This is a genomic window from Opitutus sp. sgz309028, assembly GCF_059821195.1.
On the sequence record NZ_JCAMRR010000004.1, the window covers coordinates 110,951 to 164,978 of the forward strand.

The following is a 54,028-nucleotide window of genomic DNA, read 5'->3' on the forward strand; positions in this document are numbered from 1 at the left end:
TATCCCCAAGTCATGGCCTCCCTCGCCGCCGAGGAAAAAGCGCGGCTAGCGCTTGATGCTCGCACGCTCGACCAGGTCACGCCCGGCGAACAACAGCCCGAAGTCGAACATGCCTTCGACGGCGAGGAATCCCGCGCCGGCGTCAACCAGGGCCGCCGCTGGCGCGACGCCGCGAGGTGGTTCAGTTATCGGCTCCGCGCCGAATCCAAAGAGCCGCTCGCGCTCGTGGTCTCCTATTACGCCGACGAACGCGGGCGAAACTTCGATATCCTCGCCAACGACCACCCCCTCGCGCACATCAGCCTGGACGGTCGTCAACGCGACCGTTTCGTCGACGTGACCTATCCGATTCCAGCGGAGGTCACGGCATCCGCGAAAGGCGGAATGCTCACGATCAAATTCGTCGCCGCCGAAAACTCGCGCACCGGCTCGATCTACGGCGTGCGCCTGATCAAAGCGACCGACGCCCAATAGCGCACGTTCAAACCCTCGCCTCGAAAGCGCCGTCGGCGCGCTTCGCGACGAGGCGCTTCAACTCGAGCATCATCAACGTCGCCGACAGCTCCGCCGCGTTCAGGCCCGTGTGCGCGGCGAGCGCATCCGGCGACAAGATCGCGCCGCCGCGGAAGCACGCGAACACCTTCGCCTCTTCCGGCGAGAGCCCGGCGAGGCTTGTGTTTGGGTCCGCCGCCGCGCGCGCCGGGATCGCAGCCGGCCGCAGGCCATCGAGATAATTCAACTCCGCCAGCACGTCGTCCACGTTCGTCAGGAGCGTCGCGCCGTCGCGGATCAGTTGGTGACACCCGGCGCTCGTCGGCTGATCGATCCGGCCCGGCACCGCGAAAATCAAACGTCCATACTCACCGGCGAACCGCGCCGTGATCATCGCGCCGCCGCTCACGTCCGTTTCGACGACGATAGTCGCTTCGCACATGCCGGCGACGACGCGGTTGCGCATCGGGAAACTCTGCCGGTCCGCCCGCCGCCCAAACGGAAACTCCGACAGGATCACGCCCTCCGCCTCGATGCGCCGATAGAGCTCCAGGTTTTCCGGAGGATAGATGATATCGATGCCGCAACCGACCACGGCGGCGGTTTTTCCTCCCACCGACAACGCGCCTTCGTGCGCCGCCGTGTCGATGCCCCGCGCCAGCCCGCTTGCGACGCAGAACCCCAACCGCGCCAGCTCCGCGCCGAGTTTCTTCGCGGTCGCCATGCCATACAGCGTCGTCCGCCGCGAGCCCACGATCGCGATGCACGGATGCTCGAACGCGTAACGTCCTTTTCGATACAAGCCGATCGGCGGGTCGTTGATTTCTTTTAGCAACTTCGGATAGCCGGCATCACGCGGCGTGATGAAGTCCGCGCCGCCCTTCGCCATCCGCTCCTCCTCGCGCTCCAGATTGAAATGCTCGCGCCACGCGCCGATCGTCGCGCTGATCACGGGACCGACGCCTTTCACGCTTTCGAGCTGTTTCGCCGGCGTCGCGAACACCGCCCGCGGATCGCCACCGAGTTCCGCCAGCAGCCGGTTCAGCGTCACCGGCCCGATGTTCGGCAGCGCATTCAAAATCAAAAACGCCTGCCGCTCGGTAAGGTCGCCGCTCATGTCTCGAACTTGCGATTGCGCGTCCGCCCCGCGATCAAAAACCGCCAGCTACTCCGCAAGCCGCAACGCGTCGGGCAACGTTTCGATCAGTTCCGTCGTGCGCGCCGCCACCTGTCCGCGCCGACGCGCCAGCAAATCCGCCGCGCGGCCATGCCAGACCAAGCCTCGCGCTGCCGCGGCGAGCGGCTGCTCCGGTTGCTGCGCCAGCAAGCCTCCGATCACGCCTGCCAGCACATCGCCGCTGCCTCCGCGCGCGAGCACGGGCCCGCCGAAAAACGAATGATAAATCTCCACGCCAGTCTTGGTGCGGTGCGCGACCTTGGTCACCGGGCCTTTCAGCACGGTCACGATTCCCGTCTCTGCCGCGAACGTCGCCAGATCCTGCGGCCCCGCGATCCGGGCGAATTCGCCGGCGTGCGGCGTCACGAGCAGCGGACCTTTTCGCGCCCGCACGATATCGGCCTGGAGCGCATCCGCGTCGAGCAGCACGGCAACGGTCGCGGTGCTCACGATCTCCTGCGCAAGCGCGAGCGTTTCCGGCTCGCGCGCCAGGCCCGGCCCGACGACGAGCGCCGAAGCCCGCTCGATTCGCTCGTGCAACAAATGCAGTCCTTCCAGCGCCAGCCCGCCGTCCGGCGTTTCCGGCCAGCCGACCCAGATCGCCTCCGGCACCTGCGCCGCAAACGCAGACACCAGCGATTCCGGCGCGAACACGGTCAGCAAACCCACGCCGCTGCGCAGCGCCGCCTGCGCGGTCATCAGGACCGCGCCGGGATAACTCCGCGAACCGCCGACGAGAAAAAGGTGGCCGTAAGTGCGCTTGTCGCAGCGCGGCCCGCGCAACCCGCGCAACGGCGCGAGCACGTCCGGAGTCAGCACGCGCTCCGCGCCGGCTCGCTCGCTCGAGGCAAAAAAACCGAGATTCAGATAACGGATACGACCCGCGCGCTCGTTGTCCACGATGGGACGTTTCACCGAACCCGTCGCGTAGGTGAAATCCGCCTGAAACCGGTCCGCGCTGGGCAGATCGACCGCGGCCCGCAGCCGGATCGCGGTGCCGTTCACGCGGTCGAGCAGCGCGGAAACGTCGGCGTCGACCGGCGGGCGAAATTGAAATCCGAAGATCCCGTCGAGACAGAGTTCGTAGTTCTCCAGCGCCGCCTCCGCTGGCCGCACGCGCACCCGTGCGCTCATGCCCCCCGCAAGGCTGCGCCAGGCCCGCTGTGTGAGCGGTCGGAGTGCCCGCTCGCCGAACGCAAATACCACGTCGGCCTCGAGGCCCGCGCGCGCGGCGAGAAGCTGCTCGGCGGCGATCAGCGCATCGCCGCCGTTGTGGCCCTTGCCGACGAGCACGAGCACGCGACCGCGCGGCGCGATCCCGCCGATCTCCTCGAAATCCCGCAGCACCGCCGCGGCGATCGCGGCGCCCGCCTGCTGCATCGCCCGCCACTCCTTCGTTTCGTCGCCGCCAAACAACGCCGCCTCCAGTTCGCGCGCTTCGTCGCAGGAAAGCAGGGGATGCGTGCCGGCGAGCATCGGATCAGTCTCCGCGTTTCGGCTCGGCGGGCACCGGCGTGGGGGCCGGTCGCTCTGGCGGCGTCATCACGGGCGGTCGCAGATTGAGCAACGCGTCGGAACGCCGTTCCCGCGGCGCCACGACGGGGGTCGTGAACAGCAGCGGCGAATTTTCCGGTGCGCCCGTGGTGACCAGCGGCCGCGTCAGCCGGTCGATCGAACGAAAGTAATAATGCTCACCGTCGCGCAACACCTCGAAGAGGATCGAATACGCCCGCCGCTCCGCATCCCACAGCGCGACTTCCGTGCGATCGTTCTGCCAGATCGCCGCGTCGCCCCAGTCGCTGAACACCGCCTCGATTTCCGTCATCTTCGGACGCTCGAGTTTTTTCAGGGTCGCCTCCGGCGGCGGCGCGATCACCGGCGCGCGCGGCGTTTCGCGTTTGGGCAACGCGAGCACGAACAGCGCCCCGAGCACGAATCCGAGCGTGATCCACGACGGCGTCTTCGATAGCCGCGCGGGCGAGATGGGCCGCTCTTTTTCGAAATCGTCCATGGTGAAAGTCAGGCCCGCACCAAGGCCGCGACCGCCATCGCGTAGTTATCGGTGTGAGAAAGCGAAAGCATCACATGCGTGCCGCCCACGTGTTTCAGCAAGGCCTGGCCTTGTTCGTCCAGCCGCACCAGCGGCTCGTGACGCGAGCCGTGGTAAACCGAGATCGACTTCCATCCGAGCTCCGAGCCGATGCCGGTCGTGAAGCATTTCGAAACCGCCTCCTTCGCGGCGAAGCGGGCGGCGATGTGCTTGTCGGGATGCGCGAGCGCCGAGCAATACGCCCGCTCCTCCTCCGTCAAGATGCGCTCGAGGAAACGATCGCCATGGCGCAGCAGCACACTGCGAATCCGGGAGACTTCGATGATGTCCGCGCCGAGACCGATCAGGATGCCGCCGGGAGGAAGTTGAATGTTCATCCGCGTCTGCGCCGGAGCGGTCAGGGGTTCATGCGGGCCTTCATCTCGCGCACCGCTTCCTCGATTCCGGTGAAGAGCGCGCGGCTGACGATGCTGTGACCGATGTTCAACTCGTGCAGGTGCGGCAGCGTGCGCACTTCGGCAATGTTCACATAGTTGATGCCATGGCCGGCGTTGACGATCAGACCGAGGTCGTGCGCGCGGACGGCGCCCAGCCGCAGCCGCTGAAACTCGTGAGCGCGCTTCGCCGCCTGAAAATACCCGCTGGCATACGCGCCGGTGTGGAGTTCGATCCACGGCGCCTTCAATTCCGCCGCGAGTTCGATCTGCGCCTCGTCGGGATCGATGAAGAGGCTCGTCTTGATGCCGGCGGCGTTCATGGCGTCGACGCACGCGCGCACGCGCTCGCGATTGGCGACGACGTCGAGCCCGCCCTCGGTGGTGATCTCCTGCCGGTTCTCGGGAACGAGGCAGACGGAATCCGGCTTCAATTTGAGCGCGACTTCGGTCATCGCCGGCGTGCAGGCCATCTCGAAATTGAGCCGGGTTGCGATCGATTCGCGCAACCGCCAGACGTCGCGGTCCTGGATGTGCCGGCGGTCCTCGCGCAGGTGCACGGTGATCCCGTCGGCGCCGGCGCGTTCGGCGAGTTGCGCCAGCGCGACCGGATCGGGTTCGACGGTCCCGCCGCTGGTAGCGTCGGCCGAGCGGTAGCGGGCCTGACGCAGCGTCGCGCAATGATCGATGTTTACGCCGAGGAGAATCATGCGGGAGCAGCGGACTATAAATTGGAGTGGCGATAAACCAAGAAATGAATCGCCGCCCCGCGCAGTTGCTGGCTTTTTTGGCGTCCCGATGCCGGAAAGCTCACCGACGCCGAAAAAGGAAAACCTCCTGCTCAACCTGCTGCTGAACGTCGCGCTGCCCGCGATCATTCTGTCGAAGTTCAGCACGCCCGAACGGCTCGGCCCGGTCCTGGGTCTGGTCGTCGCGCTCGCGTTTCCCCTCGGCTACGGGATCTGGGATTTCCTGCGGCGGCGGCGGGCGAATTTCATTTCGATCATCGGCTTCGTCAGCGTGCTGCTCACCGGCGGTCTCGGTTTGCTGCACATCGGCGGTTTTTGGTTCGCGGTGAAAGAAGCCGCCGTCCCCACCGTCATCGGCCTCGCGGTTCTGCTATCGTTGAAGACGCGTCGGCCGCTCGTGCGCACGATGCTCTACAACGAACAGGTGATCGACGTGGCCCGCGTGGACACCGCGCTCGCGTTGCGGGGCACACGCGCTGAATTCGACCGGCTGCTCGTGACCTCCAGCTACCTGCTCGCGCTTTCGTTTTTCGTCAGCGCCGTGCTGAACTTCGGGCTCGCGCGCTACCTGCTGACCGGCCCGGCCGGCACGCCGGAGTTCAATGCGCAGCTCGGTCGCATGCATCTGTTGAGCTGGCCGGTGATCGTGGTGCCCAGCATGGCGATGACGATGTTCGCGCTCTGGCGGCTCCTGTCAAAACTGCGAACGTTGACCGGACTCGCGCTCGAGGACGTGTTTCACGCCGAGCACAAGAAATAGGCGCCAGCCAACTCGAGGATGCCGGGCGGGGGTCGCCGCCCCCGCCGCAGCTTCAGCCTTTTGCCGTATTCGATACCGGCGGGGTCAGGAGACCCCGCCCTACAAAAACCAACGTTACCCGCGGCGCTCCATCGGCACGAAGTCGCGCTTCGGCGCGCCGACGTAAATCTGGCGCGGACGGTAGATCTTCAGCTTCGGGTTCTGCGCCACCTCGCGCCACTGGGCGATCCAACCGGGCATGCGACCGATCGCGAACATCACCGTGAACATGTTCAACGGAATCCCGAGCGCGCGCATGATCAGGCCCGAGTAGAAGTCGACGTTTGGATACAATTTGCGCGACACGAAGTAGTCGTCGTTCAACGCCACCTCTTCGAGCTTCATCGCGATGTTCAGGAGCGGGTCGTCCTTGATGCCGAGCGAGCCCAGCGCCTTGTAGAAGCTGGCCTTGATGATCTTCGCGCGCGGGTCGTAGTTCTTATAAACGCGGTGGCCGAAGCCCATCAGGCGCTCGCCCTTGCCGGCTTTCGCCGCGGCGATGAACTTCGTGCCGTCGTCGCCTTCGTCGTGGATGCTTTGCAGCATCTCGATCACCGCCATGTTGGCGCCGCCGTGGAGCGGGCCCCAGAGGGCGTTGACGCCCGCGGAGATCGACGCGAACAGGTTCGCGCCCGCGGAAGCGACCATGCGCACGGTCGACGTGGAGCAGTTCTGCTCGTGATCCGCGTGCAGGAGGAGAAACAGATTCAGCGCGGATGCGACCTCCGCGGTCGGGACGTATTCGTTATACGGCTCCGAGAACATCAGGTGCAGGAAGTTCTCGCAGTAGCCGAAGTTCGGGCGCGGGTAGTTGAACGGCAGGCCGTTGTTCACCCGATACGTGTGCGCTGCGATGGTGCGCACCTTCGAAATCGCGATCGCCGCCGCCTCGTCGAAATGCTCGAGATCGCTCTGATGATTGTTGCTCGCGAGGTGCGGATAATAGGCCCCGAGGGCGTTGAACGTCGCGGACAACACCGCCATCGGATGCGAGTCGCGCGGAAAGTTCTGGATGAAACGCAGCATGCCCTCGCGCAGGCGTGAGTGCGCCGAAAGCCGGCGGGAAAAATCGCGGCGCTGATCGGGCGTCGGCAGCTCGCCGTAAATGACGAGATAAGCCGTCTCGACGAAACTGGATTTCTCCGCGAGCTGATCAATCGGGTAACCGCGATAACGCAGGATGCCAGCCTCGCCGTCGATGAAGGTGATCGCACTCTGGCAGGAACCGGTGTTGCCGAAACCGTCGTCGTAAGTGATCGCACCCGATTCCGTCCGCAGCTTCGAAATATCTATCGCGCGTTCACCTTCCGAGCCGGTCAACACCGGCAGCTTATAGTCCTTGTTGTCAAAGCGGAGGGTGGCGGAAACGGGGTTCGACATAGACGGCCGAAACGAAGCCAATTCCAGGCCGCTTGCAAAGCAATCTTCTGCCCACGCTTCCGTTTTCATACGGCGGGCGCATGACGTAGCGGAGATTATGCCCGCTATCGCGAAATCTGATCAGCCGCGCGCGGCCACCGCGGCGAAGTTACGATAGATCGCAAGCCCCTTGGCCTGACTTTTCTCGGGGTGAAACTGCGTGGCGAAACAGCGGCCGCGACCGATCGCCGCAGTGAACACGCCGCCGTAATCGCACTCCGCCAAAACCAGCGTCGGATCTTCCGGCACGCAGTGATAGCTGTGCACGAAATAAAACGACTCGTTGTCCACGCCGAGCGAGTTCGCCAGCGGAGAATCCGACTGCACGAAGCGCACGGTATTCCAACCCATGTGCGGAATCTTGAACTCCGGCGGGCGCTGAAAGCGGATCACCTTGCCCTGAAAAATGCCGAGACCGACCACGCCGCCGCCCTCCTCCGAACGATCGAAGAGTGCCTGCATGCCGAGACACACGCCGAGAAACGGTCGATCCGCCGCGATCCAGTCGCGCACGGTCGCATCGAGTTTCGTCGCCCGCAGCGCCGCCACGCAGTCGCGCAGCGCGCCGACGCCCGGCAGCACGAGTCCGGTGGCGCTGGCCGCCGCGACTTCCTCGGGCGTGCGCACAACGCGCGGCTCCGCGCCCACCGCTTCGAGCGCCTTGGTGACGCTGCGGAGATTGCAGATTCCGTTATCGATGACGGCGATTCGCGGACTCATCAGTTAACTGGTTTTGAGTTTAGGGTTTTGGGTTGGATTGCAAACGAACCCAAAACTCAAAACCCGGAACCCAAAACCGATCAGAGCTTGCCTTTTGTCGAGGGCAGCAGATCCGCGGCGCGCGGATCGATCCGCGTCGCGGCGTCGAGCGCGCGACCCAGGCCCTTGAAGATCGCCTCGGCCACGTGATGCGGCTCCTCACCGTAGAGGAGTTTCACATGCAGGTTCGCGCCGAGCGCGTTGCTGAACGCGCGGCAAAACTCCTTCACGAGCACGATATTGAAATCGCGCACGAACATCGTCGGTGCCTCCGCCTCGTAAACGAGATGCGGCCGGCCGCCGAGATCGACGACGACCCGCGCCAGCGACTCGTCCATCGGCAGCAGGAAAAAGCCGTAGCGCGAGAGGCCGAGCTTGTCGCCCAGCGCCTCCTTGAACGCCTGCCCGAGCACGAGCCCGACATCCTCGACCGTGTGGTGATAATCGACGTCGACATCGCCCTTCGCCTTCACGGTCAGATCGAACAAGCCGTGCTTCGCGAACAGCGTGAGCATGTGATCGAAGAACGGGATGCCCGTTTCGATCTTCGCCGCGCCGCGACCGTCGATCGCCAGCGTCAGCGTGATGTCCGTCTCCGCCGTCTGGCGGTGGACGGTTGCTACGCGGTTGGAGTTGCCTTGAGCCATGCGTCGAGGGTGTTTTGCAGGACGAGCATCTCGTCGTCCGTGCCGACGCTGATGCGGAGGAAGGAGGCGGTCAAGGCGTGGCTCGCGAAGTAGCGGACCAACACCTTGCGCGCGAAAAGGAAATCGTAAGCGGATTTCGCGACGGCCGGACCGGATTCGCCGCGCGCGTTTTTCGGCTCCGTGAAGATGAAATTCGCCTGCGAGCGATAGGTGAACCAGCCGCGGCGGTCGAAGTTCGCGAGCGCCGCGTCGCGCGTCGCGACGACCTTCGCCGTCACGCCCGCGTAGTAATCGGGATCCTCGATCGCCGCGAGGGCGGCCGCCTGCGAGAGCCGGCTGACGTTGTAGCTGTCGCGAACGCGATCCAGAAGCTCGATCACCTGTGGGTGCGCGAGCGCGTAACCGACGCGGATGCCGGCGAGCGCGTGTGCCTTCGACAGCGTGCGCACGATCACGAGGCGCGGATAATGCGCGAGCAGCGCGACGGCGCTCTCCGTCGCAAACGGCGCATAGGCTTCGTCGACCATCAGCAGCCCGTCGAAACGCTGCAGGATCTCCTCAAGTTCCGCGTTCGGGAACGCGACGCCTGTCGGCGCGTTGGGCGAGGTCAGGAAAAACGCGCGCGCCTTCGATCCGGCGATGCGCTCAATCGGCAGCTTCATCGAACGGTCGAACTCTACGACCGTGCTGCGGCCGTCCTGGATCGCGACGAGCACCGGATAGAGCGAGTAGCTGGGAAAGGTGAACCCGGCGACGGCATCCGCGATCGGCGTTCTTTGCCCTCCTTGTGCGACGCGGTCTCCCGCTCCCGCGCTACAAAACGTCCGCACGAGCAGATTCAAAATATCGTCGGAGCCGTTGCCGATGATCACGTTTTCCTCGCGCAGTCCGTGCAGCTTCGCGACGGCGGCACGCAGCGGAGCGCTTTTCGGATTCGGATAAAGTCGCAGGGACGCGCCGTCGGCGCCGAGCTCGCGGCGGATCGCTTCGGCGACGCGCGGACTCGGCGGATAAGGACATTCGTTGGTGTTGAGCTTCACCCAGCCCGCTTCGGTCGGCTGAAGACCGGGCGTGTAGGCGTGAAGTTTCGCAACGTGTGGGAGAGCGAGGGACGGGAGATCGGGCATACGTGGCGGCTTTCGAGGCCGCGAAACGAAAGCTTCGCAGAACTTGGGCCGCGGCGTAAAGCCGCACCTATTCGACGCGAATCCGTGCCGAGCGGCCGTGGGCGTCGAGCTGCTCCATCGCCGCAAACGCCGCCACGACGGGCTCGGCTTTCTTGATGCTCTTGCGGTCGTAACGAACGATGCTGGTGCGGCGGAGAAAATCCGCCACGCGCATGCCGCTGAAGAAACGTCCCGCGCGCCCCGTCGGCAGCACGTGACTCGGACCGGCCGTGAAGTCGCCCAGCGCCGTCGGCGTGTCGTTGCCGATCAGGATCGCGCCCGCGGTGGTGATGTTCTTCGTCAGCGTCCGCGCGGCGCTGTCGGAGACGAGCAGCTCGAGATGTTCGGGTGCCACGTAGTTCGCGACCTCCGCCGCTTGTGCGAGGGTCTTGACCTCGATGGCGAGAAATCCGTCCTGCAGCACGCGGCGCGTCTTCTCGAGGCGCGAAAGCGTGAGAAGTTGTTCGCCCACCTGCTGCACGATCGCTTCGAGGATCTTGGCGGACGTCGCGACGAGATAGATCTTTTCGCGTCCGGAGCCGTGTTCGGCTTGGGCGAGCAGATCCGCCGCCGCATAGTCGGCGCGGGCGGTGTCGTCAGCGATCACCATGACCTCGCTCGGGCCGGGCAAACCCGCGACGCCGACGACGCCGAACACCTGTCGCATCGCTTCGCACGTGTAGGCGTTGCCCGGACCAAAGATTTTATCGACCGGCCGAATCGTCGCCGTGCCGTAGGCCATCGCGCCGACAGCCTGCACGCCACCGACGCGGTAAACTTCATCGATGCCGAGAAAGTGCAGCGCCGCGAGCAGGCCGTCGGCGATCTTGCCTTCCGAGTTGCACGGCGTGAACACCGCGATCTCGGGACAGCCGGCGATCTTTGCGAGCGTCACCGTCATCAACACGGTCGAAACCAGCGGCACCTGGCCGCCTGGAACGTAGAGGCCGACACGTTGCAACGGGTCGAACTTTTCGCCGACCTGTGCGCCGTGCGGATTCTTGGCGGTCCAGCCCTTCGGGAGGCCGCGACGATTGTAGGCGACGATGTTTTCGTGCGCGGCGGCGATGGCTTTCCGCTCCGCGGCGGGCAGGCGTTTCGCGGCGGCTTCGAGTTCCGTGGGCTTCACGCGCAGATCGCGGGCGCGAAGCTTGGCGCCGTCGAACTTCGCCGCGTAATACACGACGGCTTCGTCGCCGCGCTCACGCACGTCGGCGAGGATCGCCGTCACCGCATCGGTGATCTCGCGCGGCACGGAAGCGGTGCGGCAGAAGGCAGCGAGATCGGCTTGGAAGGACTTGGCGGCGTGATGAAGCGTGCGCACGGATCTACAAGAAAAGCGAAAAGTCGGGCTGGAGGAAAGGTGGAGCGATTACTTCAGCGTGGGCAGCGGCACGGCGAAGAGGCTTGCCGGGAAGGATTCGTTGACGGTGATCGTTTCGAAATCGATCCGCCGCTCGACCTTCTCGCCGCTGGCGAGGACCTGCGTGATGAAGATGGTCTTCGGAAAACGAATTCCCCCGGCGACGATCTCGCCCTCTTCGCGCACGTTGTTCTGTTCGTCGCCCGTGAAAACGAGCTCGCCGGTGTCGGCGTTGAAGTAGCGGTAGTAGATGAGCGTCGGCGTGTGGGAAAACGCGATTTTGCGGCAAACGACACCGTTCATCGTCACGCTGCCCTGATCCTCGACGGAGCCGCCGATCTTCTCGATACCGCGGAAGAAATACAGGTTTTGCCAGACATCCGCGCGGAGCTGCCGGATCTGTTCGACGCCGAGCTGCTGCTGTTGCCAGTTGGTCGGATCGTTCGCGGCGGTCGTGCGTTTCCACGCTTCGTAACCGTCGAGCGCGCTCACCTCGATCACGTCGGGCATCGTGATCACGATGCGCTGCTGCGAAGGTTTCTGCAGGATGATCTCGATTTTGCTGCGGGTCTCCTCGCCGGGCTTTCCGGGTGTCGGGCTGATGAGCGTGCCGACGTAATGGATGGAACGCACCGCATCGAGCGTCGCATCGGGTGCGAGCCGCGCCCGGGCTTTCGCGATGATGGCCGGTTCGGCGGCGAGCGCGGCGGTCACGAAGAACAGCAGACCGCCAAGGGCTGCGAGCCGGCGAAAGGAGGGCAAAATCATGGCAGCGACCTTGAACAAATTTGGGCCGTGAGGGAAGCCCGGCGAAGCGCGCCCGGCGCGATCGTTTCGGGACGATCGCGCGGGATCATTCCCACTCGATCGTCGCGGGCGGCTTCGAGCTGATGTCGAGGACGACGCGGCTGACGCCACGCACCTCGTTGGTGATCCGACTCGAGATGCGCTGCAAGATGTCGTGCGGGACCTTCGCCCAGTCGGCCGTCATGGCGTCGACGCTTTCCACGATGCGCAGCGCGATCACGTAGTCGTAGGTGCGTTCGTCGCCGAACACGCCCACGGTGCGCACCGGCAGGAAAACGCAGAACGACTGCCACACCTTGTAGTAGAGACCCGACGTCATCATCTCGTCGTGCAGCACCGCGTCAGCGTTGCGCAAGATCTCGAGATTCTGGGCGGTGATCTCGCCCATCACGCGCACGCCGAGACCCGGGCCGGGGAACGGCTGGCGCCAGACGACTTCCTTCGGCAGACCCAGCGCCGAACCGACTTTGCGCACCTCGTCCTTGAACAACTCGCGCAGCGGCTCGATGAGCTTGAGCTTCATGCGCTCGGGCAGGCCGCCGACATTGTGGTGCGTTTTGATCAACGAGGCGGGATTGTTGCCGATCGAAACGCTCTCGATCACGTCGGGATACAGCGTGCCCTGCGCGAGGAACTCGGCGCTGCCCTTGATCGATTTCAACGATTTCTCGAAAACCTCGACGAACGTGCGGCCGATGATCTTGCGCTTCTGTTCGGGCTCCGTGATGCCCTTCAGGCGTTTGAGAAACAGCTTCGACGCATCGACGACGCGCAGGTCGATGTGGAAGTGTTTCGCGTAAAGCTTTTCGACATACTCGCGCTCGCCTTTGCGGATGAGGCCGTTGTCGACGAAAATGCAGGTGAGCTGCTTGCCGATGGCCTTGTGCAGCAGCGCAGCCGCCACGGACGAGTCGACGCCGCCGGAAAGTCCGAGGATCACGCGCGACTTGCCGACCTTCGCGCGGATGTCGGCGACCGCGTGCGCGATGAAGTCCTTCGTCGTCCACTCCTGTTTCGCACCGCAGACGTTGACGAGGAAGTTGCGGATCATGTCCACGCCGCGCTCGGTATGGAAAACCTCCGGGTGAAACTGGATTCCGTAAAAGCGGCGCTTCGCGTCCTCGATGCCCGAGTAAGGCGAGTTGTCCGAAATCGCGGTCGCGACGAAGCCGGGCGGCAGTTTGGCGAGCTTGTCGCCGTGGGAGTTCCAGATGCGCAGCTTGCGCGGCAGACCGGCGAAGAGCTTGCCGGGACGCTTGATCGTGAGGTGACCGTGACCGTATTCGCGGGCCTTGCTGTGCTCGACCTTGCCACCGAGGAAGTGCCCCATCAGCTGCACGCCGTAACAGATGCCGAGGATCGGCACGCCCATTTCGAAAATCGACGGATCCGGATGCGGCGCGTTCTTCGAGTAAACGCTCTGCGGGCCGCCGGAAAGGATGATGCCGACCACGCCTTCCTCGCGCAACTTGGCCGCGGGCGTCGCGAAGTGGAAAATCTTCGAGTAAACCTGACACTCGCGAATGCGGCGCGCGATGACCTGCGTGAGCTGAGAACCGAAGTCCAGGACGGCGATGGTTTGTGGCATGTGCGAGGTGGGAAACGGAAAACACAACGCAAGCGACCGAGTGGGAGCAAGCGCGTTTCTCTCCCGGGCCCGGTGGGCGGCGACCCGCCGGCGAACCTGATCGGCAAAACGCTGACTGTGAGGCCATGCACCGTCTTCTGGCGCTTTGGATCCGGCTGAGGTCCAGCCTCTGGTTTCTTCCTTCGGTCATCGTCTTGTTCGCGGTGGTGCTCGGACTTTTCCTTTCCGCGGTGGGCAACTTCATCCCCATGCTCGCCCAAGACGAGTTGCCCGTCTTATTCGGATTTGGCGCGGAAGGCTCGCGGGCGATGCTCTCCGCAATTGCGACGTCGATGATCACGGTCGCCGGCGTCGCGTTCTCGATCACGATCGTCGCGCTGTCGCTGGCGTCCCAGCAATACTCGCCGCGTGTGTTGCGCCACTTCATGCGCGATCAGGGCAATCAGACCGTGCTCGGCGTCTTTGTCGGCGTCTTCGCCTACTGTCTCGTCGTTCTCCCCTCGATCCGCGGCGGCGACCATGCCTCGCATGTGCCGGCGCTGGCTGTGCTCGTGGGCGTGGTGCTGGCGCTCTGCGGCGTCACCTGCCTGATCTACTTCATTCACCATGTCGCGACTGCCATTCAGGCGTCCGCCATCCTCACCGCCGTGGCGACGGAAACGCATGCGGCGATCGCCTTGCTGTTTCCCGAGACCCTCGGCCGCGAAGCCGGCGCGCCCCCGTGCGATCTCAACGATCTTCACTGGCATCCGATCGCCTCGCCCGCGACCGGCTACTTGCAGATGGTCGACGAAACGACGCTCCTGCGCTGGGCCAACGAGACGGACTGCGTGCTGCGCATGGAGGGGCGCGTGGGCGATTTCATTTTGCGCGGCGCGCCGCTCGTCTCCGCCAGCCGTTCGCTCGAAAATAACGCCGACGCCACCGCGGCGATTGCGACGACCTTCGCGATCGATCGCACCCGCTCGATCGAACAGGACGCGAGCTTTGGGCTGCGCCAGATCGTCGATGTCGCCCTGCGCGCGCTTTCGCCGTCGTTGAACGACACCACCACGGCAGTGCTGTGCATCAATCATCTCGCCGATCTGCTGCGGCACCCCGCCGCCCGGCAGCCGGAATGGCCCTATCGCGTGCAAGACGGCAAACTACGAGTCATCGCCCAGCGCGCGGAATTCGACCACATGGTCGGGTTGGCCTTCGATCAGATCCGCGAGAGCGGAACGAACAATGTGGTCGTGCTCGACCGCCTGCTGTGGGCGATCGCGCAGATCGAGGAACGCACCACCCTGCCCGCTCGCCGGGAAACGCTGAGTCGGGCCGCGCTCGCCGTCGGCGCCACCGCTGAGCGCACCCTGGCTGATCCCGCTGCGCGCGCGACCACCGCGCGAGCTGCCGCGGATCTGGCGCGCCGATGTCAGCGGCCGGGCGTGGCGTGAGCCCGTTCTAGCGGTTCGGCGTTTGCCCCTCGAAACCGCCGCGCAACGCCTGCACGAAGGCGTTGCGGAAAAGCGTCACGATCGTCGACCAGATATCGACCTGGTTGTCTTCGAAGTTTCCCGAGAACGGTGCCTTCGTCGCGACCTGATTCTTCTCGTCGTTCTCAAACACGGACGCGACGACAGTCACGACCTTCTTGGCGAGGAGTTCAGCGGCATTTTTGTCCTTGTCCGACGCGGTGCGAAAATCGAGGTCATGCACCAGCGGCTTGATGTAGCCGTTGTAACCACCGCCTTCGGCCTCGACCTCCATATACATTTCGAACGTGCCGCGCGAAACGTCGGCGTTCGCGTAGGCGAGCAGGAAGCTGTTGAACGGCGGCAGTTGCAGATCGCGGATTTCCATCCGGCCTTTCAACCGCGGCTGCTCCGCCAAAGGGTCCAGCTGCACGGCAAGCGAGAGCCGGCCGTCGCCCGTCGTGACGCCCGTGAGTTCGAGTTTGGCGGGCAACGGATCGCCATTCGCCTTCGGCCGATTCTGGATATCCGTCGCCAGGATGCGGAGATCGCGAATCCCCACGTCGACCTTCGGGTCGTGCGTTTCGTCCACGAAGCGGAAGGCGGCGTTCCTGACTTCGACTCGCGTGAGCTCCATCGGAAACGCCTCGCGCAACCCATCCTGCCAGCGCGCAACGTCGTCGGTCTTCTCCGCGACTTCCTGCTTCGCCTCCTCCGCGGCGTCCGCGGGACCATTGAACCGCCGGTGTTTCACCGCGTCGAATTCCGCTCCATCGATCAACACGCGGCCGCCCAGCTTCCCCGAAAACAGCGCGGCCGGCGCGACGGTGAGTGACGCCTGGCGCACAAACGCAAGTGGCGGATCCTGATCCCGACCGCGGGCCCGCAGCACGAAATTCCGCACGTTCACCGTGCCGCGCCACACGGAGAGATCGACGCTCTCGACTCTCCCGACGAAGCCTTCGAGCGCGCCGAGCTTCCGATTCACGATGGAGGTGGCGATCGGAGAACCGACAAAACGGATCGCGAGCAGCAGCAACAGCACAATCGCGAGGCCCACCAGCCACGGCCGACTGCGGCGATGCGATCGCGCTGCGCCCGCACGCGAACCGGCCGTCGTGCGACGCCGGCTTGGAAAGGACAGCGTGTGCAGATTCATGAGGAGCGCCGACGCTTGCGGAATGCCAACCGTGGAAGTGCCGCCAGCGCAGTCGACTGAATCGCTCCGGCGCCCATCGCGTCCGGCAAGGTGCACGTCTGATCGGAGCAAAAAGCGCAAACTGCACGGCGGCGAAAACGCCGCCGGCGGAACTTCCTCCACGCGCGCTGAGGGGAAAGCGAGTCACGACAGCGCCGTCGCTCTGCGCTAGGTTGCCGGATGAAACCGTCTCATTCGACCTCGAAGAACAAGATCAACGTGCCCCGCGACGCCGACCTCGATACCACGGAGCGCAGCCGTCGCGATGTCATGCCTTCTCCGGATACAGTGAACATCCGCGATGAAGATTACCCGTCGGAGAACAAGCCTCTCGCGGGCGATTCGTCTGCCGCGCGCGCGCTGCATCAACGCCCATCGCCCGCTCACGACCAACTGCGTGCCGGCTCTGCCGGCGATGCCGCTCATCCCTCCAGGACCGGCATCATGAATCCCGCGCTCCCGCCGCGGGCAAAAACGAAATAGGCGCGCGTAGCCGCGCGCCTAATTCCAAGCGGTCTCTGCTGCTCGCGGCTCGTTGCCGAATCGCGAGTCGAGCAAAGCCGACGCCCTTACTTCTTCTTCTTGGCAGCCGTCTTCTTCTTCGGAGCGCTCTTCTTGGCAGACTTCGATGCTTTCTTAGCCATTTGGTTTTTCCTTTTTTTTGTGGGGTTTGTGTCGGCAACACACACGAGGCGTGTCGCCAGCTCCAAATTGGCGTGGTGAACGGCGTTTTGTAAACTGTAGACCGCTGGCCAACTGGATAATTTTTTCCACACGCTCATTTCGCATCGCGCATCGCGATGCGCGAAAGACGCGCGTTGAAACGCGATCAAGCATGAAGTCGCGACGGAATTTTCTCCACGCGCGCTTCCGCCTTCGCCCCAAAGACGCCGTGCCGCCGCACGAGTAAATTCACTCGTTCGCTCGCTCACTGCATCTCCAACCCACAACCGAATTCACCTATGGAATCGCTCGAAAATCTACACGATCTCTTCATCCACGAACTCCGCGATCTCTACGACGCGGAGAAACAACTCGCGCAGGCACTCCCGTTGATGGCGCAGGCCGCGAACGCGTCCGAACTTCGCGACGGCTTCAAGACTCACCTCGAGGAAACGAAGGAGCACGCGCGCCGGCTCGAGCAAATCTTCAAGGGCCTCGGCACCTCGCCCGAAGGAAAATCGTGCAAGGCGATGGCCGGGTTGATCGCCGAGGCGAAGGAAACGCTCGATGAAGATGCCGACCCGGCGGTGCTCGACGCGGCGCTGATCGTCGCCGCGCAAAAGGTCGAGCACTACGAAATCGCCGGCTATGGCAGCGTGTCGACATTCGCGCGCGTGCTGAACTACGACGATGCCGCGAAGCTGCTGAAGCAGACGATCGCCGAGGAAGAAATGACCGACAAGAAGCTCACGCATCTCGCCAGCCGCTTGAATCAGAAAGCGGAGACGGCCGATCAGGCCTCGAGCTGAGCGCGGCGTGCAGCCATCGTTGGCACGGACTGCCATCCGACCCCGCGGGCGTTGACCCCGCGGGGTTTTTGCATGCCTTTGCCGCATGCCCGGTCCGCGCGCCCGTCTCGTTTCCGCCGGCGCAATTGTCGCGGCGGTGATCGTGTTGCCCGCAGTGGGCGCGACGCTGGCCGGAAGAAGCTTGGGCGCGCTGCTGCAGTTTCCGCCGCGGTTAGGGCTGCCGCCGGGCTACGTCCGGTTCTCCTGGATCGCCGTGGCGCTGGTGCTGGCACCGCTGCTCGCTGTCTCCATTTCCTGGATTCGCACGCGTTCGCCGCGCATCGCGCGGGCGCGGGCGTCCGCAGTGTCGCCCAAGGCGTGGCCGGTGTGGGGCTCGGCGGCAGTCGCATGGATTCTGCTGTGGTGGCTGCTGGCGTGGACGCGATTCGACTGGTTCGCTCCGCTGCAACGGTTCACGTTTTTTCCGCTCTGGCTCGGCTACATCGCAGTCGTGAACGCCCTCACGCTGAGGCGCACCGGCTCGTGTCTGCTGCTCGCGCGGCCACGCTACGTCGCGCTGCTGTTCGGAATGAGCGCGGTTTTTTGGTGGCTGTTCGAATGGCTGAACCGGTTCGCGCTGAACTGGCATTATCTCGGCGTGCAGGACTTGGGCTCAGCCGGCTATGTCGCGCAGGCCTCGCTGTGTTTCTCGACCGTGCTCCCTGCGGTCGCGACCACGCGCGAATGGGTCGGCTCATTTCCAGAATTCGCTACGCGAGCCGCCGCCGGACCGCGCTGGTCGTGGCTCGCGCGCCCGGCGACCGGAGGGTGGCTGGCAGCGGGCGGCTGCGGCGCGCTGCTGGGTGTGGGTTTCGCGCCGCAGTGGCTCTACCCGGCTCTGTGGCTGGCGCCGCTGGCGTTGATGTTCGGCGCGGGCCTGTGGTGGCATCAGGAGGGGTTGTGGTCGGAGATCGCGCGAGGCGATTGGCAAGTGGCGGCGAGCTGGATGACTGCCGCGCTCATCTGCGGTTTTTTCTGGGAGATGTGGAACGTCGGGAGCGCGGCGAAATGGATCTACACGGTGCCGTTCGTGCAGCGCTGGCACGTGTTCGAGATGCCGGTGCTCGGCTACGCCGGCTATCTTCCCTTTGGGTGGGAATGCGCGTGCGTCGTGTGGCTGCTGGAAGGCGGCCGGCAGTCTATGCGTTTCGCTCCAGTTCGCGTCGGCTGACAAGGTAAGACGCGAACCAGCACACCTGCGCCCACGCCACTCCGGCGGCCCACCCCGCCACGACATCGCTCGGATAATGCACGCCAAGGAACACGCGGCTGACGCCCACCAGCGCGCTGATCACGAGTGCGGCGCCGACGATGAGCGTTTTCTCGCGCCGGCGCTCGACCAGGCGCGTGAGCAGCACGGCGAGCGTCAGGTAAATCGTCGCTGACGACATGGCGTGTCCACTCGGAAAGCTCCACGACTCGATCTCGATCAGACGCAGCGATTCGTCGGGCCGGGCGCGGCTGAACGCGCTTTTCAGGGTGTGATTGATCGCCAGACCGCCGAACGAGGCCGCGAGAAGAATCAGCGCCGCCACGCGGCGGCGCGTGAACAGGAGAAAGGCAGTCACGAGTAAAACGAAGAAGCTGAGCACGGCCACGCTGCCGAGTCCGGTAACATCGCGGGCGACCTCCGCCAGCCAATGCGGCCCGATGGGATGCGGCGGTTCGCCCGTGCGCAACGCGAGCATGACCTGCTTCTCCCATTGCAGATGCTCCTGCTCCCGCACTTCGTCCGCGACAAAGCCAAACACCCAGCACGCGAAGAGAAACACCGCGGCGTTGCAGAGCAGCAGCGGCTTGACCCGGCGAATGCGTCCGAGCCAGGCACGTGCGCGCGACGGATTCCGACCGGGATCTGCAGATCGCGCTTCCGAGTTCACGGCCGCACCGTGGCGGGAATTCCGCGAGACGCAACGGCGTCGCCTCCGGAGGGAGATCGCCGCGCCCCCTCGACCGTCCACCGGTTCAGAACTTCAGTCGCGTATTCTCGTGACCACAGCGCGGGCACTTCGCGAGCTCGGTGCCGACCTTCGCGGTATAAAGTTCGTCGCAGCGAATGCAGTGAAAGGTCGTCTTGCGCCGCTCCTGCTCGAAGGTCCGGTGATCGCGGCGGTCATACCAGAGCCACAGGCCGAGGAACACGAGGGCGACCAGCGTGCAGTAGAAGATGACGGCGGTGGTGAGATCGAGCATGACGCGAACCCGTTCAGCGTGGCAGAACTGTTGGCTCCGTGCGAAGCGCAGAATCCAGCGGGGCAGCGTCTGGCCTGAGCCGATCGCCGCCACGGAGAAAAAGAAAACGCGCCGACGGCGAGTCGGCGCGTTGAGGAAAGCGAGAGGAGAACAAAGCCGGCGGACTCGCCGGCTCCGTCTTATTTCTGCTCGGCGGCCGGAGCGGCCTCGGTCGTTGCGGCAGCGGCGGCTTCGGCGGCAGGCGTGGCTTTCGCCTTCTTGCCCTTGCCCTTGGACTTGGAGGCCTTCTTGCCCTTGGACTTCTTGTAGCCCTGGTCGTCGGCCTTCACGAACTCGATCAGCGCCATCTCGGCGGCGTCGCCAAGACGCTGCTGGCCGAGCTTGTAGATCCGGGTATAGCCACCGTTGCGATCCGCGAACTCCTTGTAGGTTTCGTTGAACAGCTTGGTGACGGCGGTCTCGTCGCGGACGTCCGACAGCGCGAGACGGCGCAGGTGGAGCGCGTCCTTCTTCTCGGTCTTGGCCGCGGCCTTCTTGGCCTTGGTGATGACCTTCTCGATGAACGGACGCAGGGCCTTCGCCTTCGTCAGCGTGGTTTGGATACGGCCGTGCGTGATGAGCGCGGCGGCGAGGTTGGAGAGCATCGCGCGGCGATGCTCGACGGTGACGCCGAGGGAGGCGCGGTGTTTGTTGTGACGCATTGTGGTTTTGGTTTAGGCGTCTCCCGATCGGCGATCCGGTCGCAGCGTGAAGCGGCAGCGGACGGCGCGAGAGACGAAAGTGGTAGCGAGTAGTGGGTAGTGAGTAGCGAGTAGAACGGAGTGCGGGCCGCGAGATGCTCGCTACCCGCTACCCACTACTCGCTACTTCCGGGTCACCCTTCCTTCTTCGTGTCGAGGAGGCGCTCGTCGAACTTCATGCCGAGCGAGAGGCCCAGCGCTTCGAGCTTTTCCTTGATCTCGTTGAGGGATTTTTTGCCGAAGTTCCGATACTTAAGCATCTCCTGCTCGGTCTTCATCGCGAGCTCGCCGACGGTGGTGATGTTCGCGTTGTTCAAGCAGTTCGCGGCGCGGACGGAGAGCTCGATCTCGTTGACCGACATGTTGAGGAGCTTGCGGAGCTTGTTCTGCTCCTCGCTGACCTCGGACTGCTGGTTCTCGAATTCGTAGGTCTCTTCGCTGACGCGGTCGAAAACGTCGAGGTGGTGCTTGAGAATCGAGGCGGCCTGCTTGAGGGCATCGTCCGGCGTGATGCGGCCGTCGGTCCAGACTTCGAGGACGAGCTTGTCGTAATCGGTGATCTGGCCGACGCGGGTCGCTTCGACGGCGTATTTGACCAGGCGGACGGGCGAGAAGAGCGAATCGATCGGGATGACGCCGATGGCCTGGTCTTCCTTCTTGTTCGCCTCACCGGGATAATAGCCGCGGCCGGTCTTGATCTCGACCTCGGCGTCGAACGTCTTGCGCGTGTCGAGCGTGCAGATGACCTGGTCGGGGTTGACGATCGAGATGTTCGGATCCGCCTGGATATCGGCGGCGGTGACGACGCCGTTCTTGTTGGCGCGGATCGCGAGGGTGATCGGCTCGCGCTTCTGGGAAACGATGAGGACCTTCTTGAGGTTCAGCACGATGTCGGTGACGTCTTCGACGACGCCGTCGATCGACTGGAACTCATGATTCACGCCGTCGATCTTGATCGAAGAAATGGCGGCACCCTCGATGGAGCTGAGCAGAACGCGACGGAGAGAGTTACCGATGGTATGACCGTAGCCGGCCTCGAAAGGCTCAGCGATGAACTTGGCGTAGGTCGGCGTTGCGCCTTCCTCGACCTTCGTGAGTTTGGACGGGAGTTCGAACTTTCCGAGACGTTTGGGCATGGCAGGTAAATACTACGTGTAAGAGTAAGATGTAACGTTTAAAGCCGCAGCGAGAGGCGGAGGCGGCTCGCTACGGCTTCAACATATAACAGCGCCGGGATGCGCTTAGAAGCGCGAGTAGAACTCGACGATGAGCTGCTCGTTGATGCCCTGCTCCATCTCGTCACGGTTCGGCAGGCGGTTGACCGTGGCCTTGAACGTTTCGGCGTTCATGCTGAGCCAGCCGGGGACGTTGCGGATGCGATTCTCCTCGAGGTTGCGGGTCGCGAGCTGGCGGGAGGCCGCGGCATTGCGGACTTCGATCTCGTCGCCGGCCTGCACGTTGTAGGAGGCGATGTCGACCTTGTGACCGTTCACGCGGATGTGGCCGTGGTTGACGAACTGACGGGCCGCGGCGCGGGTCTTCGCGAGGCCGAGGAGATAAACGACGCTGTCGAGACGGGTCTCGAGCAGCTGCAGGAAGCGCTCGCCGGTGACGCCGCGTTCGCTCTTGGCGATCTCGAAGAGACGGCGGAACTGCCGCTCGAGCAGGCCGTAAATGTAGCGGAGCTTCTGCTTCTCGTTCAGACCGAGAGCGTATTCGGAGACCTTGCGGCGAAGCTTGGGACCGTGTTGGCCGGGCGGGTAGCTGCGGCGTTCGAAGGCCTTGCCCGAGCCCAGGAAGTGCTGGCCGAAGCGGCGGCTGAGGCGGGTGGTAGGTCCGGTATAACGAGCCATGTTCTGTTAATTTGAAATTTGAGATTTGAGATTTGAAATCGCGTGCGGCGCACGCTCAGACGCGGCGGCGTTTGCGCGGGCGGCAGCCGTTGTGCGGCACCGGGGTCACGTCGATGATCGAAGTGATCTCAAGGCCGATCGCCTGAAGCGCGCGAACGGCGGAATCGCGACCGAGGCCCGGACCGGAGACGCGAATGACGACATCCTTCAAACCGTGCGACATGGCGTTGCGGGCGGCGTCCTGCGCGACGACCTGGGCGGCGTAAGCGGTCGATTTGCGCGAGCCGCGGAAGTTGCATTTGCCGGCGCTCGACCAAGCGATGACCTGGCCCTTCTGGTCGGTGATCGAGACGATCGTGTTATTGAACGAAGCCAGCACGTTGGCGACGCCGGACGTGACGTTCTTCGAGCCCTTCGCCTTGCGAACCTTGATGACGCCGAGCTCTTCCTTCAGGAGATCCTCAGCCGTGGGCTGCTTGGCCACACCGCCGATGAGCTCGACGGGCTTTTCGGCGGCAGCGGGAGCGGCGGCAGGGGCCGCCGCGCCTTCGGCGGCGGGCTTGGCCGTCTTGGCCTTCTTCTCGGCGGGCGCAGCGGCGGCACCTTCAACAGGGGCGGTCGCGGCTTTGACGGGCTTTTCTTTCTTCGGAGCGGATTTTTCTTCGGCCATGACGGGGGGAGATTATTCTTTGGCTTTCGTGACGCCGACGGTGCGACGCGGGCCCTTGCGGGTGCGGGCGTTGGTGCTGGTGCGCTGGCCGCGGACCGGCAGGCTGCGGCGGTGGCGCACGCCACGGTAGCAGTTGATCGCCTGGAGGCGCTTCAGATTGCCCGTGATTTCGCGGCGAAGGTCGCCCTCGAGCACCCACTTGTGCTCGCCGATCAGGTGAAGGATCTTGTTGAGTTGTTCCTCCGTGAGATCCTGCGCGCGCATGTCGGGGTTGAGCCCGGCTTCCTTCACGAGGAGGTCGGCACGGGTGGGCCCGATGCCGTTGATATAACGGAGGGAATACGCGACTTTCTTTTTCGCGGGGATTTCTACACCGAGGAGACGAGGCATGTTTTAGTGGTTAGTTGAGAGTTAACGAGAGAATGAAATTCAGGAGACGACGCGCGGCCGCGTGAGGATTTCGGGGCCGTGCTCCGTGGTGAGCACCGTGTGCTCGAAGTGCGCGGACGGGGAGCCGTCCGCCGTCACGCACGTCCATCCATCGCTGAGGATCTTGGTCTTCGATCCGCCAAGATTGACCATCGGCTCGATCGCGAGGGTCATGCCGGGCTTGATCCTCGCGCCGGTGCCTTTGCGACCGAAGTTCGGGATTTCCGGCGGTTCGTGCATCGCGACGCCGACCCCGTGGCCGACCATCTCGCGCACGACGCTGAAGCCGTGCGATTCGACGTAGTGCTGGATCGCCGCGGAGATGTCGCCGATGCGATTGCCGACCTGCGCCTGCTGGATGCCGAGGTCGAGGGCCTCGCGGCTGACCGTGAGCAGTTTTTGGATACCGGGCTGGACGTTGCCGACCGGCAGGGTGAAGGCGTTGTCGCCGACATAGCCATCGTGCCAGACGACGATGTCGAGGGAGACGAGATCGCCGTCGCGCAGGATCCGTCGAAAGGACGGGATGCCGTGAACGACTTCGTCGTTCACCGAGATGCAGGTGTGGGCGGGATAACGGCGCGAACCGTGTTGATAGCCGTAACAGGCGCTGCGAGCTCCGAGGCGCGCGATCCAATCGCGACCGGCCTCTTCCAAGTCTTGGGTGGTGATGCCCGGCCGGACCAGGGGCTTGAGTTGTTCAAGCACCGTGGCCGCGATCGCACAGGCCTCGCGCATTTTCGCAATCCCCTCCTTAGATTTGATAGGGATCGTCATGCCGCGAGTTCCCCGGCTTCGAGGAGAAGACCGAGGGTCTGGTAGTGTCGGACTACCGGCTCGCTGGAGCCGGGACCGGCGATGACGCCATCGAGACTTTCGTCGCGGGCATCGAGCCATTCGTCGAACACTTTTGCTTGGAGCAGCGTAGCCGGGAATTCCTTCAGGAGGAACCCCGCATCAGGTTTGCGCGTGAAGAACCACTTTCGCAACGAGGCGAGCGTGGCTGCTTCCTCCGCCGCGGCCGAAGCCGGGCGGCGCGAAATCTCCGACCGCAGTATGGCGGGAGAGACGTGCTCTAGATTCAAAGAACGAAGCCGGCTCATCAGGTTTTCGGTTTGAAAATCGGATGAACCGAGGAAGAGGAGCTTGGCCTTGGCGCGAGCGCCGGAGAAAGCCAAGAGGTCGTTGATGGCGGCCATCGCGACCCGAGTAAAGAACTAAAGTGCGAACTTCTGGATCGCCCAGGCGACGATGCCCACGAGGAAGATCGCCGTCACGGGGATGCCGAGTTTCACGAGCGCTTCCGAGCTTACGGCATCGCCTGTCGCACCTGCCGGCGCGGAGCTGCGGGCGCGAATACGCCCCTTCTTGAGGAAGCCGTCGTAGTGCCGCTGCAGGAGGAACGTCTCCACCTGACGCATCGTGTCGAGGACCACACCGACGGTGATCAGCATGCCGGTGCCGCCGAAGAAAATCGCGATACGTTGCGGGACATTCAGCTCGAAGAGCAGCACGTCCGGCATGACCGCGATGATGGTCAGGAACACCGCGCCCGCGAGGGTCAGGCGGGTCATGATGAAATCCAGGAACTGTGCCGTGGGCTGGCCGGGTCGAACGCCGGGCACGTAGCCGCCGTATTTCTTCAGATCGTCGGCGATCTGGATCGGCTTGAACATCACGGAAACCCAGAAGTAGCTGAAGAACATGATCAGCACCGTGTAGATCAGATAGTAGCTCCAGTGACCGCGAAGGAGGTTTTCGGAGAACTCGATCAGGAACTTGATGTTAAACGCCGCGCCCAACTGGGAAAAGATCTGCTGCGGGAAAAGCAGGATGGCGCTGGCAAAAATCACGGGCATGACGCCCGAATAGTTCACCTTGAGCGGCAGGAAGGAGCTCTGGCCGCCCATGACCTTGTTGCCCACCACGCGCTTCGCATACTGCACCGGGATCTTCCGCTGACCCTGGACGACCATGACGATGCCCATGACGACCAGAATGAAGAGCGCGATCATGATCACCGCCTGCGGGAGGCCGAGATTCGGACCGGTGCCCACGGGCCGGAAGAACAGCTGATAGGTCTGAGCCGCCGCACCGGGGATGTCGGCAAGAATGCCGACCGTGATCAGAAGCGAGACGCCGTTGCCGATGCCGCGCTGCGTGATCTGCTCGCCCAGCCACATCAAAAGCAGCGTGCCGGCCGTCATGAAGATGACGGACGTGATCAGAAAACTGACTTTGCTGACGATAACGATGCTGCCGTAGGTGTTGAGGTCGTAGCCGGGGAACAGCCGCCCGGGATTCTCCAATGCAAGAATAAGCAGCGTGCCCTGTACAAGACAGATGAGCACCGTCGCATAACGCGTATATTGGGTCAGCTTCTGCCGCCCGACGTCGCCTTCCTGCTGCAACCGGCTGAGCGCCGGCACGACCGCCGTCATCAACTGAAAGATAATCGACGCGCTGATATAAGGCATGATGCCCAGGGCGCAGATCGCGCCCTTCACGAGCGCACCGCCGGTGAACATGTTATACAGGCCCACCAAGGCGCCGCCGCCGCTGGCCGTCTGATCGGCGAAGAAGTTCTGCAGCGGGTGCGGATCGATGCCGGGGAGCGGGATGTGCGCACCGACGCGGGCCACGAAGAGCAACGCCAGAGTATAAAAGATCCGCGAGCGCAGCTCAGGGATCTTCAGTGAGTTCGTGAAGGCGGAAAACATGGAGAAGGTCGATTGTCGATTCCCGGCTTTCGGTTCGTCAAACCAGATTCAGGCGCCGCCCGAACCGAGGATCGGAAATCGAAAACCCATAAGGGCCGATCAGGCCGTGATCGCCTGGCCGCCGGCTTTCTCGATCTTGGCCTTGGCGGATTCGGAAAACTTCGCCGCCGTGACCTTGAGGGCGCGGTTGATTTCACCGTCGCCAAGAATCTTCACGCTCTTCTCGCCCGCGCGGATCAGGCCGTTGCTGGCCAACACCTCGGCCGTGACCTCGGTGATGCCGGCGTCCAGGGACGCGAGATCGCCGATGTTCACCACGGGCAGTTCGGTGCGGAAATTGTATTGATTGAAGCCGCGGTGCGGGAGCTTGCGGTAAAGCGGCATCTGGCCGCCTTCAAAGCCGGGACGGATGCTGCCGCCGGAGCGGGCCGTCTGGCCCTTGCCGCCGCGACCGGAGGTCTTGCCGCGACCGCCGCCTTCGCCGCAGCCGACGCGCTTCTTGCGGTGCACCGCACCGGGAACGTTCTTGAGTTCGTGGAGTTTCATTTGGATTCCTCGTGGAGGGGCGCCCTCGCCGACCGAATGTGGCGGCGAAGACTCGGATTAGATGTCAGATGGAAATGCAGGCGGGATTCGCACCCCGCACTGCCCGCCGGTTCGCTTACTTGCGAACGGCGTTGATATCGTCGGCGAGCCGGAGCTGGCGGAGACCTTCGAGCGTCGCGTGCACGACGGCGATGTGGTTCTTCGACCCCATCGACTTCGTGAGCACGTTCTTGACGCCGGCCGCTTCCAGCACCGCGCGGACACCACCGCCGGCGATGAGGCCGGTGCCGGTCGTGGCGGGCTTGAGCAGAACCCGGCCGCCATCGTAAACGCCCAGCACGTCGTGCGGGATCGTGTCGCCCTTGAGCTTGATGGTGATGAGATTCTTGTGCGCGTGCGCGGTGCTCTTCTTGATCGCGTCCGGCACCTCGTTGGCCTTGCCGTAGCCGATGCCGAGCTTGCCCTTGCCATCGCCGACGACGGCGAGCGCAGCGAAGCTGAAACGGCGACCGCCTTTGACGACCTTGGCGCAGCGATTGATGAAGACGACCTTCTCGATCATCTGCGGGCCATCGGACGGCGCGGAGTCACGGTTGTCGCGGCGATCCCGGCGGGGGCCACCGGGGCCATCGCGGCGGGGACCGCCACGGTTGAACTGGCGAGGCTGACGCGCCGGCGCTTCGGGAGCGGCTTCAGGAGTGGGCGCGGAAGTGGGTTCGGTGCTCATGCGTTATTTAGAATTGGAGACCACCTTCGCGCGCAGCGTCGGCGAACGTTTTGACTTTGCCATGATAGCGGGCGCCGCTGCGATCGAACACGACGGAGCTGATGCCGGCCGCTTTGGCCTTCGCGGCGAAGGCCGTGCCGAGCACCTTGGCGCCGGCGAGGTTGGCCGCGAGCTTCTGCTTGCGCAGCTCGGCGTCGAGCGTGCCCAAAAACACGAGCGTGGCGCCCTTGTCGTCGTCGATCGCCTGCGCGTAAATGTGCTTCGAGGTGAAACGCACGGCGAGACGCGGGCGGGCGGCGGTGCCTTGGATCTTCTTCCGGATTCTCCAGCGACGTTTCTGCAGGAGCCCGGCTTTGTAAATGGTGTTGCTCACGGAATCTGAGATTTGAAATTTGAAGTTTGAGATCGGCGGGAGCCGGAGGCTTACGCCACCGTCTTGCCTTCCTTGCGGCGGACGCGCTGACCGACGATGCGCACGCCCTTGCCCTTGTAAGGCTCCGGCGGGTAGTAGCCGCGGATCTCCGCGGTCACGGCACCGACGAGTTGCTTGTCAACGCCCTCGACCTTCAACCGGGTCTGGTCGGTGACGGTGACTTTGATGCCGTCGGGAATGTCCATGAGGATCGGGTGCGAATAGCCCAACGCGAGGTCGAGCTGCTTGCCCTTCAGGTTCGCCTTGAAACCGACGCCCTGAATCTCGAGCTCCTTCGTATAGCCCTCGGTCACGCCCTTGACCATGCCGGCGACGACGGAGCGTGCGGTGCCGAACATCGCCTTCGCGAAACGGGAATCCTCCGCCGGCGCGAAGGTGACCTTCTTGTCGGCGACAGTGACTTTGACGACGGGGGCGAAGGTTTTCTGCACCTTGCCCTTGGGTCCCTCGACCAGCACGGTGCCGTTCTTGTCGACCGTGATCTTGACCTTGTCGGGGATGGAAACGGGTTGTTTGCCAATGCGGCTCATGATGCGTGGCGGTTTACCAGACGTTGCAGATCAGTTCGCCGCCCGCCTTGTTGCGGCGGCAATCGGCGTCCTTCATCAGGCCCTTCGAGGTCGAAACGATGCTGATGCCGAGGCCGTTAAGGACGCGCGGGATTTCGGAGTATCCGTAGTAGAGGCGACGGCCGGGCGTCGAGACGCGCGTGAGGCCGGTGATGGCGGGGGAACCGTCGACGTATTTGAGCGCGACGACGAGGTTCTTGTGGCCCGCTTCGGTGGTGTCGCTGCGGTAGTCGGCGATATAGCCCTCGGTCTTCAAGATGCCGGCGATCGCCTCGCGCATTTTGGAGTGCGGCGAAACGGCCTCGGCCTTTTGGGCTCGCGACGCGTTGCGAATGCGCGTCAGGAAGTCACTGATCGGATCGGTCATGGTGGATGTTGTTGAGAAGGGCCGCGCGGGTCATATCCGACCCCCGTGGGCCAAAGAAATTACCAGGAGGATTTGGTCACGCCGGGGATCTTGCCGGCGAGCGCGAGCTCACGGAACTGGATACGGGAGACGCCGAACTTGCCGATGTAGGCGCGCGGGCGGCCGCTGAGTGAGCAGCGGTTGCGAATGCGCACGGACGACGAATTCTTCGGGAGCTTCTGGAGCTTCTTCTGCGCGGCGAAGAACTCTTCGTCCGTGGTCGCAGGATTGAGGAGGGTCGCTTTCAGCTCGGCCCGCTTGGCGGCGTACTGGGCGACGAGGCGCTTGCGCTTTTCGTTGCGCTCGATGGCGGAGGTCTTGGGCATTGTCGGAAAAGTTAGGCGGCTTTCGTGGCGGACTCGACGCGGCGGAACGGAATGCCAATCAGGCGGAGAAGCTCACGGCCCTCGTCGTCGGATTTCGCGCTCGTCACGATCGTGAGGTCGAGGCCCATGTGCTTCTTAACGTTTTCCACGGTGATTTCCGGGAAGATCGTGTGGTCGGTGATGCCGAGGTTGTAGTTGCCCTGGCCGTCGAGCTTCGCCGCGACGCCGCGGAAGTCACGAATGGTGGGCAGCGCGACGGCGATGAGCCGTTGCAGGAACTCCCACATGGAGTCGCCGCGAAGGGTGACGTGGCAGCCGACGATCTGGCCTTGCCGCAGCTTGAAGTTGGCGATGGCCTTCTTCGACTTCGAGAGGACGGCCTTCTGGCCGGCGATCAGGCCGAGGTCGCGCTGAATGTCCGTGATCTGATTCTTGTCGGCGTCGGCATCGATACCGGTGTTGAGGCTGATTTTCACCAGCTTCGGCACCTGATGCTTGTTTTTGTAGCCGCGGCTCTTCACGAGCTCGGGCGCGACTTGCTCGACGTAAAGTTTCTTGAGGGAGGGAACGTAGCTCATTTTAGGGGCCCGCGATTACCGACCGCGAGGCAATGGAGAGTGATGTCTTGAGTGGAAAAGCGTCGAGTAACGCAGGCGCGCGGGCCGGTTGGCAAGCGCGCAGTGCTCAGGCTTTCGCCGGGGCGGCCTTCTTGCGCTTGCTGGCGTCGAAGGTCGACTGGAGCATCAGGTTGCTGAGGTGGATCGAGCCTTCGCGCTCGACGATCGCGCCCTGCGGGTGCTCCTGCGACTTCTTGACGTGACGCTTGATCATGCCGAGGCCTTCGACGCGCGCGCGCTGCTTGGCGGCGAGGACCTCGAGGATCTTGCCGGACTTGCCCTTCTGGGAGCCGGCGATGACGACGACCTGGTCGCCGCGTTTGACGTGAAACTTCTGGGCCATGTTAGAGAACCTCCGGGGCGAGCGAGATGATCTTCATGAAGTTCTTCGCGCGCAGTTCGCGGGCGACGGGCCCGAAGATACGGGTGCCGCGCGGGTTGTTGGTGGCGTCGATGATGACGATCGCGTTGCTGTCGAAGCGCAGGTAGCTGCCGTCGGCGCGACGAACCGGCGCCTTGGTGCGAACGACGACGGCCTTGTGGACCTCGCCCTTCTTCACGGTGGCTTCGGTGGAGCTTTGCTTGATGTGGACGGTGATGATGTCGCCGACCGCGGCCGTGTCGGTGTTCTGGCCCTTGCGGGAGATCATCGCGGCTTTGCGGGCGCCGGTGTTGTCGGCGACGTCGAGAATGGAGCGCAGTTGAATCATGGCAGGCCTCCTGTGAGTTGCGTGGGTTGTTTAAATCAGGCCTGCGGAGCGGGCGCTTCGGATTGGGTCGAGGCGGTCTTGGTCGGGACCTGGGCGGCGACGTCGGTTTCGGTGATGGCGACGGCGTCGGTGGTGACGGCCTTCTCGAGGACAGAGACGATGCGCCAGCGCTTGAGGCGGCTGATCGGGCGGGTCTCCATGACCTCGACCTTGTCGCCCAAGCGGGTCTCGTTCTTCTCGTCGTGCGCGTGCAGGACGGTCTGGCGGTTGACGACCTTGTGATAGAGCGGGTGCGGCGTCTTGTAGGCGACGGTCACCTTCACGGACTTGTCGCCGGAGCGGCTCGTGACGAAGCCGACTTGGGTTCTGCGCTGGTTGCGCTGGCCGGGAGCGGGAGAGGACATGGCGGATGTATCGTTTTAGGGCGCGGTGCTCAGGCGGCGGCCGGCGCGGACTTTTTCTTTTCGTTCAAAATGGTCTCAAGGCGCGCGACGTCCTTCCGCAGGGTGCGGAGCTCGTGCGTTTTCTCGACCTGGCCCGTCTGCTTGCGCAGGCGCAGCTGCAGGAGCTGCTCACGGGTTTCGCGGATCTTGGTGGTGATCTCGGCGGGAGAGAGATCGCGGATTTCTTTGGAAGTCATGACGGAGCGGACTTGGGTTTAGACGGCGGTGCCGTCGCGCTGGATGAAGCGGCAGTGGAAGGGCAGCTTCGCGTCGGCGAGACGGAACGCTTCCTTCGCAATGGTGGCGGGCACGCCGGCGAGTTCGAAGAGGATCGCGCCGGGCTTGATGACAGCGACGTAGAACTCGACCGGGCCCTTGCCTTGACCCATGCGGACTTCGGCGGGCTTCTTGGTGACGGGCTTGTGCGGGAAAACGCGGATCCAGAGTTTGCCCTTGCGCTTCAGGTGGCGCGAGATGGTGACGCGGGCCGCTTCGATCTGCTGGCCGGTCATGGGGCCGCGGGTGAGCGACTGCAGGCCGAAATCACCGAAGGCGAGCGTGTTGCCGCGCTTGGCGTTACCCGAGCGGGTGCCTTTCTGCGTCTTGCGATATTTGGTGCGGGCGGGAGCGAGAGCCATGGCCTAAAAATTTGAAATTTGAGATTTCAGAGCTGAGATGCGCGCGGCGCGGCTCAGTTGTTGTCGGACTCTTTTTTGCAGATCCAGCACTTGACGCCGATCTTGCCGTAGACGGTGAGGGCTTCGGAGAAGCCGTAGTCGATGTTCTCGCGCAGGGTGTGGAGCGGAACGCGGCCTTTGCGCTGCCATTCGCGGCGGGCGATGTCGGCGCCGCCGAGACGGCCCGAGCACTGGATACGAATGCCCTCGGCGCCGAGCGTCATGGCCATTTCCACCGCCTTCTTCATGGCGCGGCGGAAGGCGATGCGGCGTTCGAGCTGCAGCGCGACGTTTTCGGCGACGAGCTGGGCCTCGATCTCGGGCTTCTTCACTTCCTGGATGTCGAGAAGGATGTCCTTGCCGGTGAGCTTCGCGAGCTCCTCCTTGATCTTCTCGATCTCCTGTCCCTTGCGGCCGATGACGATGCCGGGGCGGGCGGTGTAGATCTTGACGCGGACGCGATTCGAGGCGCGCTCGATGAAAATGCGCGGCACGGAGGCCTGCTTCAGTTTCTCCATGAGCTTCTCACGGATGAGCTGGTCCTCGGCGAGGAGCTTCGGGAAATCCTTTTTCGTCGCATACCAGCGGGACTGCCAGTTGCGGCGGACGGCGAGACGGAAACCGGTGGGATTGGTCTTTTGGCCCATGGAAGTGAATCAGTTGTTTTCGCCGTCGGTGAGGACGATGCGGATGTGGGACATTTTCTTGCGACGGGGCATGGCGGAACCGCGGGCACCGGCCTTGAAGCGCTTGAGCACGGGACCGTTCTCGATGATGGCGCTCTTCACGATGAGAGCGTCGGCCGAGAGGTTGTTGTTGTTCTCGGCGTTCGCGATGGCGCTCTTCAGCGTCTTGGCGATGAGGCGCGCGGACTTGCGCGGAATGAGCGTCAAATAGTCGACGGCGTCCGCGGCCTTGCGGCCTTGGATCGTGCGGGCGACTTCGCGCACCTTCTTCGGCGACATGCGCGCGTTGCGAGTGAGGGCTTGAACTTCCATGGGTGTCTTGAGGATTCCGGCGGTGAAGCCGGCGATAGTGGCGTCGCCGGGTGGCGACGCTCTACCCTTTTGGTGATGTCCTGATTTAGTTGATACGAGAGATTAAATTTCCTTGCGGGTCATGCCGCCGTGGGCCTTGAACGAGCGCGTCAGCGCGAATTCGCCCAGCTTGTGGCCGACCATGTTTTCCGTGACGTAAACGGCGACGAATGCCTTGCCGTTGTGCACGTTGAACGTGTGGCCGACGAAGTCGGGCGTGATCGTCGAGCGGCGGGACCAGGTCTGGATCGGCTTCTTGGTGCCGGCCTTGTTCGCCTTCTCGATCTTCTCGAGCAGGTGATAGTCGACGAAGAAACCTTTTTTGATGGAACGTGCCATGGTGCGAGAGGGGCGTGATTACTTCTTGCCGCGCGGCTTGCGGCCGTTGTGGTGGACGATGATCTGCGCGTTCGACTGCTTCGAACGACGGCGGGTCGGGAAGCCCTTCGCGAGCTGGCCCCACGGGGAGACGAGCTGCTGACGACCGCCACCACCCTTCGACTTGCCTTGGCCACCGCCGTTGGGGTGATCGACGGGGTTCATCACCATACCGCGGACGGTCGGACGAATGCCGAGCCAGCGACTGCGGCCGGCCTTGCCGAGCGACTGGTTCTGATGGTCGCCGTTGCCGACTTCACCGATGGTGGCGCGGCACTTGGCATTGACGAGGCGGAGCTCGCCGGAAGGCATCTTGAGAGTCGCCTGACCATTCTCGATCGCCACCAGCTCGAGGCTGGCGCCGGCGGAGCGGGCGATCTGGGCGCCGCGACCGGGGACGAGCTCAACCGCGTGGAGGCGGGTGGCCGGCGGGATGATCTCCAGCGGGAAGTTGTTGCCGACGTTGTAGTCGTTGGTCGTCGCCTTGTTCGAGGCGAAGATCTTGTCGCCGACCTTCAGACCATTCGGCGCGAGGATGTAGCGCTTCTCGCCGTTGGCGTAAGCCACGAGCGCGAGATTGGCCGAACGGTTCGGGTCATACTCGAGCGCCTGCACCTTGGCGGGCAGGTCGAGGAGGTTGCGCTTGAAGTCGACGACGCGGTAAAGCTGCTTGTGACCGCCGCCGCGATGACGCGTGGTGATGCGGCCGTAGACGTTGCGGCCACCGGTTTTGTTCTTCGACTGGGTGAGCGCGCGTTCCGGACGCTTCTTGCTCAGGCCCTCGATCTTGTTGAGCGAGGTGAAGCGGGTCGCGGGCGTGAGCGGACGAAAGGAATGGATTGCCATGATGGAGTGTCTCCGGGTTGGGCGAGCGCGTTAGACGAGCTCGATCTTGTCGCCGGTTTTAAGCGTCACGATCGCCTTCTTGTAATCGGAGCCGACGGTCGGACGACCGGTGCGGCTCTTCTTGTTCTTGCCGCGATAGACGGCGGTATTCACGCGCTTGACGGTGACCTTGAACGTCTGCTCCACGGCCTGGGCGATCTGGTGCTTGTTGGCGTGGCCGTGAACTTCGAACGTGTATTGGCCGAGCTCGGACGAAAGCTTGTTCGACTTTTCCGAGAGGCGGACGAGTTTGAGGATCTGGTCGGCGTGCATTAGTTTTTGCCTCCGTTGACGCGCGTGAGAATCGTTTCGAGCGCCTTGGTGCTGACGATGATCTTGCTGTAGTGCGCGAGATCCAGGGTGTTGAGCTTCGCCGCTTCCTGGAGCGTCACGCGCTCGAGGTTGCGCGAGGCGCGGGCGGTCTCCAGAGCGAACGGAGCATCGACCAGCAGCACCTTGCCCTTGGGAGCGATGCGACCGACGATGGTGTTGATCGCCTTGGTCTTCGTGGCCTTCGTGTCGAACTGCTCGATGACGGCGAGTTCGCCGGCGGCGGCGCGATCGAAGAGGGCGCGGCTGAAGGCGAGTTGCTTCACCTTCGCGTTGATTTTCTTGGAATAGTCGCGGGGCTTCGGGCCGAACACGACACCACCACCGCTCCAGAGCGGCGAGCGGATCGAGCCGGCGCGGGCGCGGCCGGTGCCCTTCTGGCGCCACGGCTTCTTGCCGCCACCGCGGACTTCACCGCGGGTCTTGGTCGAGTGCGTGCCCTGGCGGTTGTTGGCGTTGATCGCGACGATCACTTCCTTGACGGCCTGAAGGCCCTTGTCGCCCTCGAAAGTCGGCAGGCCGAACTCCTTCTCGGAGCTCTTGGTGGCGTCGGCGTTGAAAACGGTAAGCTTCATGTCTGTGTCTCCAGTTTAGGCCTGGGCCTTCGGCTGGCCTTTGATGGCGGAGCGGACGATTACGTCGTCACCGTTCGCGCCAGGGATCGCGCCCTTCACGAGGATGAGGTTCTTGTCGGCGATCACCTTGACGATCGTCAGGTTCTGCACGGTGCGCTTTTGCTGGCCCATGTGGCCGGGCATCGGCTGGTTCTTCCACGAGCGACCGGGCGTCTGGCGCATACCGATCGAACCGATGCGGCGGTGAAACATCGAGCCGTGCGTGGCGGGACCGCCTGCAACGCGATAACGTTTCACCACGCCTTGGAACCCTTTGCCCTTCGTGACGCCAATGACGTCGACGAGCTGGCCCTCGGAGAAGGCGGTGACGTTCACGACGTCGCCGACCTTGAGCGTCGGGGCATCCTGCAGTCGAACTTCGCTGAGGACGCGGGGCGCCTGGTCGAGATTGCCTTTTTTGGCGTGGCCGATTTCGCCGGCCGAGGAATTTTTGGCCTTCTTCTGCGAGAAGCCGATCTGAACGGCGTTGTAGCCGTCGGTTTCCGTGGTCTTGACCTGGACGACGGCACACGGGCCGGCTTCGACCACGGTGACGGGCACGAGCACATTCTGTGCGTCGTAGACCTGCGTCATTCCGAGTTTTTTACCTAGAAGCGATGAGATCATAGGCTAAGTGGTAGGTGGATGTTCCGTTTAAGAACCTACTTTAGCGAGGGGCCTGGCGGTGCCGCGAAGGCACACAGGCAACTGCTACTGTAGAGTGGTGAAACCTGGGCGCGTTATACGTTGATGGTGATGTCCACGCCGGACGGGAGATTGAGTTTCTTCAACTCGTCGACGGTCTGAGCGGTGGGCTCGATGATGTCGATGAGCCGCTTGTGCGTGCGGGTTTCGAACTGCTCCATCGACTTCTTATCGACGTGCGGGGAGCGGTTGACGGAAAGCTTCTCGATGCGGGTGGGCAGCGGGATCGGACCCGAGACGCGCGCGCCGGAGCGCTTGGCGGTCTCGACGATCTCGAGCGCCGACTGATCGATGACGCGATAGTCGAAGCCCTGAAGTTTGATGCGAATGCGTTGACCTTTCATGGGAGGCAAAGAACGGAGAATTACGTGCGGGCGGGGGCTTTCGAAGACGTCTCGACGATCTTCTGCAGCAGAGAATTCGGCACCTGCTCGAAGTGGGACGGCGTGATGGACGCGCTGGCGCGGCCCTTGGAGAGCGAGCGGATGTCGGTCACATAGCCGAAGAGCGTCTCGAGCGGGATGTTCGCGCTGATGATGCACGCGCCGGCCTTGTTCTCCATGCCGCTGATCGTGCCGCGACGACGGTTGATGTCGCCCATGAGGTCGCCCTGGTATTCGTCCGGGGTGGTGACTTCGACGCCCATGATCGGCTCGAGGAGAATCGGATTGGCCTTCTTCATCGCTTCCTTGAACGCGAAGATGCCGGCCATTTTGAACGCGAGTTCCGACGAGTCGACTTCGTGGAAGGAGCCATCGACGATGCGGACCTTGACGTCCACGACCGGATAGCCGGCGACGACGCCGTTGTTGGCGCCCTCGAGAATACCTTCCGTGGAAGGTTTGATGAATTCCTTCGGAATGACGCCACCCACGATCTCGTTGATGACCTCGACGCCCTTGCCCTTTTCGTTGGGCTCGATCTTGACGACGACGTGGCCGTATTGGCCCTTGCCACCCGACTGGCGGATGAACTTGCCTTCGCCGTCAGCCGGCTTGGCGATGGTTTCGCGATAAGCGATCTGCGGCTTGCCCGAGGTCGCCTCGACCTTGAACTCGCGCTTCATGCGGTCGCGAATGATGTCGAGGTGAAGCTCGCCCATGCCGGCCAAAATCGTCTGGCCGGTGTCCGGATCGGTTTTGACGCGAAGCGTCGGGTCTTCCGCGACGAGGCGTTGAAGCGCCGTGCCCATTTTCTCCTGATCGCCCTTCGAATTCGGCTCGATCGACATCGAGATGACGGGCTCAGGGAAGGACGGCGGCTCGAGGCGGATATCGAAATTCTCGTCGCACAGCGTGTCGCCCGTGATGACGTCCTTCACGCCGACCAGCGCGCAGATGTCACCCGAATAAGCGACATCGATTTCCTCGCGGTCCATCGCGCGCATGAGCACGAGACGGGAAACGCGTTCGCTGCGGCGGGTGCGCGGGTTGTAGAGCGAGGTGCCCTTTTTGAGGATGCCGGAGTAGACGCGATAAAACACCAGTTTGCCGACGAACGGGTCGGTCCAGAGCTTGAACGCGAGACCGGAGAGCTTCGCATTGTCGTCAACCGGCGCGAACACTTCCTTGCCGTCGCTATCCTGACCGTTCATCGGCGGAACGTCGATGGGGCTCGGCAGGTAATTCACCACGCAGTCAAGCAGGCGCTGAATGCCCTTCTTCTTGAACGCGGAACCGGGGATCACGCCGGTGAACTGCAGGGAGATCGTCGCCTTGCGGATGCCGAGCATCAGCTCGTCCGCGCTGATCTCCTCGCCGCCGAGATATTTTTCGGCAATGACGTCGTCGAAATCGGAGACCGCCTCGATCAGCTTGTCGCGATACTCCTTGGCCTGCGCCCGCATGTTCTCGGGGATCTCGGAGGTGACCGGGACCATGCCGAGCGGATCCTTGGTCTCGTCGAAGATGTAGGCGAGGTTCTGCACGAGGTCCACGACCCCGTTGAAATTTTCCTCAGCGCCGATGGGCAGGAAAAGCGCGTGCGCATTGGCCTTCAGCTTCGTGCGCATCTCCTCGATGGCGCGGAAAAAGTCGGCACCGGTGCGGTCCATCTTGTTGATGAACGCAACGCGCGGAACCCTGTATTTGTTGGCCTGGCGCCAGACCGTCTCCGACTGCGGCTGCACGCCCGCAACGGCACAAAAGACCGCGACGGCGCCGTCAAGCACGCGGAGGGAACGCTCGACCTCGGCGGTGAAGTCGACGTGTCCGGGCGTATCAATAACGTTGATACGCTGCTTGATCCCTTTCCACGGGCCGCAAGAGGCGAGCCAGGCGCAGGAGATGGCGGAAGCGGTGATGGTGATGCCGCGCTCGCGCTCCTGTTCCATCCAGTCGGTCACCGCCGTCCCTTCATGCACCTCGCCCATCTTGTGGACGGAACCGGTGTAGAACAGGATGCGCTCGCTGGTGGTGGTCTTGCCGGCGTCGATGTGCGCGGCGATGCCGATGTTGCGGGTCCACTCGAGCGGGAACGGGCGGTCCTTGGAATTGGCCGAGGAAATCTTGGCCTTGTCGGTGATGATGGAAATCTTGGGAGCAGCGACTGACATGGGCGGTAGGGGCTGGACTGGTTACCAGCGGAGGTGGGCGAAGGCGCGATTCGCCTGCGCCATCTTGTGAGTGTCTTCCTTCTTTTTGACGACGTTGCCCGTGTTGTTATAGGCGTCGATGATTTCGGCGGCCAACGCGTCCTTCATCGGCATGCCCTTGCGGCTGCCGGCGGCATCGACGATCCAGCGCAACGCCAGACTCTCCTGCCGCTCGTAGGAGATTTCGATCGGAACCTGATAGGTGGCGCCGCCGACGCGACGGCTCTTCACCTCGAGCCGCGGGCGGGCATTCTCGAGCGCGCCCAGGAGGAGGTCCACCGGATCGCCCTTCTCGAGCTTCTCGGAAACTTTTTCGAACGCGCCGTAAACGATGCGCTGGGCAAGATTCTTCTTGCCGCTCTTCATGATGACATTGACCAGGTGCGCAACGAGCGGACTCTTGTAACGGATATCCGGCTCGACGTGGCGTTTTTCGGCTCTGTGGCGGCGTGACATGACGAGATTCTAGTTGGGAAAAGAACGGTGGTTATTTGGCCTTCGGGCGCTTGACGCCGTACTTCGAACGGGAGCGACGGCGCTTTTCGACGCCGGTCGCGTCGAGGGTGCCACGCACAATGTGGTAACGAACACCGGGAAGGTCCTTCACACGACCGCCGCGCACGAGCACGATCGAGTGCTCCTGCAGGTTATGGCCTTCGTCGGGGATGTAGGAGATCACTTCGTTGCCGTTCGTGAGGCGAACCTTCGCCACCTTGCGGATGGCGGAGTTCGGCTTCTTGGGGGTGCGGGTCATGACCTGCACGCACACGCCGCGACGGAACGGATTGCCATCCAAGGCGGGGGATTTCGACTTGGTGCGCACCTTGCGGCGGCCTTTGCGCACGAGCTGATTGATGGTCGGCATACGAGTGGTGAAGAATGAAAATTGACGAAAAGAGGAAAACGCTACCGGGGCCGAAAAGCTCGGCAAGAACTTTTTGGCTGAAAGTGGACATTGCCGCGATTTCGCAGCAGTGAAGCCGGTCGCGAAAACAAAAGCGTTCTTCGAAAAACTCCGAAAACGCGCAGGGAAAAGTGGGAGGGTCGAACGTTGCGCGCGTGCCGGTGAACACAAGAAAATTCTCCGCCGGGCCGCGCGGCTTAAAAAAAATGCCCGGCGGTGAGGCCGGGCAATAAACCACACGGAGCTAAGCTCTACATGCAGTTTTGGCGGGAGGGACGCCGAGAGTCGTCAAGCGCGGAGCCGGAGACAAGAATTTTTTTCACGAGCTGTTGACAACGTTTCTCGCTTCGCCGCGCGTCCGATTGCGCGTCGACGGCGGGCAAAAAAAAGCCGCAGACGACAACGTCTGCGGCTTGAAAGCCAAGCGACTACGATCGCGGGATCAGCTCGCTTCTGTGACCGGCTGCGGTTCGGACTCGACCGGCAGGTCGGCGCCGAAGGGCAGCGTGATCTTCAGGTTCTTGTAGCGCGGCAGGCCGGTGCCCGCCGGGATCAGGTGACCCATGATCACGTTTTCCTTGAAGCCCTTCAGGTAATCGACCTTGCCGAGCGTCGAGGCATCCGTGAGGACGCGCGTCGTCTCCTGGAAGCTCGCGGCCGAGATGAAGCTCTCGGTCTCGAGCGACGCCTTGGTGATGCCGAGCAGGATCGGTTCGGCCTCGGCGGGCTTGCCGCCCGCCTCTTCGATGCGACGGTTTTCCGCGAGGAACGCCGCCCGATCGACCTGCTCGCCCCAGAAGTTCTCAGTGTCGCCCGGATCGGTGATGCGGACCTTGCGGAGCATCTGGCGGATGATGATCTCGATGTGCTTGTCGTTAATCGAGACACCCTGCAGGCGGTAAACTTCCTGAACCTGCGAGATGAGGAAGTCGTAGAGCGCGCTGGGCCCGAGGATCTCGAGGATTTCGTGGGGATCGGCTGCGCCTTCCGTGAGGTGCTGGCCCTTGTGCACGACGTCGCCCGGCTGGACGATGATATGCTTGCCGGTCGGGATGAGGTGTTCCTCTTCCTGGCCGGTCTCGTCGTTCTTGACGACGAGCTTGCGCTTGCCGCGAACCGTGCCCTCGAACGAGACGATGCCGTCGATGCGGGACATCTCGGCGGCTTCCTTCGGGCGGCGAGCTTCGAACAGCTCGGCGACGCGCGGAAGACCACCGGTGATATCCTTCGTCTTGGAAGCCTGACGCGGAGTCTTCGCGAGCAACGCACCCGGCTGGATGATGTCGCCCTCGTTGACCGCGATCTGCGCGCCGACGGGAATCGAATAAGCCGCGAGCGGCTTGTTCTTCGCGTCGCGCACCTCGATCTGCGGATTGAGGTCTTCCTTGTGCTCGATGACGACGGTGGCGATGCGGCCCGACGACTCGTCGAGCTCACGCTTCACGGTCACGCCTGGGATCATGTCCTTGAAGGCGAGTGTGCCGCCCTTCTCGGAAAGAACCGGAATGTTATACGGATCCCACTGCGCCAGCACCCCGCCCTTTTCGATCATCTCGCCGTCACCGACGTGGAGGAACGAACCGACAACGATGTTGTAGCTCTCGAGCTCGTGATCCTCGGCGTCGAGGATCTGGATGGAGCCGGTCTTGTTCAGGACGATCGCGGCACCATCCGCCGTTTCGACGAGGCGCAGGCCCTTGTATTTGACCTTGCCGGAGGCGCGCACGCGGATTTCGGGAGTCTTGAACCCACCGGACGCGACGCCGCCGATGTGGAACGTGCGCATCGTGAGCTGCGTACCCGGTTCGCCGATCGATTGGGCGGCGATGATGCCGACCGAGTCGCCGATCTTCGCCACGCGCGAGGTGGCCGGGTTGATGCCGTAGGACTTCGCGTCGATGCCGTGCTGCGTCGTGGACGTGAGTGGCGACATGACCTTCAAGCGTTCGATGCCGACCTCGTCGATCTTCGCCGAGATCTCCTCGGTGATGAGCTCGCCGGAGCCCACCAGCAGCTCGGAGGGGTTGAGCGGATTGAAGACGTCGTCGCTCGAGAAGCGGCCGACGATGCGCTCGCGCAGGCTGACGATTTCGTCGTCGCCTTCGAAGATCGCCTTCTTCCACACGCCGTCGCGGGAACCGCAATCGTCCTCGGCGATGATGACGTCCATGGCGACGTCGCAGAGCTTGCGGGTCAGGTAACCGGCGTCGGCGGTCTTGAGCGCCGTATCCGCCAGACCCTTACGGGCGCCGTGGGTCGAGATGAAGTACTCGAGCACGGTGAGGCCCTCGCGGAACGAGGACAGGATCGGACGCTCGATGATTTCGCCGGAAGGCTTGGCCATCAGACCGCGGGTGCCGCACAGCTGGCGGACCTGCTGTTTGTTACCACGCGCACCGGAGTCCATCATGATGTACACCGGGTTCACCTCGTTGCGGCCTTCGTTGCTTTCGAGCTTGGCGAAGACCTCTTTCGCGATGCGGTCGGTGGTGCTCGTCCAAAGGTCGATGACCTTGTTCTTGCGCTCACCTTCCGTGATGATGCCCTTGTTGAACTGGCCTTCGACTTCGGCGATCTTCTTCCGGGTGTCGGCGACGATGTCCTTCTTCGCCTCCGGGATGATCATGTCGTCGATGCCGATCGAGATGCCCGCCTGCATGGCGGTCTGGAAACCGAGCTCCTTCAGGCGGTCGAGGGTCTCGACCGTGACCTGGTCGCCGGAGGTCTTGTAGGTATTGAGAATCAGGTCGCCGAGCTTGCCCTTCGGAACGGGGAAGTTCACGAAGCCGAGACCGGCCGGCCAGATCTGGTTGAAGATCACGCGGCCCACCGTGGTGCGCAGCGTCTTCTTCTCCTTGTTGCCGAAAACCGTCTCGCGGCCGTAGTCGGGGTTCGGAACCTCGACCCAGTCGTGCTTCTTCATCGCGCCATCGGCGACGGCGTAGAGCACCTCCTGCAGGCCGGAGAGCAACGGCACGCGTTCGCCCTTGGCGGGCTTCTTGCGCGGCTCGATCGTCAGGTAATAGGCGCCGAGCACGATGTCCTGCGACGGCGTGAGGATCGGCTTGCCGGAGGACGGCGAGAAGATGTTGTTCGTCGCCATCATGAGGAGTTTGCACTCCATGATTGCCTCGAGCGAGAGCGGCACGTGCACGGCCATCTGGTCACCGTCGAAGTCGGCGTTGTAAGCCGTGCAGACGAGCGGGTGAACGCGAATGGCCTCGCCTTCGATGAGGACGGGCTCGAACGCCTGGATCGAGAGACGGTGCAGCGTCGGCGCGCGATTGAGCAGCACCGGGTGGCCCTTCGTGACTTCCTCGAGGATGTCCCAGACTTCCGGCGACTTCTTCTCAATCATCTTGCGCGCACCGCGGACGGTGTGCACGAAGCCGAGTTCCTTCAGGCGGCGAATAATGAACGGCTCAAACAGCACGAGCGCCATCTTCTTCGGGAGGCCGCACTGGCTGAGCTTCAGCTCGGGACCGATGACGATCACGGAGCGGCCGGAATAATCGACGCGCTTGCCGAGCAAGTTCTGACGGAAACGACCCTGCTTGCCCTTGAGCATGTCCGAAAGGGACTTCAGCGGGCGATTGCCGGCGCCCGTGACCGGGCGGCCATGGCGGCCGTTGTCGAAGAGCGCGTCCACGGCTTCCTGCAGCATGCGCTTTTCGTTGTGGATGATGACGTCCGGCGTCTTCAACTGCATCAGATTCCGCAGGCGGTTGTTGCGGTTGATGACGCGGCGATAGAGATCGTTGAGGTCGGAGGTCGCGAAGCGGCCGCCTTCGAGCGGGACGAGCGGGCGCAGGTCCGGCGGGATGACGGGCAGCACTTCGAGAACCATCCATTCGGGACGGCTCTTTGAGTGGATGAAGCCTTGGATGACCTTCAGGCGCTTCGAGAGCTTCTTCTTGATCTGCTTCGACTTCGTCGCGCGCATCTGCTCCTGCAGCTCGGCGACGGTCGCTTCCATGTCGGTTTTGACGAGCGCGTCACGGACGGCCTCGGCGCCCATCTTGGCGACAAAGGAGTCCTCACCGTATTCGTCGAGGGCCTGGCGGTACTCGGTGTCGGTGAGCAGCTGGTGCGGCTCGAGCGGGGTCTTGCCCGGATCGATCACCATGTAGTTCTCGTAGTAGATCACGCGCTCAAGCGAGCGGGCGGTCATGTCGAGCAGGAGGCCGAGGCGGCTCGGCATGCTCTTCAAGAACCAGATGTGCGCGACCGGAACGGCGAGCTCGATGTGGCCCATGCGTTCGCGGCGGACGCGCGCAATCGTCACTTCGACGCCGCAGCGATCGCAAACGACGTCCTTGTATTTGATGCGCTTGTACTTTCCGCAGGCGCACTCGTAATCGCGCACCGGGCCGAAGATCTTCTGACAGAAGAGGCCGCCCGGCTCGGGCTTGAAGGTGCGGTAGTTGATCGTCTCGGGATTCTTCACCTCGCCCTTCGACCATTTGCGGATGGTCTCCGGGGACGCGACGGTGATGGACACGCAGTCGAACGGATTTTCCTCAAGGCCGAGGGCACCGCGGGTTTCTTCGCGGGCGGCAGAGGCGGCGACTTCGTTGGGTTGGATGCTCATTTATGCTCCCTGTGTTGTTGTGAAAGGAATCGACGCGGCGCGGCGGCCATCAGGTGCCGAAGCCGAGCGCGTCACTCTTGTTGAGCTTGATGTCGAGACCGAGGGACTGGATTTCCTTGATCAACACATTGAAGGACTCCGGCGTGCCGGCCTGCAGCGTGTTATCGCCCTTGACGAGCGACTCATAGATCTTGGTGCGTCCCTGCACGTCGTCGGACTTGACGGTGAGGAGTTCCTGGAGGGTGTGCGCCGCGCCGTAGGCTTCGAGCGCCCACACTTCCATTTCGCCGAAACGCTGGCCGCCGTATTGGGCCTTGCCGCCCAGCGGCTGCTGGGTGACGAGTGAATAAGGGCCGACCGCGCGCGCGTGGATCTTGTGCGACACGAGGTGATTCAGCTTCATCATGTAGATGTAGCCGACGACGACCTCCTGATCGAGTTTCTCGCCGGTGCGTCCGTCGAAGAGCACGCTCTTGCCGGAGGACGGGAGCTTCGCGTCGCGCAGGTATTCGCGCACCTTCTTTTCCGGGATGCCGTCGAAGACGGGCGTCGCAACCTTCAGGCCGAGCTTTTTACAGGCCCAGCCGAGATGGGTTTCGAGCACCTGACCGACGTTCATGCGCGAAGGCACGCCCAGCGGGTTGAGGCAGATCTCGATCGGCGTGCCATCCGGGAGGAACGGCATGTCTTCCTCGGGCACGATCTTGGCGACCACACCCTTGTTACCGTGACGGCCGGCCATCTTGTCGCCGACTTCGAGCTTCTGCTTCGTGGCGATGTAGACCTTGACCTGCTTGATCGCGCCGTCGCCGGCTTCGGCACCGGATTCGATGCCGCCGATCTTGCGCTCACGGTCGCTCTCGAGCTCGTCGAACTTCGTCTGATACGAACCGATGATCTCCATGATCTTGATACGGACCGGAGACGGATCGATCTGCACGTGCTTCGAGACGGCGGCGAGTTTGCGCAGCAGCGTCTTCGTGATCTTGCGATTGGCGGGGATGATGATTTCGCCGGTCTCGCCGTTGATGACGTCGAGCGGGATCTTTTCGCCAAGGAGGATGTTGGAGAGCGCTTCGGTCAAACCCTCGCGGAGTTTGTCCATCTGCGTCTTGTACTCTTCCTGGATCTGCTTCACCTGACGGCGACGATCGGAGGGCGAGAGCTTCTCCTTTTCGAAGTCGACGCGCGAGGAAACCTTCACGTCCATCACGATGCCGGCAGCGCCGGACGGAACGACGAGCGAGGTGTCCTTCACGTCGGCGGCCTTTTCGCCGAAGATCGCGCGGAGGAGTTTTTCCTCGGGGGCGAGCTCGGTTTCGGACTTCGGCGTAATCTTGCCGACGAGGATGTCGCCGGGTTTCACCTCGGCACCGATGCGGATGACACCGTTGTGGTCGAGGTTCTTCAGCGCTTCTTCGCCGACGTTCGGGATGTCGCGCGTGATTTCCTCGGGCCCGAGCTTGGTGTCACGGGCGGTAACCTCGAATTCCTGGATGTGGATCGAGGTGAAGATGTCTTCCTTCAGCACCTTTTCGGAGATGAGGATGGCGTCTTCGAAGTTGTAGCCGTTCCACGGCATGAACGCGACGAGCACGTTGCGACCGAGCGCCATTTCGCCGTGATCGGTCGAAGGGCCGTCGGCGATGATCTGGCCGGCTTTCACCTTCTGGCCCTGTTTGACGATGGGCTTCTGGTTGAAGCAGGTGCCCGCGTTCGAGCGCATGAACTTGCGCAGCTCGTAAACGTGCACGCCGTTCTTCGAGTCGGTCTTCAGGTTGCGCGGCAGCTCACCGTCTTTCGTGATGACGATGCGCTTCGCGTCGACGGACGCGACCACGCCGGCCTCTTCGGCGACAGCGACGATCTTCGAGTCGCGCGCGACGCGCTCCTCGATGCCGGTGCCGACGAACGGCGCCTCGGCCTGGAGGAGCGGCACGCCCTGGCGTTGCATGTTGGCGCCCATGAGCGCGCGATTGGCGTCGTCGTGCTCAAGGAACGGAATCATTCCCGCCGCGATCGAGATGACCTGTTTCGGCGAGACGTCCATGAGGTCGACGTCGTCCGCGGGGACTTCGAGGAACTCGCCGTCCTTACGCACGGTGACCTTGCCGATGAAATGGCCCTTGTCGTCGATCTCGGCGTTGGCCTGCGCGATGACTTTGCCCTCTTCCTGGTCGGCGGTGAGGTATTCGATCTTGTCGGTGGCGCGACCCTCTTTCACCAGGCGATACGGCGTCTCGATGAAACCGAATTCGTTGACGCGCGCGTAGGTCGAGAGCGAATTGATCAGACCGATGTTCGGGCCTTCCGGCGTTTCGATCGGGCAGATGCGGCCGTAGTGTGACGGATGAACGTCGCGGACTTCGAAGCCGGCACGTTCGCGGTTCAGACCGCCAGGCCCGAGCGCGGAGAGGCGGCGCTTGTGCGTCACCTCGGCGAGCGGGTTGATCTGATCCATGAACTGCGACAGCTGCGAGCGGGCGAAGAAGTCGCGGATGACCGTCGTGAGCGCCTTCGGGTTGATCAGCTTCTGCGGCGTGATCGAATCGACGCTTTGATCATACATCGTCATGCGCTCGCGCACGAGACGCTCGGTGCGGCTGAGGCCGACGCGGCACTGGTTGGCGAGCAATTCGCCGACGGTGCGGACGCGGCGGGAGCCGAGGTGGTCGATGTCGTCGACCACGCCCTCACCCTTCTTGAGGCGGACGAGATACTTGGTCGCGGCGACGACGTCGCCGGACTCGAGGATGCGTTGCTCGAGGTCGACCTTCAGGCCGAGCTTCTGGTTGACCTTGTAACGGCCAACGCGGCCGAGGTCATAACGCTTCGGATCGAAGAAGAGACGCTTGAGGAGCGCCTTGGCGTTCGCCGTGGTCGGCGGTTCGCCCGGGCGGAGGCGCTTGTAGATTTCCTTGAGCGCTTCCTCCTCGTTGCGGGTCGGATCCTTCTTGAGCGCGCGAATGATCGCGCCTTCGTCGGCCGCGGTGTCGATGACGCGCAGCGTGGAGATCTCGTGTTTTTCGAACGTGCGGACGATCGCCTTCGTGAGCGGCTCGAACGCGCGCGCGAGCACGACACCCTTCTGGGCATCGATCGCGTCCTCGACGAGAACCAACGTGGAGACGTTTTCCAAGTCGAGCGCTTTGGCGACTTTCAGGTCCTTGATCTCGTAAAAGAGGTTCAGGATATCGATGTCGCTCGAATAGCCGACGGCGCGGAGCAACGTCGTGATGAGGAATTTGCGGCGACGGCGGCGGCGGTCGAGGTAGACGTAGAGCAGATCGTTATTGTCGAACTGCACCTCGAGCCAGGTGCCGCGATCGGGGATGATGCGGAAAGAATGGAGCGGCTTGCCGTTCGGATGCGGTGTGACCTCGAACGCGATGCCGGGGGAACGGTGGAGCTGCGAAACGACGACGCGCTCGGCGCCGTTGATGATGAACGAGCCGCGCTCGGTCACCATCGGGATTTCGCCCATGTAGATCTCCTCGTCCTTGATGAAGTCTTCTTCGCGGAGGCGGAGTTTGACGTAGAGCGGGACGGAATAGGTGATGCCCTCGCGCAGGCACTCGATCTCGGTGTTCTTCGGATCGCCCAGCGTGTAGGAGACATACTCGAGCGTCAGCCGCTCGTCGTAGGAGAGGATCGGAAATACCTCACGGAAAACGGCCTCGAGGCCCTGCGGCTTGCGCTGCTTGTCGGGAATACCCTTCTGCAGGAAGTCGAGATAGGACGTGATCTGAATCTCGATGAGATTCGGCGGCTGAATGACTTCGCGGAGCTTGCCGAAGTTGATGCGTTCAGAGTGAGTGCGGTCGGCCATGGAAATTCCCGTTGGGTAAAAACTCAGACGATGCGCGCGCTGGCGTCAGCGGCGGCAGATCGGCTGGAAATACTGACAAAAGAACAATTGCGAGAAAAGGCAAAGGACAGGCCGCGGTCAGCCGCGGCCTGTCCCGATGGAATCGGAAGATGTGCGAGAAAAGACGCCAACGAACTTACTTCAGTTCGACCTTCGCGCCGGCGGCCTCGAGCTTCTTCTTGAGCTCCTCGGCTTCGGCCTTCGCGACGTTTTCCTTGACCGGCTTCGGCGCGCCCTCGACGAGGTCCTTCGCCTCCTTGAGGCCAAGGCCCGTGATGGCACGGACTTCCTTGATGACGCCGATCTTGTTCGCGCCGGCATCCGTGAGGACGACGGTGAACTCGGTCTGCGCCTCGGCAGCCGGAGCGGCGGCACCCGCGGCCGGAGCGGCGGCGACGGCGGCGGCGGCGGAAACGCCCCACTTGCCTTCGAGGTCCTTAACGAGGGCGGCGAGATCGAGAACGGTCTGCGCGGACAGCCATTCGATAACTTGGTCTTTGGTGATGTTGCTCATGGTAATCTCCTGAGGCGGATAGCGGTTTCAGAAGGGAAACGCGTTTAAGAGACGTATCTCCTAGCCGGCCTCGATGGATGTTTTCGCTTCCCGGCTCGCGCCGGAAAATAGGTTTAAAGCTTAAGTGTAAGTGACGAACGAGACGCTCAGGCGGCGGGAGCAGCGGGCTGCTCCTTCTTGACCTTGGCGTCGAGGACGCGGACGAACGCGGCGGCATTGCTGGTGAGCAGCCCGAGGAACTGAGCGCGCAGCACTTCGAACGACGGCAGATCGGCGATCTTCTTCAGGTCCTCGGCGGAGATGATCTTCTTCTCCATCACGCCGACCTTGATCTCGAGCTTCTGCTTCTCGTCGAAGAACTTCTTCACGATCTTCGCGACGCCGGCGGAGTTCTTGCCGCCGACCACCACGGCCGTGGGGCCGGTAAGGGCGGTGTCGAACTCAGGCAGGCCGAGCGCTTTGGCAGCCACCTTCAACGAGCTGTTCTTCACCACGTGAAACTCGGCGTTTTCCGCGGCGAGTTTGCCGCGCAGGTCCGCGAGTTCGGAAACCGTCACCCCCGTGAAATTGGTGAGGATGACGTAGTCGGACTTCTTCAGGTGAGTCTCGACCTCGGAAATCAAATATTGTTTTTCGGCTCTCATCGGTCGGGCTCCTTTTAGTATTTCGAGAACTCACTGGACGCCACCTTCACCGCCGGGCTCATGCTCGACGAGATGGTGACGCTCTTGATGAACGAGCTGCCTTTGAAGGTGGCAGGCTTGGACTTGCCCACCGCTTCCACCACAGCCTGCACGTTCTCCAGGATCTGGGCGTTCGTGAACGAACGCTTGCCCACGCCGACCCCGAGGTTGGCGGTCTTGTCCATCTTGAACTCCACGCGGCCGGCCTTGACGGCCTTGATGCCGGCGACGACGTCGTCGGTCACCGTGCCGGACTTCGGGTTCGGCATGAGGCCCTTGGGACCGAGCACGCGGGCGAGCGTGCGGACCTTTTTCATCGCCTCCGTCGTCGCGATCGCGACGTCGAAATCGAGCCAGCCCTCGTTGATCTTCGCCATCAGGTCGTCGAGACCGGCAAAGTCGGCGCCGGCATCGAGCGCGGCCTTCGGGCTGTCGGTGAAGACGACGACGCGGACCTTCTTGCCCGAGCCGTTCGGCAGCGGGGTCGTGCCGCGGACGTTTTGTTCGCCGGACGTGGCGTCGACGCCCAGACGGAACGACAGCTCGACCGTCTCGTCGAACTTGGCCTTCGGGAATTTGGCGAGAACCTCCACGGCTTCCGCCAGTGGATATTCCTGATTGAGATCAGCGACTTTTACGGCGCTGTTGTAGCGTTTGCTGTGCTTTTTTGGCATGGATGACTCCTTGCGGTGCAAGCGTCCCGGAGGACTCCCGCTGGGTAGTTTTGTGTTCTGAGCTTTGGGTCTTGGCTTGGGTCGGTTCGGAAACCGGGATCCCAAAACGCAAAACCCAAAACCAAAGGGTTAGTCGACGACCTCGATGCCCATGTTACGGGCGGTGCCGGCGATGATCTTGATGCCCGCTTCCTCGTCCTTGGCATTCATGTCGGCCTTCTTGATCTTCCAGATCTCGGCGAGCTGCTTCCGGTTGACCTTGCCGACCTTGTCCTGATTGGGCTTGGCGGAACCGCTGGCGATGTTCGCGGCCTTCTTGAGGAGGACGGACGCCGGCGGGGACTTGAGAATGAAGGTGAAGCTCTTGTCGGTGTAGACCGTGATCACGACCGGCAGAATCATGCCGTTCTGATCCTTCGTGCGGGCGTTGAAGTCTTTGCAGAACGCCATGATGTTGACGCCCTGCGCACCGAGCGCGGGACCGACCGGGGGCGCGGGATTCGCGGCGCCGGCAGGAAGTTGGAGGCGGATGTAGCCTTGGATTTTCTTGGCCATACGGAGGGACTTTGGATTTTCGATTTACTGCTTCGATTCAGGGATCCCGACCGGCCTGAGGCTGGCTGAAATCGAAAATCCAAAATCGAAAGGATGAAAAGGAGTTACTCGGTGTTGCGCTGGACCTGCCAGTATTCGAGCTCGACCGGCGTGAAGCGGCCAAAGATCGAGACGGAGATCTTCAGCTTGCCGCGCTCCGGATCGATCTCGTCGATGCGACCCGTGAGGGAGGCGAAGGCGCCGTCCGTGATCTTCACTTCCTCGCCGACGGAGTATTGAACCTTCGGCACTTCCTTACCGCTCGCCGCTTCGATGCGCGCGCGAATTTCGTCAATCTCGGTCTGGCGCAGCGCCGCGGGGCGATCGCCGCCGACGAAGCCGATCACGCCAGCGACTTCCTTCACGAAATACCACGGCTTGTTGATGACTTTGCCATCCTCGCCGTAGAGACGCATCTGGATGAACACATAGCCCGGATAGAGCTTGCGGACCTTCGTGCTCTTCTTGCCGCCCTTAACTTCGGAAACCACTTCCGTGGGCAGGAGCACCTCGAAGATGTAATCGTCGAGCTCCTCGGCCTTTTTGAACTTTTCGATGTAGGCCTTCACCTTGTTCTCCTGGCCGGAGAGCGTGTGCAAGGCGAACCACTGGGCGTCGGCGGGCGCGGTCGTTTGGGCAGACATGAGAACGGGACGTTAGCTGACCAGCCGCGTGAACAAATCCACGAACTGATAAAGGGAGAAATCGCTGATACTCGTGAAAACGCCCAAGATCGCCGAGGCAACCACCACGATGATCGTCGAGTCACGCAGCTCCGACATGGTCGGCCAGGTGCATTTCTTGAGCTCCTCGACGATTTCGGTCGTGAAGATGCGGACGGACCTGAACGGGTTTTTCATGAACTTGAAGATGGCAGGCGCGGAGGGACTCGAACCCCCAACCGACGGTTTTGGAGACCGCTACTCTACCAATTGAGCTACACGCCTGTGCAGGAGTCTTTCTTAGACGACATAGCCGAGGCCCCGATATGAGGCCTCGGCGATGCCGGTTACCATTGGCTAAAACTTATTCGACGATCTCCGTGATACGACCGGCACCGATGGTGCGGCCGCCTTCGCGGATGGCGAACTTCTGGGTCTTTTCCATCGCGATCGGAGCGATCAGCTCGATGTCGACCGTGATATTGTCGCCGGGCATGATCATCTCGACACCCTTCGGGAGATTGACAACGCCCGTCACGTCCGTCGTGCGGAAGTAGAACTGAGGACGATAGCCGTCGAAGAAGGGCGTGTGGCGGCCGCCTTCGTCCTTCGAGAGGACGTAGATTTCGGCCTTGGCCTTCTTGTGCGGGGTGATCGACTTCGGAGCCGCGAGCACCTGACCGCGTTCGATACCTTCCTTTTCCACGCCGCGGAGAAGAAGGCCGACGTTGTCACCCGCCTGGCCGCTATCGAGCAGCTTGCGGAACATCTCGATGCCGGTCACGACCGTGGTGGTCGTGTCGCGGAGGCCGACGATCTCAACCGTGTCGTTGAGCTTGACGATGCCGCGCTCGATACGACCCGTCGCGACGGTGCCGCGGCCGGTGATCGAGAAGACGTCTTCGACCGACATGAGGAAGGGCTTGTCCATCTCACGGACCGGCTCGGCGATCTCGGTGTCGATCGCATCCATCAGCTCGCCGATGGCCTTCTCGCCCTCGGGCTTGCCCTCGAGAGCGGCGGTGGCGGACCCACGAACGATCTTCGTGTTCTTTCCGTCGAACTGGTACTTGGTGAGGAGGTCGCGGATTTCCTCTTCGACGAGCTCGAGGAGGTCCGGGTCGTCGATGAGGTCGACCTTGTTGAGGAAAACGACGATCTTCGGCACGCCGACCTGGCGGGCGAGGAGCACGTGCTCCTTCGTCTGCGGCATCGGGCCGTCAGCGGCGGAGACGACGAGGATCGCGCCGTCCATCTGCGCCGCGCCGGTGATCATGTTCTTGACGAAGTCCGCGTGGCCGGGGCAGTCGACGTGCGCGTAGTGACGGTTGGCCGTCTCGTATTCCACGTGGGCGACCGAGATCGTCACGGTCTTGGTGGCGTCACGAACCGTACCGCCTTTCGCGATGTCGGCATAGGCCTTCACCTCGGCGAGACCCTTGCGGGCCTGCACCGCGAGGATCGCGGCGGTCGTGGTCGTCTTGCCGTGGTCAATGTGGCCGATGGTGCCGACGTTGACGTGCGGTTTCTTGCGTTCGAATGTGCCTTTAGCCATGGGAGTTCGGAGACGTTAGTGGTTCGATATATGAAGTTTGACCTCTGTTATTAACGTCGCTGAAGTCATGCGACGTTTGACCTGGAGCCCAGAACCGGACTCGAACCGGCGACCTCGTCCTTACCAAGGACGTGCTCTGCCAACTGAGCTATCTGGGCAGACCGAGGGAGGGATCAAAAAACGAAAAGAGGGAAGAAAGTGCATTCCGCGAAAATTGAGGTCAACAGCAAACTTGCTCTTTTTTGCCCGGTAGCGCCTCCGATCGCGGAACGGAAAGAAGAATCGCGTTTCGCGACGCAGGTCAATCCTTACGGCCCGATCCCGACCCGATAATATCCCGGGCCCAAACGCTCCCCCAATCGCAAGGTCTGCGCGAGGTAGTCCTGAAAATAACTGTCTACGGCGCCGGCACCCGAACTTTCGATCAGCACGGGTGGTCCGATAAGCCCCCGGACGTCCACCGCGACAAGAAAACGCAATGGTTGCCACGCCGCGCCGGACGGCGGTTGGGCGTCCATCAGCGCCTGGGTCAGCACGGGAACCCCGCTGCCGGCGGCCGAAACTTCGAGAAAAGCCGCGCGCGATGGCAGCGGTGTGGTCGTCAGGCCGGTTTCTCCGAATCCCAGGAACGGCCTTTCCGGCCGGCTGATCGCGAGGACGCCTGCGGCCTTTTCGGGAGCTTGCATCACCGCCGGCATTTCCAAGCTCAACCGACTCTCGGCAAACGACCATTTCGGCTCGTATCCACGAAATGAGGTCACGGGCTCCCTCCAGGCTTCCGCGGGAATGGTATTCTCGCTCGCACTCCAGCGCGAGGGCAGGAAAAGCGGCGCGGGGTCGCGCAACACCGCTTCCTCCCGCAGCGTGGCGTCGCCGTTTTTCGACTCGAGCGGCGCGATGCCGATCGGCAGGGCCGCGGGCGTGGGGCCAGTATTGTCCCGCGCCGCCTCGTAGTGCGGGACCCGCACCAGGAACACCGCACCCAAGGCCAGCAGCGCCGCGATTCCCGCGCCGATGCCCCAGCGATATCCTGACGGTTCCGCGCGCGCCATCGGCTTCAACGATCGAGCTCCGGATTCGCTCCCGGCTCCTCGGCTCCAATCACCACGCGGACGAATCCGGCGTCCGCCGCCGCGCTCTTGATCTCGGCGATCGTCGAGATCGGCACGCCTGCGCTCGCGCGCACGAGCAGCGAGGGTTCCTTCAACTTGGCCGCCTCGCCCCGCAGCCATTCGCGCAACTGCGGAAGACTCAACAGCCCGTCCGCCGCGAAAATCTGGCCCGAGGGGCGGACGCTGATCACCCGCTGCGTCATCGCCGCTCCCGCGCGCGCGCCGCTCATCGCCGGCATCTGGAAATCCACGCCGAGGCCCGGCGCGAGCACGAAGCGCGAGCCGAACAAAAGGAAAAACAACACGATCAACCCGCCGTTCACATAGAACCAGGAATCGAAATTCCGCGGTTCCGGCCGCAACCGGGCCGCCAGATCGAGCGGGCGCGTGATCATGCCGGCCGGTCTCCGGTCGCCCGCATTCATGACGCGGATAACCCCCCCTCGCCGCCCTCCTGACCGGCCCCCGGCTTCAATCCACGGTATTCGGTCAACAAATACTTCATGATCTCGTTACCCGCCCATTCGACGTCGCGCACGATCGCCCGGACCCGGCCGGAGAGAAAGTGATACGCGAGGTGCGCCGGGATCGCGAGCATCAGGCTCCCGGCCGTCGCGAGCAGCGCCTGCCACATCCCCGTCGCCAGCACGTTCGCGG

The 54,028-nt window shown here is 63.1% G+C and carries 65 protein-coding genes and 2 tRNA genes (2 of these 67 cut by a window edge); 6 read left to right on the forward strand and 61 right to left on the reverse strand.

Translation table 11 applies throughout. From position 1 onward, the window contains the following. A protein-coding gene (locus AC6RV7_RS15960; protein ID WP_500095024.1) for a beta-L-arabinofuranosidase domain-containing protein crosses the window boundary here: on the forward strand, nt 1–474 show its 3' portion. 1,920 nt of this gene lie to the left of the window's left edge; 474 of the gene's 2,394 nt are visible here — the last part of the coding sequence; the start codon falls outside the window, past its left edge; the stop codon is at nt 472–474. Between the two features lie 7 nt (nt 475–481). Here AC6RV7_RS15960 and dprA read toward each other — a convergent pair whose 3' ends face one another. The 5 genes from dprA to AC6RV7_RS15985 are packed head-to-tail and all read right to left on the reverse strand — an operon-like array spanning nt 482 to nt 4,863. Beyond that, nucleotides 482–1,609, reverse strand: coding sequence for a DNA-processing protein DprA (dprA, locus tag AC6RV7_RS15965; RefSeq protein ID WP_500095025.1), 1,128 nt, complete (start codon nt 1,607–1,609; stop codon nt 482–484). Between the two features lie 48 nt (nt 1,610–1,657). After that, nucleotides 1,658–3,145 (reverse strand): NAD(P)H-hydrate dehydratase, encoded by a 1,488-nt coding sequence (locus tag AC6RV7_RS15970; protein ID WP_500095026.1) that lies wholly within the window; start codon nt 3,143–3,145, stop codon nt 1,658–1,660. Nucleotides 3,146–3,149: 4 nt separating this feature from the next. After that, entirely contained in the window at nt 3,150–3,680 is a 531-nt protein-coding gene (locus AC6RV7_RS15975; protein WP_500095027.1) for a hypothetical protein, read from the reverse strand. Between the two features lie 8 nt (nt 3,681–3,688). After that, nucleotides 3,689–4,066, reverse strand: coding sequence for a holo-ACP synthase (acpS, locus tag AC6RV7_RS15980; RefSeq protein ID WP_500095656.1), 378 nt, complete (start codon nt 4,064–4,066; stop codon nt 3,689–3,691). 50 nt (nt 4,067–4,116) lie between these two features. Beyond that, nucleotides 4,117–4,863 (reverse strand): pyridoxine 5'-phosphate synthase, encoded by a 747-nt coding sequence (locus AC6RV7_RS15985; protein ID WP_500095028.1) that lies wholly within the window; start codon nt 4,861–4,863, stop codon nt 4,117–4,119. A gap of 88 nt (nt 4,864–4,951) precedes the next feature. On the opposite strand from AC6RV7_RS15985, the gene AC6RV7_RS15990 reads away from it, so the two are divergent. After that, nucleotides 4,952–5,662, forward strand: coding sequence for a VC0807 family protein (locus AC6RV7_RS15990; RefSeq protein WP_500095029.1), 711 nt, complete (start codon nt 4,952–4,954; stop codon nt 5,660–5,662). Between the two features lie 114 nt (nt 5,663–5,776). On the opposite strand, the gene AC6RV7_RS15995 is transcribed toward AC6RV7_RS15990, so the two are convergent. From AC6RV7_RS15995 to guaA, 7 genes are all read right to left on the reverse strand, one after another. Next, nucleotides 5,777–7,081 carry a citrate synthase gene (locus AC6RV7_RS15995; RefSeq protein ID WP_500095030.1) on the reverse strand — a complete coding sequence of 435 codons (1,305 nt, stop codon included), beginning with the start codon at nt 7,079–7,081 and terminating at the stop codon, nt 5,777–5,779. 120 nt (nt 7,082–7,201) lie between these two features. Next, nucleotides 7,202–7,840 (reverse strand): imidazole glycerol phosphate synthase subunit HisH, encoded by a 639-nt coding sequence (hisH, locus tag AC6RV7_RS16000; protein ID WP_500095031.1) that lies wholly within the window; start codon nt 7,838–7,840, stop codon nt 7,202–7,204. A gap of 80 nt (nt 7,841–7,920) precedes the next feature. Further along, entirely contained in the window at nt 7,921–8,526 is a 606-nt protein-coding gene (hisB, locus tag AC6RV7_RS16005) for an imidazoleglycerol-phosphate dehydratase HisB (RefSeq protein WP_500095032.1), read from the reverse strand. Beyond that, nucleotides 8,499–9,653, reverse strand: coding sequence for a pyridoxal phosphate-dependent aminotransferase (locus tag AC6RV7_RS16010; RefSeq protein ID WP_500095033.1), 1,155 nt, complete (start codon nt 9,651–9,653; stop codon nt 8,499–8,501). The genes hisB and AC6RV7_RS16010 overlap by 28 nt, the downstream gene beginning before the upstream one ends. Nucleotides 9,654–9,720: 67 nt before the next feature. Beyond that, nucleotides 9,721–11,016: a histidinol dehydrogenase gene (hisD, locus tag AC6RV7_RS16015; protein ID WP_500095034.1), complete on the reverse strand. Its 1,296-nt coding sequence runs from the start codon at nt 11,014–11,016 to the stop codon at nt 9,721–9,723. Between the two features lie 48 nt (nt 11,017–11,064). Beyond that, complete coding sequence (locus AC6RV7_RS16020) at nt 11,065–11,823, reverse strand: hypothetical protein (RefSeq protein ID WP_500095035.1); 759 nt, start codon at nt 11,821–11,823, stop codon at nt 11,065–11,067. Between the two features lie 85 nt (nt 11,824–11,908). Continuing rightward, on the reverse strand, nt 11,909–13,450 hold the full coding sequence (guaA, locus tag AC6RV7_RS16025) for a glutamine-hydrolyzing GMP synthase (RefSeq protein WP_500095036.1): 1,542 nt from the start codon (nt 13,448–13,450) through the stop codon (nt 11,909–11,911). 125 nt (nt 13,451–13,575) lie between these two features. On the opposite strand from guaA, the gene AC6RV7_RS16030 reads away from it, so the two are divergent. Next, nucleotides 13,576–14,886 carry a DUF2254 domain-containing protein gene (locus AC6RV7_RS16030; protein ID WP_500095037.1) on the forward strand — a complete coding sequence of 437 codons (1,311 nt, stop codon included), beginning with the start codon at nt 13,576–13,578 and terminating at the stop codon, nt 14,884–14,886. 7 nt (nt 14,887–14,893) lie between these two features. Here AC6RV7_RS16030 and AC6RV7_RS16035 read toward each other — a convergent pair whose 3' ends face one another. Next, the gene (locus tag AC6RV7_RS16035) at nt 14,894–16,063 is read right to left on the reverse strand and encodes a hypothetical protein (protein ID WP_500095038.1); all 1,170 of its coding nucleotides are present in this window, start codon (nt 16,061–16,063) and stop codon (nt 14,894–14,896) included. 219 nt (nt 16,064–16,282) lie between these two features. Between AC6RV7_RS16035 and AC6RV7_RS16040 the strand changes: the two genes are divergently transcribed. Then, complete coding sequence (locus tag AC6RV7_RS16040) at nt 16,283–16,585, forward strand: hypothetical protein (RefSeq protein ID WP_500095039.1); 303 nt, start codon at nt 16,283–16,285, stop codon at nt 16,583–16,585. 86 nt (nt 16,586–16,671) lie between these two features. On the opposite strand, the gene AC6RV7_RS16045 is transcribed toward AC6RV7_RS16040, so the two are convergent. Then, the gene (locus AC6RV7_RS16045; protein WP_500095040.1) at nt 16,672–16,935 is read right to left on the reverse strand and encodes a hypothetical protein; all 264 of its coding nucleotides are present in this window, start codon (nt 16,933–16,935) and stop codon (nt 16,672–16,674) included. A gap of 129 nt (nt 16,936–17,064) precedes the next feature. On the opposite strand from AC6RV7_RS16045, the gene AC6RV7_RS16050 reads away from it, so the two are divergent. Next, a complete protein-coding gene (locus tag AC6RV7_RS16050) occupies nt 17,065–17,574 on the forward strand; it encodes a ferritin-like domain-containing protein (protein ID WP_500095041.1) in 510 nt (169 codons plus the stop codon). 85 nt (nt 17,575–17,659) lie between these two features. After that, nucleotides 17,660–18,784, forward strand: coding sequence for a hypothetical protein (locus tag AC6RV7_RS16055; protein ID WP_500095042.1), 1,125 nt, complete (start codon nt 17,660–17,662; stop codon nt 18,782–18,784). Here the strand turns inward: AC6RV7_RS16055 and AC6RV7_RS16060 are convergent. The 47 genes from AC6RV7_RS16060 to AC6RV7_RS16290 all read right to left on the reverse strand — a co-directional run. Then, the gene (locus AC6RV7_RS16060; RefSeq protein WP_500095043.1) at nt 18,753–19,493 is read right to left on the reverse strand and encodes a phosphatase PAP2 family protein; all 741 of its coding nucleotides are present in this window, start codon (nt 19,491–19,493) and stop codon (nt 18,753–18,755) included. The two genes, AC6RV7_RS16055 and AC6RV7_RS16060, sit on opposite strands and share 32 nt — an antisense overlap. Before the next feature lie 85 nt (nt 19,494–19,578). After that, nucleotides 19,579–19,806: a hydrogenase nickel incorporation protein HypA gene (locus AC6RV7_RS16065; protein WP_500095044.1), complete on the reverse strand. Its 228-nt coding sequence runs from the start codon at nt 19,804–19,806 to the stop codon at nt 19,579–19,581. A gap of 179 nt (nt 19,807–19,985) precedes the next feature. Next, nucleotides 19,986–20,507 (reverse strand): 50S ribosomal protein L17, encoded by a 522-nt coding sequence (gene rplQ, locus AC6RV7_RS16070; RefSeq protein ID WP_500095045.1) that lies wholly within the window; start codon nt 20,505–20,507, stop codon nt 19,986–19,988. Between the two features lie 173 nt (nt 20,508–20,680). Next, complete coding sequence (locus AC6RV7_RS16075; RefSeq protein ID WP_500095046.1) at nt 20,681–21,682, reverse strand: DNA-directed RNA polymerase subunit alpha; 1,002 nt, start codon at nt 21,680–21,682, stop codon at nt 20,681–20,683. Nucleotides 21,683–21,787: 105 nt separating this feature from the next. Next, a complete protein-coding gene (gene rpsD / locus AC6RV7_RS16080; RefSeq protein WP_500095047.1) occupies nt 21,788–22,399 on the reverse strand; it encodes a 30S ribosomal protein S4 in 612 nt (203 codons plus the stop codon). A 55-nt stretch (nt 22,400–22,454) separates the two neighbouring features. Further along, nucleotides 22,455–23,069, reverse strand: a complete 615-nt coding sequence (rpsK, locus tag AC6RV7_RS16085; RefSeq protein ID WP_500095048.1) for a 30S ribosomal protein S11 — start codon at nt 23,067–23,069, stop codon at nt 22,455–22,457. Nucleotides 23,070–23,081: 12 nt separating this feature from the next. After that, nucleotides 23,082–23,459: a 30S ribosomal protein S13 gene (rpsM, locus tag AC6RV7_RS16090; RefSeq protein ID WP_500095049.1), complete on the reverse strand. Its 378-nt coding sequence runs from the start codon at nt 23,457–23,459 to the stop codon at nt 23,082–23,084. Nucleotides 23,460–23,498: 39 nt separating this feature from the next. Beyond that, a complete protein-coding gene (gene map / locus AC6RV7_RS16095; RefSeq protein WP_500095050.1) occupies nt 23,499–24,275 on the reverse strand; it encodes a type I methionyl aminopeptidase in 777 nt (258 codons plus the stop codon). Continuing rightward, a complete protein-coding gene (locus AC6RV7_RS16100) occupies nt 24,272–24,697 on the reverse strand; it encodes a nucleoside monophosphate kinase (RefSeq protein WP_500095051.1) in 426 nt (141 codons plus the stop codon). Before AC6RV7_RS16100 ends, map begins: the two co-directional genes overlap by 4 nt. Nucleotides 24,698–24,715: 18 nt before the next feature. Next, on the reverse strand, nt 24,716–26,218 hold the full coding sequence (gene secY, locus AC6RV7_RS16105) for a preprotein translocase subunit SecY (RefSeq protein WP_500095052.1): 1,503 nt from the start codon (nt 26,216–26,218) through the stop codon (nt 24,716–24,718). 99 nt (nt 26,219–26,317) lie between these two features. Then, on the reverse strand, nt 26,318–26,764 hold the full coding sequence (gene rplO / locus AC6RV7_RS16110; protein WP_500095053.1) for a 50S ribosomal protein L15: 447 nt from the start codon (nt 26,762–26,764) through the stop codon (nt 26,318–26,320). Nucleotides 26,765–26,879: 115 nt separating this feature from the next. Next, on the reverse strand, nt 26,880–27,491 hold the full coding sequence (gene rpsE, locus AC6RV7_RS16115; protein ID WP_500095054.1) for a 30S ribosomal protein S5: 612 nt from the start codon (nt 27,489–27,491) through the stop codon (nt 26,880–26,882). A 7-nt stretch (nt 27,492–27,498) separates the two neighbouring features. After that, nucleotides 27,499–27,864 (reverse strand): 50S ribosomal protein L18, encoded by a 366-nt coding sequence (gene rplR / locus AC6RV7_RS16120; protein WP_500095055.1) that lies wholly within the window; start codon nt 27,862–27,864, stop codon nt 27,499–27,501. A gap of 50 nt (nt 27,865–27,914) precedes the next feature. Continuing rightward, nucleotides 27,915–28,454 (reverse strand): 50S ribosomal protein L6, encoded by a 540-nt coding sequence (gene rplF / locus AC6RV7_RS16125; RefSeq protein WP_500095056.1) that lies wholly within the window; start codon nt 28,452–28,454, stop codon nt 27,915–27,917. Nucleotides 28,455–28,467: 13 nt separating this feature from the next. Further along, a complete protein-coding gene (gene rpsH / locus AC6RV7_RS16130) occupies nt 28,468–28,860 on the reverse strand; it encodes a 30S ribosomal protein S8 (RefSeq protein WP_500095057.1) in 393 nt (130 codons plus the stop codon). A gap of 59 nt (nt 28,861–28,919) precedes the next feature. Next, nucleotides 28,920–29,225 carry a 30S ribosomal protein S14 gene (gene rpsN, locus AC6RV7_RS16135; protein WP_500095058.1) on the reverse strand — a complete coding sequence of 102 codons (306 nt, stop codon included), beginning with the start codon at nt 29,223–29,225 and terminating at the stop codon, nt 28,920–28,922. Nucleotides 29,226–29,236: 11 nt separating this feature from the next. Further along, complete coding sequence (gene rplE, locus AC6RV7_RS16140) at nt 29,237–29,803, reverse strand: 50S ribosomal protein L5 (RefSeq protein ID WP_500095059.1); 567 nt, start codon at nt 29,801–29,803, stop codon at nt 29,237–29,239. Between the two features lie 106 nt (nt 29,804–29,909). Beyond that, nucleotides 29,910–30,185 (reverse strand): 50S ribosomal protein L24, encoded by a 276-nt coding sequence (gene rplX, locus AC6RV7_RS16145; RefSeq protein ID WP_500095060.1) that lies wholly within the window; start codon nt 30,183–30,185, stop codon nt 29,910–29,912. A gap of 1 nt (nt 30,186) precedes the next feature. Beyond that, nucleotides 30,187–30,552, reverse strand: a complete 366-nt coding sequence (rplN, locus tag AC6RV7_RS16150) for a 50S ribosomal protein L14 (RefSeq protein ID WP_500095061.1) — start codon at nt 30,550–30,552, stop codon at nt 30,187–30,189. 35 nt (nt 30,553–30,587) lie between these two features. Beyond that, nucleotides 30,588–30,956, reverse strand: coding sequence for a 30S ribosomal protein S17 (rpsQ, locus tag AC6RV7_RS16155; RefSeq protein ID WP_500095062.1), 369 nt, complete (start codon nt 30,954–30,956; stop codon nt 30,588–30,590). Nucleotides 30,957–30,985: 29 nt separating this feature from the next. After that, entirely contained in the window at nt 30,986–31,192 is a 207-nt protein-coding gene (gene rpmC / locus AC6RV7_RS16160; RefSeq protein WP_500095063.1) for a 50S ribosomal protein L29, read from the reverse strand. 18 nt (nt 31,193–31,210) lie between these two features. Continuing rightward, nucleotides 31,211–31,633: a 50S ribosomal protein L16 gene (gene rplP, locus AC6RV7_RS16165; RefSeq protein WP_500095064.1), complete on the reverse strand. Its 423-nt coding sequence runs from the start codon at nt 31,631–31,633 to the stop codon at nt 31,211–31,213. Between the two features lie 53 nt (nt 31,634–31,686). After that, a complete protein-coding gene (rpsC, locus tag AC6RV7_RS16170) occupies nt 31,687–32,319 on the reverse strand; it encodes a 30S ribosomal protein S3 (protein ID WP_500095065.1) in 633 nt (210 codons plus the stop codon). Nucleotides 32,320–32,328: 9 nt separating this feature from the next. Continuing rightward, nucleotides 32,329–32,670, reverse strand: coding sequence for a 50S ribosomal protein L22 (gene rplV, locus AC6RV7_RS16175; protein ID WP_500095066.1), 342 nt, complete (start codon nt 32,668–32,670; stop codon nt 32,329–32,331). A gap of 102 nt (nt 32,671–32,772) precedes the next feature. Then, nucleotides 32,773–33,048 carry a 30S ribosomal protein S19 gene (gene rpsS / locus AC6RV7_RS16180; RefSeq protein WP_500095067.1) on the reverse strand — a complete coding sequence of 92 codons (276 nt, stop codon included), beginning with the start codon at nt 33,046–33,048 and terminating at the stop codon, nt 32,773–32,775. A gap of 18 nt (nt 33,049–33,066) precedes the next feature. Then, on the reverse strand, nt 33,067–33,933 hold the full coding sequence (rplB, locus tag AC6RV7_RS16185) for a 50S ribosomal protein L2 (RefSeq protein WP_500095068.1): 867 nt from the start codon (nt 33,931–33,933) through the stop codon (nt 33,067–33,069). A gap of 30 nt (nt 33,934–33,963) precedes the next feature. Beyond that, on the reverse strand, nt 33,964–34,245 hold the full coding sequence (gene rplW, locus AC6RV7_RS16190) for a 50S ribosomal protein L23 (protein WP_500095069.1): 282 nt from the start codon (nt 34,243–34,245) through the stop codon (nt 33,964–33,966). Further along, complete coding sequence (gene rplD / locus AC6RV7_RS16195; protein ID WP_500095070.1) at nt 34,245–34,877, reverse strand: 50S ribosomal protein L4; 633 nt, start codon at nt 34,875–34,877, stop codon at nt 34,245–34,247. Before rplD ends, rplW begins: the two co-directional genes overlap by 1 nt. A gap of 15 nt (nt 34,878–34,892) precedes the next feature. Further along, nucleotides 34,893–35,543 (reverse strand): 50S ribosomal protein L3, encoded by a 651-nt coding sequence (rplC, locus tag AC6RV7_RS16200; protein ID WP_500095071.1) that lies wholly within the window; start codon nt 35,541–35,543, stop codon nt 34,893–34,895. 113 nt (nt 35,544–35,656) lie between these two features. After that, nucleotides 35,657–35,965 (reverse strand): 30S ribosomal protein S10, encoded by a 309-nt coding sequence (rpsJ, locus tag AC6RV7_RS16205; RefSeq protein WP_096055068.1) that lies wholly within the window; start codon nt 35,963–35,965, stop codon nt 35,657–35,659. Nucleotides 35,966–35,985: 20 nt separating this feature from the next. Continuing rightward, complete coding sequence (gene fusA, locus AC6RV7_RS16210; protein WP_500095072.1) at nt 35,986–38,175, reverse strand: elongation factor G; 2,190 nt, start codon at nt 38,173–38,175, stop codon at nt 35,986–35,988. Nucleotides 38,176–38,196: 21 nt separating this feature from the next. Continuing rightward, entirely contained in the window at nt 38,197–38,670 is a 474-nt protein-coding gene (gene rpsG, locus AC6RV7_RS16215; RefSeq protein ID WP_500095073.1) for a 30S ribosomal protein S7, read from the reverse strand. Nucleotides 38,671–38,701: 31 nt separating this feature from the next. Then, the gene (gene rpsL, locus AC6RV7_RS16220) at nt 38,702–39,079 is read right to left on the reverse strand and encodes a 30S ribosomal protein S12 (protein WP_500095074.1); all 378 of its coding nucleotides are present in this window, start codon (nt 39,077–39,079) and stop codon (nt 38,702–38,704) included. 481 nt (nt 39,080–39,560) lie between these two features. Continuing rightward, a complete protein-coding gene (gene rpoC, locus AC6RV7_RS16225) occupies nt 39,561–43,709 on the reverse strand; it encodes a DNA-directed RNA polymerase subunit beta' (RefSeq protein WP_500095075.1) in 4,149 nt (1,382 codons plus the stop codon). Between the two features lie 49 nt (nt 43,710–43,758). Then, on the reverse strand, nt 43,759–47,538 hold the full coding sequence (gene rpoB, locus AC6RV7_RS16230) for a DNA-directed RNA polymerase subunit beta (RefSeq protein ID WP_500095076.1): 3,780 nt from the start codon (nt 47,536–47,538) through the stop codon (nt 43,759–43,761). A gap of 175 nt (nt 47,539–47,713) precedes the next feature. Then, complete coding sequence (gene rplL / locus AC6RV7_RS16235; protein ID WP_500095077.1) at nt 47,714–48,091, reverse strand: 50S ribosomal protein L7/L12; 378 nt, start codon at nt 48,089–48,091, stop codon at nt 47,714–47,716. A gap of 146 nt (nt 48,092–48,237) precedes the next feature. Continuing rightward, on the reverse strand, nt 48,238–48,735 hold the full coding sequence (rplJ, locus tag AC6RV7_RS16240) for a 50S ribosomal protein L10 (RefSeq protein ID WP_500095078.1): 498 nt from the start codon (nt 48,733–48,735) through the stop codon (nt 48,238–48,240). 14 nt (nt 48,736–48,749) lie between these two features. Next, nucleotides 48,750–49,448 carry a 50S ribosomal protein L1 gene (gene rplA, locus AC6RV7_RS16245; protein ID WP_500095079.1) on the reverse strand — a complete coding sequence of 233 codons (699 nt, stop codon included), beginning with the start codon at nt 49,446–49,448 and terminating at the stop codon, nt 48,750–48,752. Between the two features lie 129 nt (nt 49,449–49,577). Beyond that, complete coding sequence (gene rplK / locus AC6RV7_RS16250; protein ID WP_500095080.1) at nt 49,578–50,003, reverse strand: 50S ribosomal protein L11; 426 nt, start codon at nt 50,001–50,003, stop codon at nt 49,578–49,580. A 104-nt stretch (nt 50,004–50,107) separates the two neighbouring features. Beyond that, nucleotides 50,108–50,686 carry a transcription termination/antitermination protein NusG gene (gene nusG / locus AC6RV7_RS16255; protein ID WP_500095081.1) on the reverse strand — a complete coding sequence of 193 codons (579 nt, stop codon included), beginning with the start codon at nt 50,684–50,686 and terminating at the stop codon, nt 50,108–50,110. Between the two features lie 12 nt (nt 50,687–50,698). After that, nucleotides 50,699–50,902: a preprotein translocase subunit SecE gene (gene secE / locus AC6RV7_RS16260; RefSeq protein WP_500095082.1), complete on the reverse strand. Its 204-nt coding sequence runs from the start codon at nt 50,900–50,902 to the stop codon at nt 50,699–50,701. A gap of 11 nt (nt 50,903–50,913) precedes the next feature. Further along, nucleotides 50,914–50,989, reverse strand: a tRNA-Trp gene (locus AC6RV7_RS16265). 79 nt (nt 50,990–51,068) lie between these two features. Continuing rightward, complete coding sequence (tuf, locus tag AC6RV7_RS16270; RefSeq protein WP_500095083.1) at nt 51,069–52,259, reverse strand: elongation factor Tu; 1,191 nt, start codon at nt 52,257–52,259, stop codon at nt 51,069–51,071. Between the two features lie 82 nt (nt 52,260–52,341). Continuing rightward, nucleotides 52,342–52,417, reverse strand: a tRNA-Thr gene (locus tag AC6RV7_RS16275). Nucleotides 52,418–52,567: 150 nt separating this feature from the next. Next, nucleotides 52,568–53,311, reverse strand: coding sequence for a hypothetical protein (locus AC6RV7_RS16280; RefSeq protein ID WP_500095084.1), 744 nt, complete (start codon nt 53,309–53,311; stop codon nt 52,568–52,570). 5 nt (nt 53,312–53,316) lie between these two features. Then, nucleotides 53,317–53,796: an ExbD/TolR family protein gene (locus AC6RV7_RS16285; protein ID WP_500095085.1), complete on the reverse strand. Its 480-nt coding sequence runs from the start codon at nt 53,794–53,796 to the stop codon at nt 53,317–53,319. Further along, nucleotides 53,793–54,028 carry the end of a MotA/TolQ/ExbB proton channel family protein gene (locus AC6RV7_RS16290; RefSeq protein ID WP_500095086.1) on the reverse strand. It continues 436 nt past the right edge of the window, so the window shows 236 of its 672 coding nt (coding positions 437–672); the start codon falls outside the window, past its right edge; its stop codon occupies nt 53,793–53,795. Before AC6RV7_RS16290 ends, AC6RV7_RS16285 begins: the two co-directional genes overlap by 4 nt.

Bases quoted from the DNA above. Each gene is read 5' to 3' on its own strand.
- rplK (WP_500095080.1), bottom strand. From the start codon at position 50,003: ATGGCCAAGAAAATCCAAGGCTACATCCGCCTCCAACTTCCTGCCGGC.
- AC6RV7_RS15995 (WP_500095030.1), bottom strand. From the start codon at position 7,081: ATGTCGAACCCCGTTTCCGCCACCCTCCGCTTTGACAACAAGGACTAT.
- rplV (WP_500095066.1), bottom strand. From the start codon at position 32,670: ATGGAAGTTCAAGCCCTCACTCGCAACGCGCGCATGTCGCCGAAGAAG.
- secE (WP_500095082.1), bottom strand. From the start codon at position 50,902: ATGAAAAACCCGTTCAGGTCCGTCCGCATCTTCACGACCGAAATCGTC.
- rplO (WP_500095053.1), bottom strand. From the start codon at position 26,764: ATGAAACTCCACGAACTCAAGAACGTTCCCGGTGCGGTGCACCGCAAG.
- AC6RV7_RS16285 (WP_500095085.1), bottom strand. From the start codon at position 53,796: ATGAATGCGGGCGACCGGAGACCGGCCGGCATGATCACGCGCCCGCTC.
- secY (WP_500095052.1), bottom strand. From the start codon at position 26,218: ATGTTTTCCGCCTTCACGAACTCACTGAAGATCCCTGAGCTGCGCTCG.
- AC6RV7_RS15985 (WP_500095028.1), bottom strand. From the start codon at position 4,863: ATGATTCTCCTCGGCGTAAACATCGATCATTGCGCGACGCTGCGTCAG.
- rpoC (WP_500095075.1), bottom strand. From the start codon at position 43,709: ATGAGCATCCAACCCAACGAAGTCGCCGCCTCTGCCGCCCGCGAAGAA.
- rplQ (WP_500095045.1), bottom strand. From the start codon at position 20,507: ATGCGTCACAACAAACACCGCGCCTCCCTCGGCGTCACCGTCGAGCAT.
- AC6RV7_RS15970 (WP_500095026.1), bottom strand. From the start codon at position 3,145: ATGCTCGCCGGCACGCATCCCCTGCTTTCCTGCGACGAAGCGCGCGAA.
- rplX (WP_500095060.1), bottom strand. From the start codon at position 30,185: ATGGCCCAGAAGTTTCACGTCAAACGCGGCGACCAGGTCGTCGTCATC.
- rplA (WP_500095079.1), bottom strand. From the start codon at position 49,448: ATGCCAAAAAAGCACAGCAAACGCTACAACAGCGCCGTAAAAGTCGCT.
- AC6RV7_RS15975 (WP_500095027.1), bottom strand. From the start codon at position 3,680: ATGGACGATTTCGAAAAAGAGCGGCCCATCTCGCCCGCGCGGCTATCG.
- rpsQ (WP_500095062.1), bottom strand. From the start codon at position 30,956: ATGTCCTCTCCCGCTCCCGGCCAGCGCAACCAGCGCAGAACCCAAGTC.
- dprA (WP_500095025.1), bottom strand. From the start codon at position 1,609: ATGAGCGGCGACCTTACCGAGCGGCAGGCGTTTTTGATTTTGAATGCG.
- AC6RV7_RS16280 (WP_500095084.1), bottom strand. From the start codon at position 53,311: ATGGCGCGCGCGGAACCGTCAGGATATCGCTGGGGCATCGGCGCGGGA.
- map (WP_500095050.1), bottom strand. From the start codon at position 24,275: ATGACGATCCCTATCAAATCTAAGGAGGGGATTGCGAAAATGCGCGAG.
- AC6RV7_RS16100 (WP_500095051.1), bottom strand. From the start codon at position 24,697: ATGGCCGCCATCAACGACCTCTTGGCTTTCTCCGGCGCTCGCGCCAAG.
- rplL (WP_500095077.1), bottom strand. From the start codon at position 48,091: ATGAGCAACATCACCAAAGACCAAGTTATCGAATGGCTGTCCGCGCAG.
- rplW (WP_500095069.1), bottom strand. From the start codon at position 34,245: ATGCACGCCGACCAGATCCTCAAACTCGTCCGCCTCTCGGAAAAGTCG.
- fusA (WP_500095072.1), bottom strand. From the start codon at position 38,175: ATGTCAGTCGCTGCTCCCAAGATTTCCATCATCACCGACAAGGCCAAG.
- rpsS (WP_500095067.1), bottom strand. From the start codon at position 33,048: ATGGCACGTTCCATCAAAAAAGGTTTCTTCGTCGACTATCACCTGCTC.
- rpsC (WP_500095065.1), bottom strand. From the start codon at position 32,319: ATGGGCCAAAAGACCAATCCCACCGGTTTCCGTCTCGCCGTCCGCCGC.
- rpsK (WP_500095048.1), bottom strand. From the start codon at position 23,069: ATGGCCGAAGAAAAATCCGCTCCGAAGAAAGAAAAGCCCGTCAAAGCC.
- rpsN (WP_500095058.1), bottom strand. From the start codon at position 29,225: ATGCCCAAGACCTCCGCCATCGAGCGCAACGAAAAGCGCAAGCGCCTC.
- nusG (WP_500095081.1), bottom strand. From the start codon at position 50,686: ATGTCTGCCCAAACGACCGCGCCCGCCGACGCCCAGTGGTTCGCCTTG.
- rpsJ (WP_096055068.1), bottom strand. From the start codon at position 35,965: ATGAAAGGTCAACGCATTCGCATCAAACTTCAGGGCTTCGACTATCGC.
- rplB (WP_500095068.1), bottom strand. From the start codon at position 33,933: ATGGCAATCCATTCCTTTCGTCCGCTCACGCCCGCGACCCGCTTCACC.
- rpsH (WP_500095057.1), bottom strand. From the start codon at position 28,860: ATGACCGATCCGATCAGTGACTTCCTGACGCGCATTCGCAACGCGTCG.
- rpsL (WP_500095074.1), bottom strand. From the start codon at position 39,079: ATGCCGACCATCAATCAGCTCGTGCGCAAAGGCCGCCGCAAGGTGCGC.
- rpsD (WP_500095047.1), bottom strand. From the start codon at position 22,399: ATGGCTCGTTATACCGGACCTACCACCCGCCTCAGCCGCCGCTTCGGC.
- AC6RV7_RS16030 (WP_500095037.1), top strand. From the start codon at position 13,576: ATGCACCGTCTTCTGGCGCTTTGGATCCGGCTGAGGTCCAGCCTCTGG.
- rpsG (WP_500095073.1), bottom strand. From the start codon at position 38,670: ATGTCACGCCGCCACAGAGCCGAAAAACGCCACGTCGAGCCGGATATC.
- AC6RV7_RS16010 (WP_500095033.1), bottom strand. From the start codon at position 9,653: ATGCCCGATCTCCCGTCCCTCGCTCTCCCACACGTTGCGAAACTTCAC.
- AC6RV7_RS16050 (WP_500095041.1), top strand. From the start codon at position 17,065: ATGGAATCGCTCGAAAATCTACACGATCTCTTCATCCACGAACTCCGC.
- rplP (WP_500095064.1), bottom strand. From the start codon at position 31,633: ATGGCTCTCGCTCCCGCCCGCACCAAATATCGCAAGACGCAGAAAGGC.
- rplF (WP_500095056.1), bottom strand. From the start codon at position 28,454: ATGAGCCGCATTGGCAAACAACCCGTTTCCATCCCCGACAAGGTCAAG.
- rpmC (WP_500095063.1), bottom strand. From the start codon at position 31,192: ATGACTTCCAAAGAAATCCGCGATCTCTCTCCCGCCGAGATCACCACC.
- rplJ (WP_500095078.1), bottom strand. From the start codon at position 48,735: ATGAGAGCCGAAAAACAATATTTGATTTCCGAGGTCGAGACTCACCTG.
- rpsE (WP_500095054.1), bottom strand. From the start codon at position 27,491: ATGAGCACCGAACCCACTTCCGCGCCCACTCCTGAAGCCGCTCCCGAA.
- rplE (WP_500095059.1), bottom strand. From the start codon at position 29,803: ATGAGCTACGTTCCCTCCCTCAAGAAACTTTACGTCGAGCAAGTCGCG.
- hisH (WP_500095031.1), bottom strand. From the start codon at position 7,840: ATGAGTCCGCGAATCGCCGTCATCGATAACGGAATCTGCAATCTCCGC.
- rplC (WP_500095071.1), bottom strand. From the start codon at position 35,543: ATGATCTCATCGCTTCTAGGTAAAAAACTCGGAATGACGCAGGTCTAC.
- AC6RV7_RS15990 (WP_500095029.1), top strand. From the start codon at position 4,952: ATGCCGGAAAGCTCACCGACGCCGAAAAAGGAAAACCTCCTGCTCAAC.
- AC6RV7_RS16035 (WP_500095038.1), bottom strand. From the start codon at position 16,063: ATGAATCTGCACACGCTGTCCTTTCCAAGCCGGCGTCGCACGACGGCC.
- AC6RV7_RS16055 (WP_500095042.1), top strand. From the start codon at position 17,660: ATGCCCGGTCCGCGCGCCCGTCTCGTTTCCGCCGGCGCAATTGTCGCG.
- rpoB (WP_500095076.1), bottom strand. From the start codon at position 47,538: ATGGCCGACCGCACTCACTCTGAACGCATCAACTTCGGCAAGCTCCGC.
- AC6RV7_RS16020 (WP_500095035.1), bottom strand. From the start codon at position 11,823: ATGATTTTGCCCTCCTTTCGCCGGCTCGCAGCCCTTGGCGGTCTGCTG.
- hisB (WP_500095032.1), bottom strand. From the start codon at position 8,526: ATGGCTCAAGGCAACTCCAACCGCGTAGCAACCGTCCACCGCCAGACG.
- rplD (WP_500095070.1), bottom strand. From the start codon at position 34,877: ATGAAGCTTACCGTTTTCAACGCCGACGCCACCAAGAGCTCCGAGAAG.
- rpsM (WP_500095049.1), bottom strand. From the start codon at position 23,459: ATGCCTCGTCTCCTCGGTGTAGAAATCCCCGCGAAAAAGAAAGTCGCG.
- guaA (WP_500095036.1), bottom strand. From the start codon at position 13,450: ATGCCACAAACCATCGCCGTCCTGGACTTCGGTTCTCAGCTCACGCAG.
- AC6RV7_RS16040 (WP_500095039.1), top strand. From the start codon at position 16,283: ATGAAACCGTCTCATTCGACCTCGAAGAACAAGATCAACGTGCCCCGC.
- tuf (WP_500095083.1), bottom strand. From the start codon at position 52,259: ATGGCTAAAGGCACATTCGAACGCAAGAAACCGCACGTCAACGTCGGC.
- AC6RV7_RS16075 (WP_500095046.1), bottom strand. From the start codon at position 21,682: ATGCCCAAACGTCTCGGAAAGTTCGAACTCCCGTCCAAACTCACGAAG.
- rplN (WP_500095061.1), bottom strand. From the start codon at position 30,552: ATGATTCAACTGCGCTCCATTCTCGACGTCGCCGACAACACCGGCGCC.
- AC6RV7_RS16065 (WP_500095044.1), bottom strand. From the start codon at position 19,806: ATGCTCGATCTCACCACCGCCGTCATCTTCTACTGCACGCTGGTCGCC.